Origin of the sequence: Mycobacteroides sp. PCS013, from assembly GCF_049532645.1 — a bacterium.
Taxonomy (GTDB): Bacteria; Actinomycetota; Actinomycetes; order Mycobacteriales; family Mycobacteriaceae; genus Mycobacterium; species Mycobacterium gwanakae.
In genome coordinates, this window is sequence record NZ_CP150131.1 from 1,835,133 (window position 1) to 1,892,431 (window position 57,299).

At 64.3% G+C, this 57,299-nt stretch carries 58 protein-coding genes (2 of these 58 cut by a window edge); 28 read left to right on the forward strand and 30 right to left on the reverse strand.

Features of this window, described 5'->3' with window-relative positions; translation table 11 throughout:
• Positions 1 to 1,115: the 5' portion of a Fe-S cluster assembly protein SufB gene (sufB, locus tag RHO23_RS08955; protein WP_030093470.1), read on the reverse strand. The gene continues 313 nt to the left of window position 1, outside the view; the window shows 1,115 of its 1,428 coding nt (coding positions 1-1,115); its start codon is at positions 1,113 to 1,115; the stop codon falls past the left edge of the window.
• On the reverse strand, positions 1,112 to 1,894 hold the full coding sequence (locus RHO23_RS08960; protein WP_044103926.1) for a helix-turn-helix transcriptional regulator: 783 nt from the start codon (positions 1,892 to 1,894) through the stop codon (positions 1,112 to 1,114). Before RHO23_RS08960 ends, sufB begins: the two co-directional genes overlap by 4 nt.
• 133 nt (positions 1,895 to 2,027) lie before the next feature.
• Between RHO23_RS08960 and mptB the strand changes: the two genes are divergently transcribed.
• From mptB to RHO23_RS08990, 6 genes are read left to right on the forward strand one after another with little or no spacing between them, the layout of a single operon-like run.
• Entirely contained in the window at positions 2,028 to 3,800 is a 1,773-nt protein-coding gene (gene mptB, locus RHO23_RS08965) for a polyprenol phosphomannose-dependent alpha 1,6 mannosyltransferase MptB (RefSeq protein WP_064410325.1), read from the forward strand.
• Complete coding sequence (locus tag RHO23_RS08970; RefSeq protein ID WP_064408951.1) at positions 3,742 to 4,641, forward strand: ABC transporter ATP-binding protein; 900 nt, start codon at positions 3,742 to 3,744, stop codon at positions 4,639 to 4,641. Before mptB ends, RHO23_RS08970 begins: the two co-directional genes overlap by 59 nt.
• On the forward strand, positions 4,638 to 5,432 hold the full coding sequence (locus RHO23_RS08975) for an ABC transporter permease (protein WP_064408952.1): 795 nt from the start codon (positions 4,638 to 4,640) through the stop codon (positions 5,430 to 5,432). Before RHO23_RS08970 ends, RHO23_RS08975 begins: the two co-directional genes overlap by 4 nt.
• A gap of 37 nt (positions 5,433 to 5,469) precedes the next feature.
• Positions 5,470 to 6,129 carry a DUF899 domain-containing protein gene (locus tag RHO23_RS08980; protein WP_064408953.1) on the forward strand — a complete coding sequence of 220 codons (660 nt, stop codon included), beginning with the start codon at positions 5,470 to 5,472 and terminating at the stop codon, positions 6,127 to 6,129.
• A gap of 23 nt (positions 6,130 to 6,152) precedes the next feature.
• Entirely contained in the window at positions 6,153 to 6,596 is a 444-nt protein-coding gene (locus tag RHO23_RS08985; RefSeq protein ID WP_423488946.1) for a YybH family protein, read from the forward strand.
• A 59-nt stretch (positions 6,597 to 6,655) separates the two neighbouring features.
• Positions 6,656 to 7,918 carry a TetR/AcrR family transcriptional regulator gene (locus RHO23_RS08990; protein WP_064408955.1) on the forward strand — a complete coding sequence of 421 codons (1,263 nt, stop codon included), beginning with the start codon at positions 6,656 to 6,658 and terminating at the stop codon, positions 7,916 to 7,918.
• Here RHO23_RS08990 and RHO23_RS08995 read toward each other — a convergent pair.
• The 3 genes from RHO23_RS08995 to RHO23_RS09005 are packed head-to-tail and all read right to left on the reverse strand — an operon-like array spanning position 7,880 to position 9,219.
• Positions 7,880 to 8,791 carry an oxygenase MpaB family protein gene (locus RHO23_RS08995; RefSeq protein ID WP_064408956.1) on the reverse strand — a complete coding sequence of 304 codons (912 nt, stop codon included), beginning with the start codon at positions 8,789 to 8,791 and terminating at the stop codon, positions 7,880 to 7,882. The two genes, RHO23_RS08990 and RHO23_RS08995, sit on opposite strands and share 39 nt — an antisense overlap.
• Before the next feature lie 15 nt (positions 8,792 to 8,806).
• Entirely contained in the window at positions 8,807 to 9,007 is a 201-nt protein-coding gene (locus tag RHO23_RS09000; protein WP_082822421.1) for a hypothetical protein, read from the reverse strand.
• On the reverse strand, positions 8,995 to 9,219 hold the full coding sequence (locus RHO23_RS09005; protein ID WP_057965922.1) for a hypothetical protein: 225 nt from the start codon (positions 9,217 to 9,219) through the stop codon (positions 8,995 to 8,997). The genes RHO23_RS09000 and RHO23_RS09005 overlap by 13 nt, the downstream gene beginning before the upstream one ends.
• A gap of 284 nt (positions 9,220 to 9,503) precedes the next feature.
• Here RHO23_RS09005 and RHO23_RS09010 point away from each other — a divergent pair, with 284 nt between their 5' ends.
• The 9 genes from RHO23_RS09010 (at position 9,504) to RHO23_RS09050 (ending at position 19,527) form a co-directional block, all read left to right on the forward strand.
• Complete coding sequence (locus tag RHO23_RS09010) at positions 9,504 to 10,382, forward strand: MlaE family ABC transporter permease (protein ID WP_227457765.1); 879 nt, start codon at positions 9,504 to 9,506, stop codon at positions 10,380 to 10,382.
• Position 10,383: 1 nt separating this feature from the next.
• Complete coding sequence (locus tag RHO23_RS09015; protein ID WP_064408959.1) at positions 10,384 to 11,241, forward strand: MlaE family ABC transporter permease; 858 nt, start codon at positions 10,384 to 10,386, stop codon at positions 11,239 to 11,241.
• Position 11,242: 1 nt separating this feature from the next.
• Positions 11,243 to 12,763, forward strand: a complete 1,521-nt coding sequence (locus RHO23_RS09020) for an MlaD family protein (RefSeq protein ID WP_064410326.1) — start codon at positions 11,243 to 11,245, stop codon at positions 12,761 to 12,763.
• Positions 12,760 to 13,815 (forward strand): MlaD family protein, encoded by a 1,056-nt coding sequence (locus RHO23_RS09025; RefSeq protein ID WP_064408960.1) that lies wholly within the window; start codon positions 12,760 to 12,762, stop codon positions 13,813 to 13,815. The genes RHO23_RS09020 and RHO23_RS09025 overlap by 4 nt, the downstream gene beginning before the upstream one ends.
• Positions 13,808 to 14,854, forward strand: coding sequence for an MCE family protein (locus tag RHO23_RS09030; RefSeq protein ID WP_423488947.1), 1,047 nt, complete (start codon positions 13,808 to 13,810; stop codon positions 14,852 to 14,854). Before RHO23_RS09025 ends, RHO23_RS09030 begins: the two co-directional genes overlap by 8 nt.
• Positions 14,851 to 15,975, forward strand: coding sequence for an MlaD family protein (locus RHO23_RS09035; protein ID WP_423488948.1), 1,125 nt, complete (start codon positions 14,851 to 14,853; stop codon positions 15,973 to 15,975). Before RHO23_RS09030 ends, RHO23_RS09035 begins: the two co-directional genes overlap by 4 nt.
• Complete coding sequence (locus tag RHO23_RS09040) at positions 15,975 to 17,159, forward strand: MlaD family protein (RefSeq protein WP_064408963.1); 1,185 nt, start codon at positions 15,975 to 15,977, stop codon at positions 17,157 to 17,159. The genes RHO23_RS09035 and RHO23_RS09040 overlap by 1 nt, the downstream gene beginning before the upstream one ends.
• A gap of 68 nt (positions 17,160 to 17,227) precedes the next feature.
• Positions 17,228 to 18,478, forward strand: coding sequence for an MlaD family protein (locus RHO23_RS09045; protein ID WP_064410327.1), 1,251 nt, complete (start codon positions 17,228 to 17,230; stop codon positions 18,476 to 18,478).
• 62 nt (positions 18,479 to 18,540) lie between these two features.
• A complete protein-coding gene (locus RHO23_RS09050; RefSeq protein WP_064408964.1) occupies positions 18,541 to 19,527 on the forward strand; it encodes a COX15/CtaA family protein in 987 nt (328 codons plus the stop codon).
• Here the strand turns inward: RHO23_RS09050 and RHO23_RS09055 are convergent.
• Together RHO23_RS09055 and RHO23_RS09060 are read right to left on the reverse strand one after the other, a co-directional pair.
• Positions 19,480 to 20,445 carry an ATP-grasp domain-containing protein gene (locus RHO23_RS09055; protein ID WP_064408965.1) on the reverse strand — a complete coding sequence of 322 codons (966 nt, stop codon included), beginning with the start codon at positions 20,443 to 20,445 and terminating at the stop codon, positions 19,480 to 19,482. The genes RHO23_RS09050 and RHO23_RS09055 overlap by 48 nt on opposite strands.
• Positions 20,427 to 20,759 (reverse strand): hypothetical protein, encoded by a 333-nt coding sequence (locus tag RHO23_RS09060; protein WP_030093482.1) that lies wholly within the window; start codon positions 20,757 to 20,759, stop codon positions 20,427 to 20,429. Before RHO23_RS09060 ends, RHO23_RS09055 begins: the two co-directional genes overlap by 19 nt.
• A 33-nt stretch (positions 20,760 to 20,792) precedes the next feature.
• On the opposite strand from RHO23_RS09060, the gene RHO23_RS09065 reads away from it, so the two are divergent.
• Positions 20,793 to 21,770 (forward strand): quinone oxidoreductase family protein, encoded by a 978-nt coding sequence (locus RHO23_RS09065; RefSeq protein ID WP_064408966.1) that lies wholly within the window; start codon positions 20,793 to 20,795, stop codon positions 21,768 to 21,770.
• Here RHO23_RS09065 and RHO23_RS09070 read toward each other — a convergent pair.
• A complete protein-coding gene (locus RHO23_RS09070; RefSeq protein ID WP_064408967.1) occupies positions 21,759 to 22,697 on the reverse strand; it encodes a heme o synthase in 939 nt (312 codons plus the stop codon). The genes RHO23_RS09065 and RHO23_RS09070 overlap by 12 nt on opposite strands.
• 218 nt (positions 22,698 to 22,915) lie before the next feature.
• On the opposite strand from RHO23_RS09070, the gene tkt reads away from it, so the two are divergent.
• From tkt to RHO23_RS09110, 8 genes are all read left to right on the forward strand, one after another.
• Positions 22,916 to 25,030 (forward strand): transketolase, encoded by a 2,115-nt coding sequence (gene tkt / locus RHO23_RS09075; RefSeq protein ID WP_109421024.1) that lies wholly within the window; start codon positions 22,916 to 22,918, stop codon positions 25,028 to 25,030.
• Positions 25,031 to 25,056: 26 nt separating this feature from the next.
• Entirely contained in the window at positions 25,057 to 26,190 is a 1,134-nt protein-coding gene (tal, locus tag RHO23_RS09080; RefSeq protein ID WP_030093486.1) for a transaldolase, read from the forward strand.
• A gap of 35 nt (positions 26,191 to 26,225) precedes the next feature.
• Positions 26,226 to 27,776 carry a glucose-6-phosphate dehydrogenase gene (gene zwf / locus RHO23_RS09085; protein WP_030093487.1) on the forward strand — a complete coding sequence of 517 codons (1,551 nt, stop codon included), beginning with the start codon at positions 26,226 to 26,228 and terminating at the stop codon, positions 27,774 to 27,776.
• Complete coding sequence (opcA, locus tag RHO23_RS09090; RefSeq protein WP_423488949.1) at positions 27,773 to 28,681, forward strand: glucose-6-phosphate dehydrogenase assembly protein OpcA; 909 nt, start codon at positions 27,773 to 27,775, stop codon at positions 28,679 to 28,681. The genes zwf and opcA overlap by 4 nt, the downstream gene beginning before the upstream one ends.
• The gene (pgl, locus tag RHO23_RS09095) at positions 28,678 to 29,421 is read left to right on the forward strand and encodes a 6-phosphogluconolactonase (protein ID WP_046253857.1); all 744 of its coding nucleotides are present in this window, start codon (positions 28,678 to 28,680) and stop codon (positions 29,419 to 29,421) included. The genes opcA and pgl overlap by 4 nt, the downstream gene beginning before the upstream one ends.
• A 461-nt stretch (positions 29,422 to 29,882) precedes the next feature.
• A complete protein-coding gene (locus RHO23_RS09100) occupies positions 29,883 to 30,452 on the forward strand; it encodes a hypothetical protein (protein ID WP_264922511.1) in 570 nt (189 codons plus the stop codon).
• Positions 30,453 to 30,505: 53 nt separating this feature from the next.
• Positions 30,506 to 31,048: a cytochrome c oxidase subunit 3 gene (locus tag RHO23_RS09105; protein ID WP_264922512.1), complete on the forward strand. Its 543-nt coding sequence runs from the start codon at positions 30,506 to 30,508 to the stop codon at positions 31,046 to 31,048.
• Between the two features lie 15 nt (positions 31,049 to 31,063).
• Positions 31,064 to 31,345: a cytochrome C oxidase subunit IV family protein gene (locus RHO23_RS09110; RefSeq protein ID WP_423488950.1), complete on the forward strand. Its 282-nt coding sequence runs from the start codon at positions 31,064 to 31,066 to the stop codon at positions 31,343 to 31,345.
• On the opposite strand, the gene RHO23_RS09115 is transcribed toward RHO23_RS09110, so the two are convergent.
• The 5 genes from RHO23_RS09115 to RHO23_RS09135 all read right to left on the reverse strand — a co-directional run bounded on the left by RHO23_RS09115 (position 31,342) and on the right by RHO23_RS09135 (position 34,518).
• Positions 31,342 to 32,091, reverse strand: coding sequence for a hypothetical protein (locus tag RHO23_RS09115; protein ID WP_064410329.1), 750 nt, complete (start codon positions 32,089 to 32,091; stop codon positions 31,342 to 31,344). The two genes, RHO23_RS09110 and RHO23_RS09115, sit on opposite strands and share 4 nt — an antisense overlap.
• Positions 32,078 to 32,413, reverse strand: coding sequence for a hypothetical protein (locus tag RHO23_RS09120; protein WP_030093491.1), 336 nt, complete (start codon positions 32,411 to 32,413; stop codon positions 32,078 to 32,080). Before RHO23_RS09120 ends, RHO23_RS09115 begins: the two co-directional genes overlap by 14 nt.
• The gene (locus tag RHO23_RS09125) at positions 32,410 to 32,796 is read right to left on the reverse strand and encodes a hypothetical protein (RefSeq protein ID WP_030093492.1); all 387 of its coding nucleotides are present in this window, start codon (positions 32,794 to 32,796) and stop codon (positions 32,410 to 32,412) included. Before RHO23_RS09125 ends, RHO23_RS09120 begins: the two co-directional genes overlap by 4 nt.
• A gap of 266 nt (positions 32,797 to 33,062) precedes the next feature.
• Positions 33,063 to 33,299, reverse strand: a complete 237-nt coding sequence (gene secG, locus RHO23_RS09130; protein ID WP_030093493.1) for a preprotein translocase subunit SecG — start codon at positions 33,297 to 33,299, stop codon at positions 33,063 to 33,065.
• A gap of 49 nt (positions 33,300 to 33,348) precedes the next feature.
• Positions 33,349 to 34,518, reverse strand: coding sequence for a neutral zinc metallopeptidase (locus tag RHO23_RS09135; protein ID WP_070941066.1), 1,170 nt, complete (start codon positions 34,516 to 34,518; stop codon positions 33,349 to 33,351).
• 78 nt (positions 34,519 to 34,596) lie between these two features.
• On the opposite strand from RHO23_RS09135, the gene RHO23_RS09140 reads away from it, so the two are divergent.
• Positions 34,597 to 36,267, forward strand: a complete 1,671-nt coding sequence (locus tag RHO23_RS09140) for a DUF2207 domain-containing protein (protein ID WP_423489200.1) — start codon at positions 34,597 to 34,599, stop codon at positions 36,265 to 36,267.
• 1 nt (position 36,268) lies between these two features.
• Here the strand turns inward: RHO23_RS09140 and tpiA are convergent, their stop codons facing one another.
• The 9 genes from tpiA to RHO23_RS09185 all read right to left on the reverse strand — a co-directional run bounded on the left by tpiA (position 36,269) and on the right by RHO23_RS09185 (position 46,424).
• On the reverse strand, positions 36,269 to 37,054 hold the full coding sequence (tpiA, locus tag RHO23_RS09145) for a triose-phosphate isomerase (protein WP_064408970.1): 786 nt from the start codon (positions 37,052 to 37,054) through the stop codon (positions 36,269 to 36,271).
• Between the two features lie 11 nt (positions 37,055 to 37,065).
• The gene (locus tag RHO23_RS09150; RefSeq protein WP_064408971.1) at positions 37,066 to 38,292 is read right to left on the reverse strand and encodes a phosphoglycerate kinase; all 1,227 of its coding nucleotides are present in this window, start codon (positions 38,290 to 38,292) and stop codon (positions 37,066 to 37,068) included.
• 2 nt (positions 38,293 to 38,294) lie between these two features.
• Complete coding sequence (gene gap / locus RHO23_RS09155; RefSeq protein WP_030093498.1) at positions 38,295 to 39,317, reverse strand: type I glyceraldehyde-3-phosphate dehydrogenase; 1,023 nt, start codon at positions 39,315 to 39,317, stop codon at positions 38,295 to 38,297.
• A 56-nt stretch (positions 39,318 to 39,373) separates the two neighbouring features.
• Positions 39,374 to 40,597 carry an MFS transporter gene (locus RHO23_RS09160; RefSeq protein ID WP_030093499.1) on the reverse strand — a complete coding sequence of 408 codons (1,224 nt, stop codon included), beginning with the start codon at positions 40,595 to 40,597 and terminating at the stop codon, positions 39,374 to 39,376.
• Positions 40,598 to 40,776: 179 nt separating this feature from the next.
• Positions 40,777 to 41,754: a DNA-binding protein WhiA gene (gene whiA, locus RHO23_RS09165; protein ID WP_030093500.1), complete on the reverse strand. Its 978-nt coding sequence runs from the start codon at positions 41,752 to 41,754 to the stop codon at positions 40,777 to 40,779.
• Positions 41,751 to 42,827, reverse strand: coding sequence for a gluconeogenesis factor YvcK family protein (locus RHO23_RS09170; RefSeq protein ID WP_046253867.1), 1,077 nt, complete (start codon positions 42,825 to 42,827; stop codon positions 41,751 to 41,753). Before RHO23_RS09170 ends, whiA begins: the two co-directional genes overlap by 4 nt.
• Positions 42,824 to 43,738: an RNase adapter RapZ gene (gene rapZ / locus RHO23_RS09175; protein WP_057965939.1), complete on the reverse strand. Its 915-nt coding sequence runs from the start codon at positions 43,736 to 43,738 to the stop codon at positions 42,824 to 42,826. The genes RHO23_RS09170 and rapZ overlap by 4 nt, the downstream gene beginning before the upstream one ends.
• On the reverse strand, positions 43,710 to 45,785 hold the full coding sequence (uvrC, locus tag RHO23_RS09180; RefSeq protein WP_057967982.1) for an excinuclease ABC subunit UvrC: 2,076 nt from the start codon (positions 45,783 to 45,785) through the stop codon (positions 43,710 to 43,712). Before uvrC ends, rapZ begins: the two co-directional genes overlap by 29 nt.
• 312 nt (positions 45,786 to 46,097) lie before the next feature.
• Positions 46,098 to 46,424, reverse strand: coding sequence for a heme-binding protein (locus RHO23_RS09185; protein WP_030093505.1), 327 nt, complete (start codon positions 46,422 to 46,424; stop codon positions 46,098 to 46,100).
• Positions 46,425 to 46,692: 268 nt separating this feature from the next.
• On the opposite strand from RHO23_RS09185, the gene RHO23_RS09190 reads away from it, so the two are divergent.
• The 3 genes from RHO23_RS09190 to RHO23_RS09200 are packed head-to-tail and all read left to right on the forward strand — an operon-like array spanning position 46,693 to position 49,621.
• Positions 46,693 to 47,007 (forward strand): hypothetical protein, encoded by a 315-nt coding sequence (locus tag RHO23_RS09190; RefSeq protein ID WP_057967980.1) that lies wholly within the window; start codon positions 46,693 to 46,695, stop codon positions 47,005 to 47,007.
• Positions 47,008 to 47,025: 18 nt separating this feature from the next.
• Positions 47,026 to 47,658 (forward strand): hypothetical protein, encoded by a 633-nt coding sequence (locus tag RHO23_RS09195; RefSeq protein WP_423488951.1) that lies wholly within the window; start codon positions 47,026 to 47,028, stop codon positions 47,656 to 47,658.
• Between the two features lie 19 nt (positions 47,659 to 47,677).
• Positions 47,678 to 49,621 (forward strand): gamma-glutamyltransferase family protein, encoded by a 1,944-nt coding sequence (locus tag RHO23_RS09200; protein ID WP_423488952.1) that lies wholly within the window; start codon positions 47,678 to 47,680, stop codon positions 49,619 to 49,621.
• 9 nt (positions 49,622 to 49,630) lie between these two features.
• Here RHO23_RS09200 and eutC read toward each other — a convergent pair whose 3' ends face one another.
• The 8 genes from eutC to RHO23_RS09240 all read right to left on the reverse strand — a co-directional run.
• The gene (eutC, locus tag RHO23_RS09205) at positions 49,631 to 50,404 is read right to left on the reverse strand and encodes an ethanolamine ammonia-lyase subunit EutC (protein ID WP_423488953.1); all 774 of its coding nucleotides are present in this window, start codon (positions 50,402 to 50,404) and stop codon (positions 49,631 to 49,633) included.
• Positions 50,404 to 51,816 carry an ethanolamine ammonia-lyase subunit EutB gene (locus RHO23_RS09210; RefSeq protein ID WP_423488954.1) on the reverse strand — a complete coding sequence of 471 codons (1,413 nt, stop codon included), beginning with the start codon at positions 51,814 to 51,816 and terminating at the stop codon, positions 50,404 to 50,406. The genes eutC and RHO23_RS09210 overlap by 1 nt, the downstream gene beginning before the upstream one ends.
• Positions 51,813 to 53,240, reverse strand: coding sequence for an ethanolamine permease (eat, locus tag RHO23_RS09215; protein WP_423488955.1), 1,428 nt, complete (start codon positions 53,238 to 53,240; stop codon positions 51,813 to 51,815). Before eat ends, RHO23_RS09210 begins: the two co-directional genes overlap by 4 nt.
• Before the next feature lie 73 nt (positions 53,241 to 53,313).
• Positions 53,314 to 54,837, reverse strand: coding sequence for an aldehyde dehydrogenase family protein (locus tag RHO23_RS09220; RefSeq protein WP_423488956.1), 1,524 nt, complete (start codon positions 54,835 to 54,837; stop codon positions 53,314 to 53,316).
• A 103-nt stretch (positions 54,838 to 54,940) separates the two neighbouring features.
• The gene (locus RHO23_RS09225) at positions 54,941 to 56,218 is read right to left on the reverse strand and encodes a transcriptional regulator (protein ID WP_423488957.1); all 1,278 of its coding nucleotides are present in this window, start codon (positions 56,216 to 56,218) and stop codon (positions 54,941 to 54,943) included.
• A gap of 121 nt (positions 56,219 to 56,339) precedes the next feature.
• The gene (locus RHO23_RS09230) at positions 56,340 to 56,810 is read right to left on the reverse strand and encodes a PH domain-containing protein (RefSeq protein WP_070920158.1); all 471 of its coding nucleotides are present in this window, start codon (positions 56,808 to 56,810) and stop codon (positions 56,340 to 56,342) included.
• Positions 56,807 to 57,295, reverse strand: a complete 489-nt coding sequence (gene ribH / locus RHO23_RS09235; protein ID WP_030093515.1) for a 6,7-dimethyl-8-ribityllumazine synthase — start codon at positions 57,293 to 57,295, stop codon at positions 56,807 to 56,809. Before ribH ends, RHO23_RS09230 begins: the two co-directional genes overlap by 4 nt.
• On the reverse strand, positions 57,292 to 57,299 hold the 3' end of the coding sequence (locus RHO23_RS09240) for a bifunctional 3,4-dihydroxy-2-butanone-4-phosphate synthase/GTP cyclohydrolase II (protein ID WP_030093516.1). It continues 1,246 nt past the right edge of the window; the window shows 8 of its 1,254 coding nt (coding positions 1,247-1,254); the start codon falls outside the window, past its right edge; the stop codon is at positions 57,292 to 57,294. The genes ribH and RHO23_RS09240 overlap by 4 nt, the downstream gene beginning before the upstream one ends.

Genomic DNA, 57,299 nt, shown 5'->3' on the forward strand with positions numbered 1-57,299 from the left:
ACCTGGACCAGGCCCCGATAGGAGGCCCGCCCACCGCCGCGCGCCACCGACTTGGAGACGATATTGCTCGACGTGTTCGGCGCTAGGTGCAGCATCTTGGCGCCGGTGTCCTGGTGTTGTCCCTCGCCCGCGAAGGCCACCGAGAGCACCTCACCCTTGGCGTGCTCACCGGTCATCCACACGGCCGGGTACTTCATGGTGACCTTGGAGCCGATGTTGCCGTCGACCCATTCCATGGTGGCCCCCGCCTCAGCCCGGGCACGCTTGGTGACCAGGTTGAACACGTTGTTGGACCAGTTCTGGATGGTCGTGTAGCGGCAACGCCCACCGGCCTTCACGATGATCTCCACCACGGCCGAGTGCAACGAATCGGACTTGTAGATCGGTGCGGTACATCCCTCGACGTAGTGCACATAGGCACCTTCGTCGACGATGATCAGCGTGCGCTCGAACTGGCCCATGTTCTCGGTGTTGATGCGGAAGTAGGCCTGCAGCGGGATATCGACCTTCACGCCCGGTGGCACATAGATGAACGAGCCACCCGACCACACGGCGGTGTTGAGCGCGGAGAACTTGTTGTCCCCAGCCGGGATGACGCTGCCGAAGTACTCCTTGAAGATCTCCGGGTGTTCACGCAGGCCTGAGTCGGTGTCCAGGAAGATCACACCCTGGGCCTCCAGGTCCTCACGGATCGAGTGATAGACGACTTCCGACTCGTACTGTGCGGCGACACCGGACACCAGCCGCTGCTTCTCGGCTTCGGGGATGCCGAGGCGGTCGTAGGTGTTCTTGATGTCAGCGGGCAGGTCGTCCCAGGTGGCCGCCTGCTTCTCGCTGGAGCGCACGAAATACTTGATGTTGTCGAAATCGATGCCATCAAGGTTCGATCCCCAGTTGGGCATCGGCTTCTTGTCGAAGGTGCGCAGCGCCTTCAGGCGGACATCGAGCATCCACTCGGGCTCGCTCTTCTTCGCCGAGATGTCACGCACCACAGCCTCGGACAGACCGCGCTGCGCACTAGCTCCCGCGGCATCGGAGTCCGACCAGCCATAGCCGTAGTTGCCCAGTGACGCGATCGTCTCGTCCTGGGTCAGCACCTCACGCTCGAGGGTCATTGTGACTCCTTACTGGTCGTTGTATCTGACGCGGGGCTGGGCGCCAGAGTTGTCGATACGTGCAGCGGAATATGCGTCGTACAGGCACAGTCACCGTTGGCGATGGTGGCCAGCCGCTGTACATGTGTTCCCAACACCTCGGCGAAGGCCTGCTGTTCCGCCTCACAGAGTTCGGGGAACTCGGCGGCCACGTGCGATACCGGGCAGTGATGCTGACATATCTGCACACCGCTGGAGGGTCCGCCGGCTCCACCGACCCGCTGGGTACTGGCTGCGTACCCGGCCTTGGTCAGGGCCGCGGCCAATTGATTCACCGTGGCCTCGGTGTCGTGAAACGGTCCACCGGCGACGACATCGCTCAGGATCGAGTCAATGCGACGGCGCGCGAACACGCGCACCGCATCGTCGCCGCCGATCTCGCGCAGCTGACGCATGGCGGCAGACGCGAGGTCGTCGTAGGCGTGATTGAGCTTGGCGCGACCGTCCGCGGTGAGCTGGAACCGCTTGGCCGGGCGGCCTCTGCCGTTGTGCTGCCATGCGGCGGCCGGATTCGAGATGGCGTCCCCGGCCTCAATCAAGGCGTCGAGGTGACGGCGGACACCCTGGGGCGAAAGACCAAGCCGTTCGCCAATCTCACCCGCGGTGACCGGCCCGGACTCCATGAGCAGCCGCACCACGGCCACCCGTGTCTGCCCGTCATGAGACACGGCCGGGGCAGCGTCCAGCACCTGCGACGTCGCCGCAGCAGACGCCACCGCAGAGGGCTGGCCGAATTTCACAACACCAGTGTGACGCAATTCAGAATGCCACGTCTAGCAAGGGTTACCTATGTTGATCGCCGCCGCGCCTGCCGGACAGGCCCTGCCCGGCAGGTTCCACGGAGCCGGCACGACGGGCCGATACGCTGCTCGCGTGTCGGTACGTGGTCAGTGGCTGAGTTCGTCGCTGTCGCATCTGCATGATGACGAACGTTCCTCGGCCCCGCTCAATGAGCGCGAGCTCACCGCCATGAACCGAACTCGGCTGTTCGGCGCGACGGGAACCGCCCTTATGGCGATTGGCGCACTCGGCGCCGGCGCGCGTCCGGTGATCCAAGACCCGATCTTCGGTGTTCGGCTACTCAACCTGCCTTCGCGCATTCAAACGGTGTCACTGACGATGACGACAACCGGCGCGGTGATGATGACGCTGGCCTGGCTGATGCTGGGTCGATTCGCTATCGGCAGCCTGCGCAACAAAGGTCCGGACGGGCGTCCGGATGGAACCAGAGGCCCGGTGCGCAGGATGTCCCGCGGCCAGCTGGACCGGACGCTGCTGCTCTGGATTCTGCCGCTGCTCATCGCGCCGCCGATGTACTCCAAGGACGTGTATTCGTACCTGGCCCAGAGCCAGATAGCGCGCCTGGGCAAGGATCCGTACACCGAAGGACCAGCGGTCGCCCTCGGCCTGGATCACGTGTTCACGCTGTCGGTACCCAGCATGTGGCGAGAAACACCTGCCCCCTACGGTCCCTTGTTTCTATGGATCGGCAAGGGCATCTCGCGGCTCACCGGCGATGACATCGTCGCCGGAGCACTGTGCCATCGGATCGTCGAACTGCTCGGTGTGCTGTTGATCATCTGGGCAACACCACGTTTGGCCCAGCGCTGCGGCGTCGCAGAAGTCAGCGCGCTGTGGCTCGGCGCCGCGAATCCGCTGCTGCTGATGCATCTGGTCGCCGGAATCCACAATGAAGCGCTCATGCTGGGCCTGATGCTGGCCGGCACCGAGCTGGCCATGCGCGGTGTCGACTCGACACGCCCCCTCATCGGGGTGCGTGCCGCATGGGCGACCTGGGTACCGCTGGCCAATCTGCTGGCCGGCACGGTGCTGATTACCGCGTCATCGCAGGTCAAGCTGCCTTCGCTGTTAGCGCTGGGATTCGTTGGCATGGCGCTGGCGCGCCGGTGGGGCGGCGGCGTGCGCGGGCTCTTCCAGGCCGGAGCATTACTGGGCACCATCACCGGCGCCTGCACGGTTCTCATCGGATTCGCCAGCGGACTCGGGTTCGGCTGGGTGTTCACACTCGGCACCGCCAATGCCGTCCGCAGCTGGATGTCTCCGCCCACGCTCGTCGCGCTGGGCACCGGGCAAGTCGGCATCCTGCTCGGCCTGGGTGATCACACCACCGCGATCTTGTCCCTGACCCGCGGAATCGGTATCGGCATCATCGGTATCGCGGTGTCATGGCTGCTACTCGCGGTGCTGCGCGGGCGCCTGCACCCTGTCGGAGGGCTTGGTGTCGCGCTGGGCATCACCGTGTTGCTGTTTCCGGTCGTCCAGCCCTGGTACCTGCTGTGGGCGATCATTCCGCTGGCCGCGTGGGCCACCCGCCCCGCGTTCCGCGGGACCGCCATCGGCATCACGCTGCTCGTAGGCATTTTCGGGCCCACCGCCAACGGTGACAGATTCGCGCTGTTCCAGATCATCGACGCCACCGTGGCGAGCGCGATCATCGCGCTACTGCTCATCGCTATCACGCACGACTATCTGCCGTGGCGTCGGCTGCCTAACGGTGACAAACACGCGCCGCTTACGCTGACTGACCGTGACGCAACCACCGACAAAGACGGCACCGCCGGTGCGGATGCGGTCGGTGACGAAGCGATACGGGACAACGACAGCACTCCACAGCCTCAACCTTGAGGTAGAGCGGGCGCAGGTCTTTGCACTGCTCGGCCCCAACGGCGCCGGCAAGACAACGACCGTCGAATTGTGCGAGGGCTTCCTGCATCCCGACGAGGGCACCGTTGAGGTGCTGGGTATGGATCCGGTCGCGAAGAACTCGGCGGTACGCGCGCGTATCGGCGTCATGCTGCAGGGCGGCGGTGCCTACCCCACCGCCCGGGCCAGCGAAATGCTCGGCCTTGTCGCCTCATATTCAGCCAATCCCCTTGACCCGCAATGGCTTCTGGACACGCTGGGGTTGACCGATGCCGCCCGCACTCCGTATCGGCGGCTGTCCGGAGGACAGCAGCAGCGCCTCGCGCTGGCGTGCGCGCTGGTGGGCCGGCCCGAACTGGTCTTCCTCGACGAGCCAACAGCCGGTATGGATGCCCATGCCAGGTTGGTGGTGTGGGAACTCATCGACTGCCTGCGTCGTGACGGCGTGTCGGTGGTGCTGACCACGCATCACATGAAGGAGGCCGAGGAACTGGCCGACCAGCTCATGATCATCGATCACGGTGCCGTGGTGGCGGCCGGTACACCGTCGGAGCTGATGCAGACCGGTGCCGAGAACCAGCTGCGCTTCTCGGCGCCACCACGGCTGGACTTGACCCTGCTCACCTCGGCGCTGCCGGAGGGATACAAGGCGGCCGAGGTCACGCCCGGCGAGTATCGCGTCGAGGGCGTGGTCGATCCGCAGGTACTGGCGACGGTGACCGCCTGGTGCGCCCGCATGGACGTGTTGACCACCGACCTGCGCGTGGAGAAACGCAGTCTTGAGGATGTGTTCCTGGAATTGACCGGCAGGGAATTGCGATGACCGACACCACACCCCGTTTCGACCCGGGAACGTTCACGCCGGATCCGCGTGCCAGCGCAGTGCACACCATGCTCTTCGCACAGTTCTGGCTGGAGCTCAAGCTATTGCTGCGCAACGGCGAGCAGTTGCTGCTGACCATGTTCATCCCGATCACGCTGCTCATCGGGCTGACCTTGCTGCCGCTGGGCCAATTCCCCGGCTCGCGTACCGACATCTTCGTGCCCGCCATCATGGCGCTGGCCGTCATCTCCACCGCCTTTACCGGGCAGGCCATCGCCGTCGGGTTCGATCGCCGGTATGGCGCTCTGAAACGCCTGGGTGCCACCGCATTACCGGTGTGGGGCATCATCGCCGGCAAGGCGCTGGCCGTGGTGACGGTGGTGGTCTTGCAGGCCGCTGTCATAGGCGCCATCGGTGCCACGCTGGGCTGGCGCCCGCATCCGGTCGGACTGCTCCTCGGCGCGGTGGTCATCGCCCTCGGAACCGCGACCTTCGCGGCGATGGGACTGCTACTCGGCGGCACACTGCGCGCGGAAATCGTGCTCGCCCTGGCGAATCTGCTGTGGTTCATCTTCGCTGGGCTCGGGGCGTTGACCCTGGAAGACGGCCGCACTACCGACGCAATCCCCCATGCCGTGGTGCTTTTGGCTCGGCTGTCTCCCTCGGGTGCGCTCTCGGAGGCACTGGCTGCCGCAATGACGCTTTCAGTGGACTGGTTCGCGATCGCCGTGCTCGCGGTGTGGGGCTCGCTCGCCGGATACGGTGCGCTGCGCTGGTTCCGATTCACCTGACCGATGAGATCGGGGCTTGCCACCGGTCTATACCGGTATGTCCCATGCCAAGCCCTTGCCTCCGATTGTTTCCCGCAACGAATGGCTCGAAGCGAGCGCCGAGCTGTTGGTCCACGAGAAGGCCACAACGCGAGCCCTCGATGATCTGGCCGCTCGGCGCCGCCGGATGCCGATGGTCGCGATGCCCGGCGGTTACACGTTCACCGGCCCCGGCGGCGGGCTGTCACTACCGGATCTGTTCGACGGGCGCGACCAGCTCATCGTCTACCAGTTCATGGACAACGGTGCCGATGACGTCTGCTCCGGGTGCGCCTCGGTATGCGACAACATCGGCAGGCACGAGCATCTGAACGCCCGCAGTACCACCTTCGCGGTGGTGTCCACCATGCCGTATGCACAGATCGACGCCCTCAAGCACCGCATGCAGTGGACGTTCCCGTTCGTCTCGTCCCGCGAGACGACCTTCGCCGAGGATTGCGGCGCCGGGAGCGGATTCGGCATCAGCGTGTTTCTGCGCGACGACAACACTGTGTATCAAACCTACTTCAGTACGGGCCGGGGCGGGGACAAGATGCGCCTGGACTTCACGCTGCTCGACCTCACACCCTATGGCCGTCAAGAAGATTGGGAGGATTCCCCCGATGGCTGGCCGCAGACGCCGCCCTATCAGTGGTGGCGCTTGCACGACGAGTACTAGCAAAGACCCCGTACGCTCCCCCCATGGCAGATATCGCAGCAGCCCTGGATCGCTTCGTGGCTGCCTTCAACACCAACGATCTCGACCTGGTGATGGAACATTTCGCCGAGGACGCCGAATACCTTCCAGGGGATGGATCCCGCCACGTGGGTCTCACCGCTATTCGCCGTGAATTCGAACCCCAGTTCCGGGGCGCCTATGGCGCGATGACATTCGAGGAGCACGACCGGATCATCGACGCGGCCGCCCGCAAGGTCACCATCCGATGGACCTGCCGACATGACATCCGTGGGCGCCGGTCTCCCGCACCACTGCTTGGGTTGGCGACCCGCCTGGTGGCCGTTGTCTACCCACGATTTGGCTGGGAAGGCTTAGATGTCTTTCACTTTGACGCGCACGGCAAGGTCACCGGCAAGTACTCGTACTCCAACTACGTACTTCCGCGAATCAGCCGCAAACTCGGTTAGTCGGTCCATTTCCGCACTGTTGCCCATCGACTCGCTTACCCTCCGCTACCGTAGAACCCATGTCCGCCTCCCGCCGGCCGCAGCCCGCCAAGTCGGTGCGGCGCCGCCCCAAGGATCGGAAGGTCCAGATCGCTAAGGCGTCATCCGACGCCTTCAGTGAATCCGGTTATCACGCAGTCAGCATGGAGGAAATCGCATCGCGCGTGGGCATCTCGGCGCCGGCGCTCTATCGGCACTCCGCAAGCAAATACGACTTGTTTCGTGACGCGGTGCTGGGACTGGGGCATTGCCTTGTCGACGCCACCGACCCTCTCCACGAAGCTGATGCCGATCCGCGAGAGACACTGCGCGCCTTGATGGACGGACTCATCGAGACTACGATTGCCCACCGCACGGCCGGAGGCCTTTTCCGCTGGGAGGCAAGGTATCTCAAGGACGACGACCAGGTCGAACTCGCCAATCAGATCAAACTCGTCAATCGGCGCATACAGAAGCCGCTCGAATCCATACGGCCCGCGTTGACATCTCATGAGCGCTGGACGCTGTCGTCGGCAGCTTTGAGCGTCATCGGCAGCATCACCGATCATCGCGCTGCACTGCCCATCCCAGAAATCCGTACTGTCCTTGCCGAACTCGCCGAGGCGGTGCTGTACGCGGAGCTGCCCACACCACCGCCTCACCACAAGATCCTGCCCTCAGCGCCACCGGTGACGGTTGATGCGGGCCCCTACGAGATGTTGCTGCATGAATCGATGCGGCTCTTCAACGTAAACGGCTACCGCGAAACCAGCATGGAAGACATCGCGACGGCCATCGGAATTCCGGTGTCCGGCATCTATCGCTACTTCCCCAGCAAGGCAGATATGCTCGCCGCCTCGTTTCGTCGTGCGGCAGACCGGATTTCCGGCGATGTCTCCCGGGCGCTATTCGAGACGACAGTGCCAGAGGCCGCATTGGAGAGGCTCGTCGCGGGATACGTGGCACGTTCGTTCGAACGGCCAGAACTCGGATACGTCTACTACACCGAACGCATCAATCTCCCCGCGGCAGACCAGGCGATCCTGCACCATGTTCAGCGCTCCACGGTCGAATCCTGGACCAAGCTTTTGTTGTCCGCGCGGCCCGAGATCTCCCCCGGGCATGCACGGTTCGCGGTCCACGCCGGCTTCACGCTCGTCGTGGACCTGGGGCGGCTGGTTCAGTACGACAACACCGAGCACGCGCAGGCCAGCGTCCGGTGTCTCATGGAGGCTGCACTCCTCGGCAGACCCATCCCGGTGAGCTCAGATGAGCGGCCTGCCGGTGCGCAATCTCCAACGTAGATCGCGCATGAGCAAGCTGTAGTTCATGTTTCGCAGATATCGCGGGATGAAGCGGTTCACAAATGAGACGAACAGAAACAGATGCTCGAACCGCCGCCTGTCGTCGTCCGTCCATTCCAGGCCGATCTGCTCGCGGAAGACCGGCGCGAGAAATCCTATGGTCAGGAAGCGCAACAGTGGCGCCAGCAGCCTGCGCATGGGCCAGTTGATCATGCGCAGGTCGATCAGCTTCATCGCGTAGTCGCGAATGTACCCGTCCAGCGCGACGCGTTCACATGCGATGTTCCAATAGGTATCGAAATCTGCTCTGGTCGAAGGCCATTGGTCCTCTGTCACCTGCAAAGTCGTCCCGATAGGCATCGCCTTCTGGAAGAAGTACTCGGCTTGCTCGTCGGTCATCTTGCCGTGCAGCAGTTGGTAGGTGTCCTCGTAGAAGATGAACAGGCACGCCGCCACCCACAGCTGCAACTCTCGGTTGAACGCGTTGTAGTCCACCGGGCTGTGTTCGGTCGATCGCACCTGCCGATGAGCGACGTTGACGGCATCGCGGTACGCGTTTCGCTCCTCTTGGCTCCCCAGGACAGCGACGGCGAGATATTGCGCCGTGGTACGCAGACGCTTCCATGGGTGCTTCATGAGACTGCCGGACTCGACCCTACTTTCGGCGACGCCGTACCCCACTTCCGGCCAGCACATCTGCATGACCACGTTCGCGGCAGCCCCGGCCGCCGACCAGAAATCGAGTGCCTGCGTGGGGTCGACCTTCTTCTTTCGCACCCAGCGCGGGGTGTATTGAGTGATCCGTATCCGTGTCTGATCGGTGGTGAGGCGAGGCCTGACCGCAGGGTCTATCTGGACGTATTGCATTGGCATGGTTTACTTTTCCTCTCAGCGCAGGGTTGTCAGCCACATCTGCAGCAGCACCAGAAGTCCGCCCAGCGCCGCGATTCCGGCGACGAGGAGACAGACGAATGAGACCCATAACCCAATCCGCAGTACCGGATTGACCTGACGGCGGCCTCCCATGATCTGAACGATGATCACCAGGACATCGATGACCCACACCAACCCCATCATCAGGTCATGCACACATTCGAGAACGTGAGCACTGGCCAGCAGACAATCGAGCCGAGAAACGAGATCACCAGGTCGATCCCGTCGAGTTCCTTGAGGTGCGATGTGTGCGTCAGTGTCCACACCACACCGATCAAGCCGTAGGGAATCCCGATGATGATCAGTGTCCCGAGGAACTCGGAGACCTTCATCTCGTAATTCAGCATCCGGTTGAGCTTGCTCAACATTGCTGGAACATCCTCTCTGACATCCCGGCACCACTACGCCGGTAGTAATCCGCCCTACATCATGTGCTCGGCTGTTCCCCTGATACTAGGGACTTCTACGTGAGATTAGTGCATGTGAAATGCCAACATATCTCGTTCAGGATTTTTATGTTAATGACTATTCTTCGTAGAATCTATTGACCACGCTTTGGGGACCTCCCTAGAGTGTGGGCCACGGAAGACTGCAACGGCGCCGTCCGCACTGTTGCTGTCTGACCCGTCAAGGGAAAGTCGGGGATAAGACTTTGAGTGATCCAGCAGTGGAGCGTGCGTCGGCTCACGGAGTGAAGGCTCCGGCCGGCAGCGTCGCGACGATCGAGGACTGGGCCGTCGGCTACGTCCGGCGTCATCCTTTGGCGGCCGTGACTACTGTCGGCGAGCAGTTCGTGATGGCCGTACACACCGTGCAGTACTTCTTCATCGACGTAGCCTCCGGGCGTTTCCCATGGCGTGAGTTCATCCGTCAGGGCGCGTTCATGGCATCGACCGCTGTACTTCCCACCGTCCTGATCGCACTGCCGCTCGGAGTCACACTGTCGATTCAATTCGCACTCCTGGCGGCACAAGTCGGTGCCACCTCACTGGCCGGCGCCGCCAGTGGACTGGCGGTGATTCGCCAGGCCGCACCACTCGTGGCAGCGATGTTGATGGCCACGGCCGTCGGCTCCGCGATCACCGCCGACTTGGGTTCGCGGACAATGCGTGAAGAGACCGATGCCATGGAAGTCATGGGAGTCTCGGTCATCCGCAGATTGGTGGTTCCCCGGTTCGCCGCCGCGATCCTGGTGGCACTGCTGCTCACCGGCGGAACCTGTTTCGTCGGCTTCCTGGCCGCCTACCTGTTCAACGTCTACGCCCTGGATGGTGCCCCAGGCAGCTTCGTAGCGACCTTCTCGTCCTTCGCCACCACCGGTGACATGATCGTGGCCCTCCTCAAGGCAGTCATCTTCGGTGCTTTGGTAGCGGTGATCTCATGCCAGAAGGGCCTGGCAACTCAGGGCGGCCCGATCGGAGTGGCCAATTCAGTGAATGCCGCTGTCGTGGAATCGATCTTGATCCTCATGGCCGTGAACGTCGCCATCAGTCAGTTCTACGTCATGTTGTCTCCGCGTACGGGCCTGTGACGTGACGGCGTCACGTCACATCCCCGGACCGCTGCGCCCCTTCCAAAGGGCTCAAGACGTCGGCGCGGGACCGATCATGCAACTCGGGCACATGCTCACCTTCTTTGGCGAAGCGCTCGCCGGAATCCCGTTCGCATTACGCCACTACCGCAGAGAATTCGTGCGCCTGCTCTCCGATATCTCGTGGGGAAACGGATCCATCGTGGTTGGCGGCGGTACCGCCGGCGTGGCGGTGGGGCTGGGGATGCTTGCCGGCGCCTTGATCGCCATCGAGGGTTACGCCTTCCTCGACCTGCTTGGACTGGGTCCGGCAACAGGTTTCATCTCGTCACTGGTGAACACCCGCGAACTGGCGCCGTTGATGGCCTCACTGGCGTTCGCGGTGCAGGCGGGTTGCCGGTTCACTGCCCAGCTCGGCTCGATGCGCATCGCCGAGGAGATCGATGCGTTGGGCGCCTTGGCTATCCGGCCCATCCCCTATCTGGTCACCACCCGGTTAATGGCCTCGGTCGTCGCCGTCCTGCCGCTCTATGTGGTGTGCCTGGCCACCAGCTATCTGTCCTGCCAGCTCATGGTGATGGTTCTCGGCAACACCTCCACCGGCTCCTATCTGCACTACTTCACCATGATGCTCAGTGTTCAGGACGTCATCTATTCGGTGATCAAGTGCATCATCTTCGGCTGGATCGCCTCGACCATCCAGTGCTACTACGGCTTCTATGCCAGCGGCGGGCCCGAAGGGGTTGGGGTCGCGGCAGGCCACGCCATTCGATCCACCATCACCGCCGTCGTGATGGTCAACATGCTGCTCACGATGGCCCTCTGGGGCGTCGATGCGGGCGCACGGTTCGGAGGCTGACGTGCGCAACCCTTTCGAATTCGACGGCCGCGGCCCGAACACGCGCCAACTGCTCATCCGCGGCGGGATCGTCATCGTCTCCATCGCCGTAGCAGTGACCCTGCTGCTCTTGAAATCGACTGGCCGCCTGGATGACTACATCAACGTGGTCGCCGAGCTCGAAAATGTCGGCGACGGCCTGCCCAGGAAATCTGACGTCAAGTACCGGGGCGTGCTCGTGGGTGCTGTCCACGACGTCACCCCAGCGGTCGACGGCAAGCCGAACTACGTGCGGATCCAGATAAAAGCGCCGTACGCCAAGAACATTCCGTCGACCGTCACCGCACGGGTCGTGCCCAGCAATGTGTTCGCGGTGTCCTCGGTGCAGCTGGTCCAGAACGGGAACGCGACGCAGATCCGCGCCGGGGCCCGCATCCAGGAAGACACCACATTGCCGACGGTGCTGTTCCAGACAACCATCAGCAAGCTGCGCGATGTACTGGCCGCCACGGGTCGTGACCGCAACGACAACACGGTGGGCATCCTGGCCGCAGTGGGGGCCGCCACCGAGAACCGCAGGGCCAGACTTCTCACCGGCGGAGCCCAATTGAACCGCCTCATTCAACAGCTCGACAGCATCGTCACCACCGACCCTGGCCCATCGACCGTCTCTGCCCTGGTCGATGCGGCGGCCGGATTACAGGACACCGCTCCTGACCTGGTCGATGCCTTACATCAGGCGGTCCGGCCGATGCAGACATTCGCCGAGAAACGCGCACAACTGAAATCGATGGTCGCCAGTGCCGACTACACCTTCGGCACAGCACGAGAAGCCATCGACAACCATATTGACCAGCTCATCCGGATCTCCGCGGAGCTCGGTCCCGCCCTCGGCGTCATCGCGAAAAACCGTAGGCACTTCGTCCCGATCGCGGTGCGAACCAGGACGTTCGCCAACAAGTTCATCGAGGAGGCGTGGAATCCGGAGAACGACAGCGCGACGCTGCGCGGCATCCTCTCCTTCACGCCTTCCACTACCTACACCCGAGCCGATTGCCCCCAGTACGGCGAGCTCAAGGGCCCGAGCTGCTTCACCGCACCGCAAATCGCCGTACGTCCAGACCTACCGGAAGTTCTCCTCCCACAGAACTATCGGCCGCCCAAAGACTTAACGCCACCACCGGGAACGAAGATCGGCCCCGACGGAAATCTGATCGCGGTGGGCCCCCCGCTAATCAACCCGAATCCCGCACTCGCTGACCCCAACCCACCCTTGCCCTGGTGGACCGGCCCTGCCCCCCGGGTACCCGGGACCGCGGACCCCGCAGACGCTCCCCCGCCTCTCGGCCCGGCACAGTCAGTCCCAGCTGCCGCGCCTGCCTCATACGGCGGCAACGTGGGGCCGGTGGGTGGGGCCGAGGAAAGGGCCCAGCTCGGCCTGATCACAGGCGAAACAGCCAGTACAGCAACACAACTACTGCTCGGGCCGTTGGCGCGGGGAACCACCGTGTCCCTGAAGAAGTCACACGAAAGCGGGTCATGAAAGTACGCGGCGCATTTGTGGGCCTTGCCCTTTTCACAACGGTCTGTCTTGGTCTGACCTGGCTGGTTTATGTCTCGCTGCGGCGCGATATCTCCGGGTCGACGACGCCCTATCAAGCAATGGTCTCCGACGTGTTCGGTCTGCGTGAGGGCGATGACGTCAGGATCGCCGGCGTACGGGTAGGCCGCGTCGAAAAGGTGGAACTCGCCGGCGATACGGCGAAGGTCTCCTTCGTCGTACAGAACGACCAGCACGTGTTCGGGAACACCGTTGCCTCCGTGACGTACCAGAACATCATCGGCCAGCGCTATCTCGGTCTGTCGATCGGCAATACAGGCAGCCTTGATCCGCTGCCCGCGGGCAGCACCATTCCACTGGAACGGACCGAGCCCTCATTCGATGTCGGCAGACTGCTACACGGATATGCGCCCCTGTTCAGCACCCTGGATCCCAAGCAGCTCGACAACCTGACCAATGGCGTGGTCGCCTCACTGCAGGGCGATACTGCCGCGATACCCACGCTGGTGAACCAAACCACCAGCCTGACAAGGATTGTCGCGGGTAAGGACGAATCTCTTGACCAGGTCATTACCAACTTGGACGCGGTCTCCGGCATCCTCGCCGACCAGGACGGCGACCTTGATCAGATCTTGACCCAGACCCGGCAGATGATGTCCTCGTTCAACGCCAAGCGCCCTGAACTCGTGGACTCACTGGGTTCTTTCCGCCATGTGGCCCAACGGCTCTCCGCGATCAGTGACATCATCGATCCGCCGCTCAACGAACTCATCAACCGCCAGCCGGGCGTGGCCCGGCACATGGTCGGCATCGAAAGTCAAACCGCATTCCTGGGAAGCAACCTGCCGTTAATTCTCAAGGGCGTCGCCCGGATAACACAGAGCGGCTCCTACGTGAACATCTATGCGTGTGATCTCAACGCGCTCGGATTCTTTCCCGGGTTGAACATCGTCGTCCCGATCATCGTGGATGCGGCAACACCGGGAAACAAGGCCCAGCACACACCCAAGTGCAGGAGCATGGCCAATGGTTAACAGGGCACGTTGGCGGCGTTCCGTTCGACGCCCGTTGGACTCGTACAACAAGACATGGATCGGATTCATCGCGATCGGATTGATCGTCGCGGTTATGGGCGGATTGCTCCTGGTAAAGGCCGCTGGTCTCGGATATCGGCACTACACAGCGCAATTCGCGCAAGCCGCAGCCCTGCACACGGGCAACATCGTCACGGTCGCGGGCATCCCGGTCGGTGAGGTGACCAGCATGCGCCTTGCTCGCGATCACGTGGAAGTCGGTCTGCGTGTGCGTGACAACGTCCCGCTGGGCGCCGAGACCAGAGCGATTATGAAGGTCACCACCATCCTTGGCTCGCGATACCTCGAGTTGCGGCCGGGACGCAGCGGAACTGTGCCGCACCGAATCATCGACCTGGCGCATACCGAGGTCCCCTACGATCTGCAAGACACACTGGCCGACGTCACCACCACGTTCGGCGAGACCAATACCGACCAGATCGCCGCCTCGCTCGGCACACTGGGCAAGCAGCTGGAGGGCCTACCGCCGGTCATCCCGCAAGCCATGGATGACCTGCATCGTCTCTCCACCATCGTTGCCAATCGGCGGACCCAGATCGGGTCGCTGCTCGCCAATATCGACACCGTCAGCAGCACACTGCGTCGCCAGCAGTCCGGCGTCGGGACACTCGTCCGGCAGGGTCAGGACCTGCTGGGTGAATTCGTGGTACGCCGCACCGCATTTCACGCACTGATCCAATCAACCACAAAGCTGGTCACGTTCCTGAGCAAGGTCGTGGTGGACGACCAGGCCAGCATCGAAGACCTGATCCGGGACCTGAATCACCTGTTGAGGTTGCTGTCGGACCACGACGACTTGGTGCGCAACATCCTGCAGATCGCCCCTGTCACAGCGCGCAACGTCACCAACGCCTTCGGGTATGGCAACGCCTGGGAAGCCAATGTCACCAATGGGCTGCTGGTGGACTCGTGGATGTGCGCAATCAGCGGCCGGGCAAAGCAATTCGGCATGCTTGAGTACTTCAAGGACTGTAAGTGAAAACTATCCCGCGATCGACCATCATCGCCGCCCTCATCGCCGCTCTGGTGGTGGCGGCCGCTCTCGGCGTCATCGGGTGGCGCTACATCAAACCGTATGTGAACACCATGACGGTCACGGCGCAGTTCGAAAGCGTCTCGGGGCTTTATGTCGACAATCCGGTCTCCGTGCTGGGTATGCCGGTGGGACGCGTCGCCGCCATCAACCTCAAGGGCGGCTACGCCGAAGTGGTGCTGGCGATCGACGAAGACGTACAGATTCCGGCAGATGCGCAGGCGGTGACGGTGTCTACGTCGATTCTCACCGACAGACACATCGAGCTCACTCCGCCCTACCGAGGCGGGCCGACGTTGAAAGAAAACGACACCATCGGACTACCGAACACCAAATCGCCCATCGAATTCGACCGTGTGCTCGGCATTCTCGACAAGCTGTCGGGGTCGCTGCGCGGCGACGGCAAGGGACAGGGGCCCCTCGCCGATCTGGTGAACAACAGCGCCGCGATAGCCGACGGCAACGGTGGGCAGATGAAATCGGCGGCAGATGCACTGTCAAAGGCCCTGCGCATCACCTCCGAAGACGGCGGTGCACTCACCCGCGAGCAGCTGATCACCATCATCACCAACACCAGCTCGCTCTTCGATGCCGCCGCCAAAAACGACCAGACGCTGCGCGACTTCGGTTCCAGCGTGCGGCAACTCAGCCAGATCGTCGCCAACGAGGACTTTGGCTCAGGAGAAACGGGCCACACCCTCAACGCCATCATCGAGAAGGCCGGCGCCATCGTGGAGAGGAACCGAAACAACTTCGCACAGAGCGTGCAACACGGAAACACGGCATTGCAGTCGTTGACCGACTACCAGCGCGAGGCCTCGGAACTCTTCGACGTCCTCCCACTGATGTCCGACAACCTCTACAACGCCGTCGATCAGAACAACGGGAGTATGCGCGCGCACATCCTTGTCGACAAGGTCCTCTTCGACACCCAATTCGCCAAGGAGATATGCAATCTCATGGGGCTGCGCCAGCTCGGTTGCAGCACCGGAACGCTTCAGGACTACGGGCCTGATTTCGGATTGACCTACATGCTCGATGGCCTCGCAGCGATGGGACAGAAGTAGTGAAGCATTCTGCCGCCCTCAGCGTGCTGCTCGCCGGCGCCCTTCTGTCCGGATGCGCCACCAATGGCCTGGCCAGCCTCCCGCTGCCCGCGCCGAGCGCCGGGAGCGGCGGGTACACGTTGACCGCGTTGTTCACCAACGCGCTCAATCTCCCCGACAGGGCCAAGGTCAAGCTGGCCGGCGCCGATGTCGGTTTTGTCGAGTCGATGGTGACCCGGAACTACGTCGCCGTCATCACCCTGCGCATCATGGACGGGGTACGGCTCCCCGCCGGGAGCACCGCGCAGCTGCGCTCGGCCACGCCACTGGGTGACGTGTTCGTCTCCGTTGCGCCGCCATCCGACAGCCGATCCACCGATCCCCTGTTGAAGCAAGGTGACACCATCGGCCTGGATTCAACGGCCGCCGCGTCGACGGTGGAGTCGGTGATGAGTTCGGCGGCCCTGATGATCAATGGCGGTGCCGTGCGCAACCTCACCGACATTGTCAACGGTCTCGGTAAGGCGACCGGGGATCAAGGGCACGCTTTTGGGAACCTCATCAGCGATTCCAACCGGCTCTTGGCGAAAATCGACGCGCGCTCAACACAACTCGACGCGGCCATCACCAACGTTTCACAACTGTCCATGCGACTGGAAGACAAGCGCACGGCGCTGGCGGAGATGATGAAGGCCGCGGGCCCCGCCACCGAAACCGTCTCCGAGAACACCCAGGGAATCATCGACCTCGCATTGCAGGTCGGCGGCGCGTCCCGGCAGTTGTCCAAGTTTCCGTCGATCGCGGGCACCGACCAGGGAACCCGCAGCGTGGTCGCGGACCTCAACGATGTCGCGGGGGCACTCAATGATGTGGTGGTCAGCCCCGACACCAAGCTCTCGGACCTGAGCCGTCTGCTCCCGATCCTCGTCAAACTGACTTCGGGAGACTCGCTGCCCCTCAATGCCCAGATCGACAAGATCGCACTCGGATCCATCCCCGATATCGGGTTCAAGGGGGACCCCGGCTTCCACGGCCCGAAGCGATACGACTGGGCCAAGCTCGCCGGTTCAATCAAATACACGCTGTGGCGCCTGCAGGAGCGGGTCGTCGGGCAAGGCCCGGACAGTCCGATGGGTGGGGCACCCATACCGCTAACGCCTGGTGCCCCGGTTCCATCCGCACCCGAACAAGGTGAGCCACGATGACCACGAGCATCGCCGAGGACGGGCACACCGAAACCAACTCTGCCCCATTGAAACCCGGCATCTCCGGGCTGCTCGAAACCGCGGCCGACATCGTGCTGCAGAATGTGCGTTTCTACTACCGGCGACGGCTCTGGCTTTCTGGACTGGCGCTGGCGTTCGCCTTCGTCGTCGGGTCGGTTTACATCCTCGTCGGCGGATTACGCATCAGCCCGTTCGCACCCAGCTACCGGGTCACCGTGCAACTTGCCGAATCGGGGGGTCTGCTCCCCCACCAAGATGTGATGTTCCAGGGAGCACCGGTGGGGCGCGTCGAGTCGGTCGACGTGACCCAGGACAGCGTCAACGCGATCATCAGCATCAACTCACCGGCGAAGATTCCCACCTCCAGCACGGTGCGGGTGTCGGGACTCTCACCCGCCGGCGAGCAGTATGTCGGCTTCTCCTCGCACTCGGATGCCGGACCATTTCTTACCGACGGCAGCGTCGTCGGTAACGGCACGGCAACGACTCCGGTCACCCTCGCGCAGCTGCTCGCCGATGCGGACGGCACATTGGCGCAGCTCGACCCGAAGAAGCTGGAGATCATCCGCAAGGAACTGAGCCTGAGTAAGGACGGCCCCCGCAAGCTCACGGACATCATCGACGGCGGCACGTTCCTGTTGGCAACTCTCGATCAGGTACTGCCCGAGACGATCAGCCTGTTGCGCACCAGCCGGGTCGTGCTCACCACCGCCGCCGATGTCAACAACGGCATCGCCACCACCTCACGCAATCTCACCACCGTGATGAACGGCGTCAACCGGATGGAGGGCGGCTACCGCACACTCGTCGACACCGGACAGCAGCGTTTCCATCAGATCGACGCACTCTTCTCCGACAACTCGGACACCATGGTGCAGCTGCTCGGGAACCTTGCCACCGTCTCGCACCTGACCTACCTGCGTGTACCCGCGCTCAATGCGCTGTTCCCCGACTATCGCGGTTCCATGCTCGAGGCCCTCACCACGATCCTGCATGACGGTGGCGGGTGGGCCACCGCAGACATCTATCCCCGCTACACGTGTGACTACGGCACCCCGCGCAGGCCCCCGTCGTCGGCCGACTACCCCGAGCCGTTCCTGAACACGTTCTGCCGTGACGACGATCCCGCCGTCCTGATCCGCGGGGCCAAGAACGCTCCACGCCCGGCGGGAGACGATACGGCCGGACCACGCGCCGGGGCCGATCTCGGGACAACCGCGGATCGGACGCCCACGGGACGTTTCAGCATCCCCACCCCATACGGCGGACCAACGCTGCCCATCGAGCCGCCACAGTAGGGGTCCGAACGTAGGACATCCGCTACTACAAGGCGTAGTTGGCAGTGGCATAGACTCATCGCGTGTTATATCGGGCGTTTTTGCGGGTGGTCGATCTGCTGCCGATGCCGAGCCTGCGCGCGCAGCGACTCATCGCCGCGGCGGTCGTGCTGACGCAAGGCGGAATCGCCGTGACCGGCGCCGTGGTTCGGGTCACCGCCTCGGGCCTGGGATGCCCGACCTGGCCGCAGTGCTTCCCCGGAAGTTTCACCCCGGTCGCCGTAGCCGAAGTGCCCCGCATCCACCAGGCCGTCGAATTCGGCAACCGGATGATCAGTTTCCTGGTGGTGATCACCGCCGCGTTGGCCGTCCTTGCGGTGACACGTGCGCGCCGCCGCCACGAGGTGCTCGTGTACGCCTGGCTGATGCCGGCCTCGACCGTGCTGCAGGCTGTCATCGGTGGCATCACCGTATTGACGGGCCTGCTGTGGTGGACGGTTGCGATCCATCTGCTGGTGTCGATGGGCATGGTGTGGCTGGCCACGCTGCTCTACGTGAAAATCGGTGAGCCCGACGTCGTCTCCGACTTCCCGATGGTGCCCCCGCCGCCCGCACCGTTGCGCCGCCTGACCGCGCTGATCGGCGTGACCCTGGCCGCCGTCCTGGTGGCCGGAACGCTGGTGACCGGAGCAGGGCCACATGCCGGCGACAAAAGCGTCACCCGCGTAGTGCCCCGGCTACAGGTGGAGATCACCACGCTGGTGCATCTGCACGGCACACTGCTCATCGCCTACCTGGCGCTGCTGGTGGGGCTGGGATTCGGGCTCGCGGCCGTCGGCGTGACCCGGCCTATCTGGGTGCGCTTCACGGCATTGCTGGCACTCACCCTGGCGCAGGGATTCGTGGGTGTGGTGCAGTTCTACACCGGCGTGCCTGCCGTGCTCGTCGCCGTCCACGTCGCAGGTGCGGCAGCGTGCACCGCGGCCACCGCCGCTCTCTGGGCGGCGCTGACCACCCCGGCGCTAGCCGCGTCGGTGCTGCCCCAGCGGGCCCAGGCCCAAACGCTCTAACGCCTCGTCAACACCGATCACGAACTTTCGTTGCGCCAGATCGCGCTCTTCGGTCTCCAGCTGACGCCAGCCCAGCGACGGCTCGACCAATTCCAGCTCCAACAGCCGTGGGTCGTCGTCGTGCACTCCACCGATCACGTCGACACGCGCATACAGCAGTTCGGCCATGGCGATGCCGGATTTGGTGGCCGCGGCAGCCAACGCCGAAGCGCCAAACTTCCACAGCGCCGAGGACGGTTTCACCGGTGCCAACCGCTCGGAGTGGAACAGGCCCGACTCGTCGACCTCGGCGGCAGCACCCGGCGGAGGTAGTAGCGCGCCCTTGGTAAACGCATGGGACGGTTCGCCGTTGAGGAAGACCAACGCCGTTTCGCCGTGCACGTCGACTCGAGGGTCGTAGGGCTGGATGAGAACGGTGCGACCCTCGTCCTGCAGCGCCTCGGCATGATCACGGGCGGCTTCCGGGCACGTGAAACGCCCCGCGCCGCGCGAGCCTCCGGCCACCGCGGGCTTGATCACCAGTTCGCCGTCGGGCAGCACGACGGGCTCGTCGGGTGCGAAGAAGGTACTCGGAACCGTCGGAATACCCACTGCGGCAAGATCATTCAGGTAACGCTTGTCGGTGTTCCAGCGCACCACCGGCAGTGGGTTGAGCAGGTTGCGCATCGACCCGGCCCATCGCAGGAACTCATCCAGGCGTTCGGGGTAGTCCCAGGTAGCGCGCAGGATCACCAAATCGGCTTGCGCGGTCTCCGGGTCATCCCAGGACAGCCAACGCGCATGTAGGTCACGAACACGCAGTGCGGCAACAAGTTCAGCGTCGTCACCGTCACCGGAGACGAGTTGAGGGCAACCGGCCAGAACGATGCGCGGATGGAAGATATCCGGCCGTCCCAGCCTTACGTCCGGGCGACCCACCCGGCCATCTTCTTGGCGTGACCCGGTGCCGGGGTGGCGGTACTGACCAGCTCGCGGTCCCATTCCTCAACGGCCTCGATGCCTTCGACGGCCTCCACTGCGGCGTGCGCGGTCGCCAGGTCGGTGACCACCTGATCCCCGAGGATTCCGTCGGCGCCGACCAGGGTGATGCGAACACCCGCCTGCCCGATGGGCTGCAGCACCGCCTTGGTGGGCATGTGATGCGCCTTCACGAACGCCGTCAGTGCGCGATGCACGGTCGACGGAACGGACACCTTCCGCTGCTTGTCGGCGGGCTGGGCTTCATCGGTCATGTATAGAGCGTACGTGCCTGGATACTGGTACCCATGCGCGCCATCGAAGTGCCGGCGACCGGCGGACCCGAAGTGCTCACCCTCGTCGAAAAGACAGCTCCGACACCGGGCCCCGGCGAGGTACTCATCGACGTCGACGCGGTGGGGGTCAACTTCCGCGATATCTATCTGCGTAACGGCAGCTACGCCGCCCCGCTCCCTCACATTCCGGGATCCGAGGTCACCGGAGTGGTAAGCGCGGTGGGTGAGGGTGTCGAAAACCTTGCCCCTGGCGACCGGGTCGCCAGCCCCGTGGCCGCCTGGGGGTACGCCGAATCGACCACCGCACCAGCCGATTACACCGCAAAAGTGCCCGCGAGCCTGTCTTCGGAGGTTGCCGCGAGCGCCCTGCTTCAAGGCATCACCGCCCATTACCTGCTCACCTCGGTATACCCCGTCGCCGCCGGTGACACCGTGCTGGTGCACGCCGGAGCCGGCGGAATGGGCTTGCTGCTGACCCAATGGGCGTCCCATCGCGGGGTCAGGGTCATCACGACCGTGTCGAGCGCGGCCAAGGAGAAACTATCCCGCGAGGCCGGTGCCGCCGAGGTGCTGCCCTACCCGGATCCCACAGATCCGGCGGAATTCGCCGAGAAGATCCTCGAGCTGACCTCGGGTGAGGGTGTCGCGGTCGCCTACGACGGCGTCGGCAAGTCGACCTTCGAGGCAAGCCTGGCGGCAGTCCGGGTGCGTGGCCTGATCGCCCTGTACGGCGCGGCCAGTGGCCAGGTGCCGCCCTTCGACCCGCAGCGCCTCACCGCGAAGTCGGCAGTGCTGACCCGACCGACCATGGGGCATTTCATCCGCACCCCGGCAGAATTCGCCTGGCGCGCCGATGAGGTCCTGGATCTGGTGTCGCGCGGGACATTGAAGATCACCGTCGGAGCCAGCTATCCGCTGGAGCAGGCTGCCCAGGCCCACATCGACCTGGAAGCACGCAAGACCACCGGGTCGGTCGTCCTAGTGCCCTAGCAGCCCATTGCTGAACAACAGCGGCCAGCCGACCACCGAGTCGACCGCCAGGGCGCAGAAGACCACGGCCAGGTAGTTGTTGGACTGCAGGAACAACCGCAGCGGTTTGATCGGCTGCCCCTTGCGCACACCCGAGTACAGCTGGTGCGCCATCGCCAGGAACCACACCCCGGCCAGGAATGCGACTACGGCGTAGATGACACCCGCGGCCAGCGCGAGTGCCAGCGTGGCCAGCACCGTCAGCCAGGTGTAGATGAGAATCAGCCGGGTGACCTTCTCCTCGGTGGCGATCACGGGCAGCATCGGGACCCCCGCGGCCCGGTAATCCTCTTTGTAGCGCATGGCCAGCGCCCAGGTGTGCGGCGGAGTCCAGAAGAAGATGATCAGGAACATCACCACCGCCGGCCACTCAATGGTGCCGGTGACCGCCGACCACCCGATCATCACCGGCATGCATCCGGCCGCCCCGCCCCACACCACGTTCTGCGCGGTGCGGCGCTTGAGCACCAGCGTGTAGATGAACACGTAGAAGGCGATGGTGGCGACGGCGAGCACGCCGGACAGCAGGTTGGCGGTCCACCACAGCCAGGCGAAGGCCCCCACGCCGAGCACGATCCCGAAGATCAGGGCGTTGCGCGTGGTGACCGTCGATGTCGCCAGCGGCCGCCGCGCGGTGCGCTTCATGACCTTGTCGATATCGGCATCGGCCACACAGTTCAGCGTGTTGGCGCTGGCAGCGGCCATGATGCCACCGAGCAGCGTGTTCAGGATCAACAGCGGATTCACGTGACTGCGGTCGGCCAGCAGCATCGCGGGGATCGTGGTGACCAGCAGCAGCTCGATGACCCTGGGCTTGGTCAGCGCCACGTAGGCGAGGATTGTCGAAAGGAACGGGCCGCGAGCACGCGCGCCTTGCGTCTCTCGCATCCGCACCGCGCTGATCCTCCTGGGTAATTATCCGGTGAGCCAGCCGACCCGCGGCACTGAGCGCTCTACTACACACGATGGTAGACCGCCAGGGTCGCGCGTCGACAACCAAGGTCGGCCCCCGGAAGTGAACATAGGTTGTCCGCCACCGGACTATCACATTGCCTAGACGGCGTGACCCGGCCGTGAGGCAGCGGTGGGAAATCGGCAGCACTACGATGGGCCCCGTGACCGCGATCGACGAGATCCCGACCGATATCCCAACCCTCACCCGGGCCGACCACCCGGATGACTGGACAGACCTGGACTCGCGTGCGGTAGACACCGCACGGGTGCTGGCCGCTGATGCCGTGCAGAAGGTCGGCAATGGCCACCCCGGCACCGCGATGAGCCTGGCACCCGTGGCATACACGCTTTTCCAGCGTCAGCTGCGCCACGATCCCAGCGACCCCTCCTGGATCGGGCGCGACCGATTCGTGCTGTCCTGCGGGCACAGCAGCCTGACCCTGTACCTGCAGCTGTACTTGGGCGGATTCGGCCTGGAACTCTCCGATATCGAGGCACTGCGTACCTGGGGCTCGTTGACCCCCGGTCACCCCGAGTACCACCACACCAAGGGTGTCGAGATCACCACCGGGCCGCTCGGCCAGGGCCTGGCCTCGGCGGTTGGCATGGCGATGGCCTCTCGGTACGAGCGCGGCTTGTTCGACCCCGACGCCGCGCCCGGCACCAGCCCGTTCGACCACTTCATCTACGTCATCGCCTCCGACGGCGACATCGAAGAGGGCGTGACCTCGGAAGCGTCCTCCTTGGCCGGTACCCAACAGCTCGGGAACCTCATCGTCATCTGGGACGACAACGAGATCTCCATCGAGCACGACACCAAGATCGCACTGAGCGAGGACACCCCCGCCCGCTACGAGGCGTACGGCTGGCATGTACAGACCGTCATCAGTGGTGAGAACGTCACCGGCATCGAGGAAGCACTGGCCAACGCCCGTGCGGTCACCGACCGCCCGTCGTTCATCGCGTTACGCACGATCATCGGCTACCCCGCTCCCACCAAGATGAACACCGGCGGCGTGCACGGCTCGGCGCTGGGGGCTGACGAGGTGGCCGCCACCAAGAAGATTCTGGGCTTCGATCCGGAGAAATCCTTCGACGTGGCCCCAGAGGTCATCGCCCACACCCGCGAGCTGGTGCAGCGCGGCAAGCAGGCACATGCGGAGTGGGACAAGGATTTTGACGCCTGGGCCGCCCGCGAGCCCGAGCGCAAGGCACTGCTGGACCGGCTGGAGGCGCGCACCCTGCCCGAGGGCTGGGACGCTGACCTGCCGTCCTGGGAGCCCGGCGCCAAGGGCGTGGCTACTCGTGCCGCGTCCGGCGACACCCTGTCGGCGCTCGGCGCCAAGCTTCCCGAGCTGTGGGGTGGCTCCGCGGACCTCGCGGGCAGCAACAACACCACCATCAAGGGCGCCGATTCCTTCGGCCCAACGTCCATCGCGACATCGGACTGGAATGCCCAACCATACGGCCGCACACTGCATTTCGGTATCCGCGAGCATGCGATGGGATCGATCCTGTCCGGCATCGTGCTGCATGGCCCCACCCGCGCGTACGGCGGAACGTTCCTGCAGTTCGCCGACTACATGCGGCCCGCGGTGCGCCTGGCGGCATTGATGAACATCGACCCGATCTACGTGTGGACACACGACTCGATCGGTCTCGGCGAGGATGGCCCCACCCACCAGCCGGTGGAGCACCTGGCCGCCCTGCGCGCCATCCCCAACCTTTCGGTGGTGCGCCCCGGCGACGCGAACGAAACCGCGTACGCCTGGGCGACCGTCCTGGAGCGTCAATCCAGCACCGGCCCAGTCGGATTGGCGCTCACCCGCCAGGGTGTGCCGATCCTGGAAGGCACCAGCCGCGAGGGTGTGGCCAAGGGCGGCTACGTGCTGGAGGCAGCCGATGGCCAGCCCGATGTGATCCTCATCGGCACGGGCTCGGAACTGCAGCTCGCCGTCGAGGCCAAGAAGATTCTCGCCGCCAAGGGAATTGCGGCCTCCGTGGTGTCGTTCCCCTGTGTGGAATGGTTCGAGTCCCAGCCCCAGGAATACCGCGACAGCGTGCTGCCGCCGTCGGTGCGTGCCCGGGTGTCCGTGGAAGCCGGCATCGCGCAAGGCTGGTACAAGTTCGTCGGCGACGCCGGTCAAATCGTCTCACTGGAGCACTTCGGAGCTTCCGCTGACGACAAGACCTTGTTCCGTGAGTTCGGCTTCACCCCGGATGCAGTGGCTGCGGCCGCCGAAAGGTCCATCGCAGCAGCTCAATAACCCCGAATCAGGAAGGGATGAATCCCATGAGCACATCTGATCAGAACGCTAATCTCGCCGAACTGAGCGAAGCCGGAGTCGCCGTCTGGCTCGACGATCTCTCCCGGGACCGACTCAACTCGGGCAACCTCGCCGAGTTGATCGCGACCAGAAGCATCGTCGGGGTGACCACCAACCCTGCGATCTTCCAGGCCGCGCTGTCCAAGGGGCATGCCTACGACGCACAGATCGCCGAGCTGGCCGAGCGGGGGGCCGATGTCGACTCGGCAATCCGCACCGCCACCACCGATGACGTGCGCGCCGCCTGCGACGTGTTGGCTCCGCAGTACGAAGCCTCCGAGGGCGTCGACGGCCGAGTGTCCATCGAGGTGGACCCGCGCCTGGCACACGACACCGATAAGACCATCCTGCAGGCCATCGAGCTGTGGAAGATCGTCGATCGGCCCAACCTGTTGATCAAGATCCCGGCCACCAAGGCCGGTCTGCCCGCGATCTCGGCAGTCATCGCCGAAGGCATCTCGGTCAACGTCACCCTGATCTTCTCGGTGGAACGCCACAAGGAAGTGATGGATGCCTACCTGGCCGGTCTGGAGGCCGCCAAGGAAGCCGGACGCGACCTCTCCAAGATCCACTCGGTGGCCTCGTTCTTCGTGTCCCGGGTAGACACCGAGATCGACAAACGCCTCGAGGACATCGGCAACGGTCAGGCACTGTCCCTGCGGGGCCGGGCCGGAGTCGCCAATGCCCGCCTCGCCTACCAGGCCTACGAGAAGGTCTTCGATCACGGTCACCGGTTCGCCGAGCTCAAGAAGGCCGGTGCGCGCGTGCAGCGTCCGCTGTGGGCCTCGACCGGAGTCAAGAACCCCGACTACGACGACACCCTCTACGTGGTGGACCTGGTGGCTCCGCACACCGTCAACACCATGCCCGAGAAGACGTTGGAGGCCGTTGCCGATCACGGCATCGTCACCGGCAACACCATTCACGGAACATATGACGGCGCGCACGCGGTCTTCCATGAGCTCAGTCGCGCGGGAATCGATCTGGACGACGTGTTCGAGGTGCTCGAGACCGAGGGCGTCGACAAATTCGAGGTCGCCTGGAACGAGCTCATCGACGCCACCCAAGCCCAACTCGACGCGGTATCCACCAAGGAGTGAGCGTGGATGACGGTCTTCACACGAAAGGCTCATCCATGACTGACATTCTTCGCGCGAACGGCTCGTCGGCGACAAACCCGTTGCGGGACAAGCGCGATAAGCGTCTTCCACGCATCGCGGGACCCTGCTCGCTGGTGATCTTCGGGGTCACCGGCGATCTGGCCCGCAAGAAGTTGATGCCGGCCATCTATGACCTGGCCAATCGCGGGCTGCTGCCACCGAGCTTCGCGTTGGTCGGGTTCGCCCGCCGGGACTGGGCCAACGAGGACTTCGGCCAGATTGTGCTCGATGCCGTGAAGGAACACTCACGCACCCCGTTCCGTCAGCACGTCTGGGACCGTCTTGCCGAAGGAATCCGGTTCGTGCAGGGCAGTTTCGATGATGACGAGGCCTTCGAGCAGCTCAAGAAGACCCTGCAGACGCTCGACGAGGAACGCGGCACCGGCGGCAATCACGCCTTCTACCTGTCGATTCCGCCGAAAGCATTCCCCACGGTGTGCGAGCAGCTGTCCAAGTCCAGACTCGCGCAGCCCGTGGACGGCGCATGGCGCCGCGTCGTGATCGAAAAACCCTTCGGCCACGATCTGCAGAGCGCCCGCGAGCTGAATGCTGTGGTCAACGAGGTGTTCCCCGAGGAATCGGTCTTCCGGATCGATCATTACCTCGGCAAGGAGACGGTGCAGAACATTCTGGCGCTGCGGTTCGCCAACCAGTTGTTCGACCCGATCTGGAACGCCCACTTCGTGGACCATGTGCAGATCACCATGGCCGAGGACATCGGATTGGGCGGCCGCGCAGGCTATTACGACGGCATCGGGGCAGCACGCGATGTTATCCAGAATCACCTGCTGCAGCTGCTGGCATTCACCGCGATGGAGGAGCCCATCAACTTCTCCCCCGCCGAGCTGCAGGCCGAGAAGATCAAGGTGCTCTCGGCCACTCGGCTGGCCGAGCCGCTCGCCGAAACCACTGCCCGCGGCCAATACGGACCCGGGTGGCAGGGCAGCCAGCAGGTGCCCGGCCTGCTGGAGGAGGAAGGCTTCTCCAAGACCTCGACCACCGAAACTTTCGCCGCGATCACCCTGGAGGTCGACAGCCGCCGCTGGGCCGGGGTCCCGTTCTATCTGCGCACCGGTAAACGCCTCGGCCGCCGAGTCACCGAGATCGCCCTGGTGTTCAAGCGGGCACCACATCTGCCCTTCGATTCCACGATGACCGAGGAACTTGGCGCCAACGCGCTGGTGATTCGGGTGCAGCCCGATGAGGGCGTCACGCTGCGCTTCGGATCGAAGGTTCCGGGCACCGCGATGGAGGTACGGGACGTCAACATGGACTTCTCGTATGAGCAGGCCTTCACCGAGGAATCGCCCGAGGCGTACGAGCGATTGATTCTCGACGTGCTGTTGGGCGAGCCCTCGCTGTTCCCGGTGAACGCCGAAGTCGAGTTGTCGTGGCGGATCTTGGATCCCGCACTGGACTTCTGGGCGTCGGAAGGAAAACCCGAGACCTACGAATCCGGCACCTGGGGCCCCCAGTCGGCGTTCGACATGCTGGCCCGCACGGGACGTGACTGGAGGCGACCATGATCATCGATCTGCCCGACACCACCACCAACGACGTCAACAAAAAGCTGGTGGAGCTGCGCGAAACCGGTGGTGCGGTCACCATGGCGCGCGTCCTGACCCTGGTTGTCATCACCGACGCCGGCGATGACGTCGAAGAGGTCATCGAAGCTGCCAACGGCGCCAGCCACGAGCATCCCTGCCGCATCATCGTGCTGGAGCGCAATCCGCTGGCCCCCACCACCGGGCTCAATGCCCAGATCCGGGTCGGGGGTGACGCCGGGACCGGCGAGGTCGTCGTATTGCGGCTGCGCGGCCCTCTCGCCGCCCACGAGCACAGTGTCGTGATCCCCTTCCTGTTGCCCGACACCCCGGTGGTGGCGTGGTGGCCCAACCAGGCGCCCGCCATTCCCGCGAAAGATCCGCTGGGACGTCTGGCGATCCGCCGCATTACCGATGCGACAACGGCACCAGACCCCTTGAACGCCATCAAGAACCGGCTCGCCGGATACACCCCCGGCGACACCGACCTGTCGTGGAGCCGGATCACCTACTGGCGTGCGCTGCTGGCCTCGGCACTGGATCAGCCACCGTACGAGGGCATCAACTCGGCAGTGGTGTCCGGGCTCGCCACCGAACCCGCGCTCGATGTCACCGCGGGCTGGCTCGCGTCACGTATCGAAGGACCCGTCACCCGGCTGGTCGGCGAGCTCAAGGTGGAACTGCACCGGGACAGCGAGGTCGTCACCCTGAGCCGGCCGCAGACCGGGGCCATCGCGACCTTGGCCCGCACCGGGCGCCCGACAGCATCACTTCCGTTGCCGCGCAGAGAGACACGAGATTGCCTGGCCGAGGATTTGCGCCGCCTCGATCCCGATGAGATCTACCGCACGGCGCTTGAGGGAATCGCGAAGGTGCAATTCCTATGAGTGAAACAATCATCGAAAAGTACGCGGATACCGATACTTTGGTGACCGCAGCAGGCGACCGGCTGGCATCGGCAATCGCCGGTGCCCTCGCCGAACGCGGCAAGGCGCTGATCGTGCTCACCGGGGGCGGTACCGGCATCGCCCTGCTCAAGCATCTGCGCGAGGTGGCCAGCGATCTCGACTGGGCCAACGTCCACGTGTTCTGGGGCGACGACCGGTACGTCCCGAAGACCGATCCGGAACGTAATGCCTGGCAGGCCTGGGAGGCACTGCTTGAGCATGTCGACTTCCCGCTACGCAACATGCACGCGATGCCCAACAGCGAAAGCGAGTACGGCACCGACCTGGACGCGGCCGCACTCGCTTACGAGCAGCTGCTGGCGGCCAATGCCGAGCCCGGCCAGGACTGCCCGGCCTTCGACGTCCACCTGCTGGGCATGGGCGGCGAGGGGCATATCAACTCACTGTTCCCGCATACCGATGCCGTCAAGGAAACACACCGACTGGTGGTTGCGGTGCCCGACTCCCCCAAGCCACCACCGCAGCGGATCACGTTGACACTGCCCGCTATTCAGCGTTCACGCGAGGTGTGGTTGATCGTCTCGGGCGAGGCCAAGGCCGAAGCCGTCGCGGCGGCGATCGGAGGGGCCGATCCGATCGATGTGCCCGCGGCAGGCGCCAAGGGCACCGAACGTACCGTGTGGCTGCTCGACGAAGCCGCCGCGAGCCAGCTGAACTAGGCGCAGCCCCCAACCCGGCCCTCATGCGGCCGCGATTCAGGGCCGAAACAGTTTGTCGCTGCCCGTTTTACCGCGCGCGAGATCTAATGAAGACCTCGGCGCGTACCAACGCGCTCAGATTCGATGCGGCGGCAACTTCCCACTAGGGTATTGACCTCCTCCGCGCTTCGGGCATATGTTAACGATCGGTCAATTCGCTGACATACCCACACCGCATCGCGGCCACGGACCTTTCGACCAAGAGGGTCCTGAGCGATAGCCGCGCACGGCGGGCTACACGGTGAGGAGTTCGACGCATGCACGATCGGACGTTAGAGCGCGCCAGCGCGTGGTCAGGGCTGCTTTACCTGCTGATATTCGGTACCGGCTGGATGCTGGTGGCACACTTCATGCCACCGATTCCACCCTCGGCCGATCCTGCGGCGGTCGCCGGCCAGTTTGAGCGCCGACATGTCTGGCTCATGCTCGCGGCGGTGCTCATGATGTGCTCGACATTTGCCCTGTTCCCGGTTTCGGCGCTGTTAGTCCTCATTGTCCGCAGGATCGAGCGCCACGCCGGCCTCGTCACCGTCATGATGGGCCTGACCCTGGCCACGTATTTGGTGATGAACTTCTACACACCGTTTTCGTTCGCCGTGGCGGCGTTTCGGACCGAGCGCGACGCTGCGCTTGTGCAGTACGCGAGCGACTACGGATTCCTCCAATTCATCGGGGGTATCCCCATGTTCTTGATGGTATGGATACTGAGCGCCTACGCCATCCTCGTACTGAGCCCCCGCCACGACCCGTTGATCCCGCGCTGGTTCGGATACCTGAACCTATGGATCGCGATCCTCTATCTGCCCGAGCTCCTGGTGTTCTTCTTCCATTCCGGGCCCTTCGCATGGAACGGTGTCGTGGGGTTCTGGATCCCCGCAATTCTTTTCATCGTCTATTTCGCGGTCTCACCGGCGATCCTCGTGCCAGCGGTACGCAAGCTCATCGCTGAATCAGAATCCGCGAACTCTCCTGTAACGGCGAATTTTTCGTGAGCGTTGAGGCCGGTGTGCGGGTGCCCACGCACCGGACCCGAACCAAAGTACACATACCGGGCGAAGCAGAGTTGTGGATCTTCATCATGGGGGATCTCACGGTCTTCGGCGTCTTCTTCGCGATCTGGGGATGGAACTACTCCCGAAACCCCGCCATGTTCGAGCTCGGCCGCGCGAGCATGTCACAGCCGCTCGGTCTGGCCGAAACCCTCACCCTGATAACGAGTTCCGCCGCGGTGGTGGCCGCACTTACCCATGCCCGCTGGAAACAATGGGCTCGCGCCCACGGCTACTATCTCACCGCCATCGGATTCGGCTCAGTGTTCGTGGTGCTCAAGGCAGTTGAATACAGTCGCCATCTGACTGCGGGCTCGCATACCGTCGCAGGTGAGTTCTTCATGTACTACTTCGTTTTCACCGGAATTCACCTGCTGCACGTGTTGGTCGGACTGCTCGGCCTGAGTGCCGCCGCCCGCTCGACGCGTCCCACGGACACACACCGCTACGGCGTGGCGCTCCTCGAGGGCATCGGCGTGTACTGGCACATGGTGGACGTCCTATGGGTCGTGCTGTTCGCATTGATCTACCTGATTTAGATAGTGAGCAAGCCAATGATCATTTCGTCGCTGCACACGCGCGTGGGACGTACCGCACTGCCTACCTGGCTGGCGCTGACGGTCTGCACCGTACTCTCGTGGTCCGAGAGTTCCCCGGTACGGCCCTCGAACGCGGTGATACTGATCGTGCTGTCGCTGACTGCGGTGAAGGCGGTACTCATCATCGCCTCCTACATGGAGATCAACCGCGCGCCGCGGTGGCTTCAAACGCTGTGCGGTACTTGGATCATCGTCGTCTTCGCAATCCTTACCTACACCCTGTGCGTAGCGGCCTAGTTCTCGTTGCCCTGTCCCGCGGCGAAGAGCGCGTCCGGGTCTACGGACAGGCCATGCGCCGCCTGGGCCGGTGTCGGAGCAGGCAGCTGAGCTGGCGCACCCGGCGAGGGTGCGACGGCGGGTCCCGGCGCGGGCGTTTTCAGACGCCGCACATTGATCGCGAACTCCGCCACCGCGTCCCGGATCGCTGCCGCATGCTCGTCAAGACGGTCCAAGAGCTGCGATAGCGTGCGGCCCATCTTGTTTCCAAGCTCGGAGGCATCCGCCACGGCGGAGGCGATCGTGGTCGCCACGCTGCCGCCCTGGGTGATGGGTGAGGCCGCCCGGGCCGCCGTGAACTCGGTAATGACGTCGTCCACATACCCTTCCACCCATTGCCCGAGCATGCTCCGGGTATGCGTGACCAGATCCGTCACCACGTTGATGCGCTGATTGACATTCGCCGCGACGAGGCGCAGCTCCTGCAAAGCGTCATCGAGAGCACCTGCCGCCTCACCGAATCCTGTTGCCGCCGCCCCGCTGTGACCGTCGCCCAGCGCACTGAGCACCGCCGACAGTTCCTGTTGCACATTGGTGACATCGGCGATGCAATAGCGCCAGAAGGTGGCTTCGGCGGACGCCGCGACGGGGTCACCCCGCATCGCATTGAGCGGTTCTTCCAGGAACTGCACATGCTCGACCAGGAAGCCCAATCCGGCGTCATAGAGGCGAGTGAGCGGTTTCAGCTCGGCATCAAGGGTGTCCACCGAACCCTTCACCAATCTTCGTCATCGCGGCGACAGTTTGGTCCTCCGCCTCGGCGATCTGCCGAGCTTGATCGTGAAGGCGCTGTCCCGTCTCCACGATGACATCGCCGAGCGTGCGGACCGCGTCGGACAGCTCATCGATGCTTCCCCGCACCGACATCACGAAATCCGACGACACAGACCCCAGGTCCTGATCGCCGAGCCCCTCGCCGTGATGCTCGAGCAAGTACCGCACGGACTCCCCGGCGCTCTCGAGGTTCGCCGCCTCGTGTAACACCACATCGCGGTCAAAGTGGAAGGTCCCGCCCGGCTCATTGCTCATGTGGACGGTCCCAGATGTTCACCCTCCCCAAGGTGCCCCCCGTCCAGGTAGCCCTTGACGTAGTCCATGGCCGGTCCGTCACCGGTGAGGTCATGCAACGTGCTGTGGATCTGGCTGGCCGCATTGACCTGTGCCGCGGCGATAGTCCTGGTGATGATTGCCGACAGATCCCGCGCGTCCATCGACAGTGTGGACTCATCGAGATCCAGCGCCTCGATGCGGCCGCCGGACCCAACGGTCACCGCGACTCCCACATCATCCTTGGCGTGGCCGCGAACCAGGCCCACGGTCTGCTGCACGTACTGGGCGCGTTGCCCAAGAACCTCCAGGCGATCCTGGTACTCACGGATCCATTGGCGGGGGTCACCACGGCACTCCGACATGTCGAGGGGCTCCTTTCCTGGGGGTGCGGCCGGTGAAACGGGAACGTCCCCTCCGCGTCCCCGGTCCACCGACCGCTGATGGCACTCGTCGACTTCTGTGCCATACATAGAGATTGATGGTCCGAGGACATGAATCGGTTCCATGAATTTTGAAGAAATTTCTCGGCAAATAGATGAAACATCAACTACCAGCGAGAATATCTACCGCAGAGACAAAACAGCGGACTACCTGTGGAGTAGTCCGCTGCCGGTAAAACGTCGTTCCGCTATCCGCCGAGCTTGATCTCCAGCCCGACGCCGATGATCGAGATCACCCAAATAGCAGTGACGAAGTAGGTGAGCCGGTCCAGGTTCTTCTCCACCACGGTTGAACCGGAGAGGCTCGACTGCACGCCACCACCGAACAGCGTGGACAGACCACCGCCCTTCGCACGGTGCAACAGCACCAGCAAGACCACGAGCAAGCTCGTGATCACCAGGATGATCTGCAACGCCAATTCCATGGTGGTTAGCCTACCGGCTCGGTTCCGCTCACCTGCGCAGGGACTCCGTTCAGCTCACTGCCGAACTATCGGCCAGCCAGGTATTGCATTCCCACAGCCGATTCTTGAGCGAACCATGCCGCCACCATGCCTCGGCGTGCTGGTTGGAACCGTGGTCACGCGTCGGCTGCTGTCCGTCTCCGCGATCCTGGTCATTCCAGGCCAGGTCGAGTTCCTGCTGGGTGATGGTGCCACCACGTCGGGAGCCAAGGAACATTCCCGAGAAGCACTGGGCCTGCAGTTCCAGTCGTCGGGAGAGCTCAAGTCCCAGCGGTGAATCGACTCCGGCAGCGCGGCGCTGGCGCCAGTACTCATCCCACATCCCGCTGAGCTCCTGCACATGGTGCCCATACTCGTGGGCGTAAACGGCCAGGTAGATACCGTCATGATTCCCATACCTGCCCGGAGGCACACCCACGATCGACATGTAGATGGTGTTGTTCGAGGGGCAGTAAAAGGCGGCCCTCTCCCTTCCGAAATATTCGCCTCCACAGGGCGAATCCACATAGTCTCCCGCCACTACCAAACCCGGCGACGACCACGGCAGGCTGTGCCCGTCAAGCAGCCGCCGCCACTCCGGATCCATGCACCCGCGAAGGTCGCGGTAGAAGGCGTCGGCGTGCGGGATGTCGAACGGCCATGTGCTCGTGGAGCACGGCGCATTCGTGAATCCCGCGTCCTGATTCCGAAATAACGGATTGTTGCCGAGCGCGTACACCGGCTTGGGGCCAGGAGGCGGCGGGGGCGCCGGTGCCGTGGTGGGCCTCGTCGACGATGAGGCCCACACGGCGGTACTGCGAACTGTGGCCGACGGGTACTGCCACGTGGTTGTGACTCGCACCGAACGGTCCCTATTCGGACGCAGTGCCCATACCGCCGCCGTGCCCAGCACGAAAGCGACAACCAGAGCGCAAACTACGCCGGCGACGATCAGGCCGGTGTGAGACCCACCGTGCGCACGCGGCCGCGGTCCGTATCCGGCCGGCGGCAGATAGACCGGACGCACCGGTGGCACCGGATAGGCGGGCCGCGGTTGAGGCGCAGGGTATCCCGGCAATGGCGCAACAGGCGGTGGACGCCATCCACGTGGAGGTGGCGCCATCGGCGCCTGAGCGGGCGGCGGTAGTGGTGTACCCCAGCCGGGCACCGGCCTGGATTGGTAATACGGCTGCTGCCCCATGTGGTCCGCCCCCTGAACACCTTCGGTGAATGCGCGCCAGCATATCGACCCTGACCTAGGGTTACCGCCGTGGGAGAGATGATTCGCGGGGCGGTGTTGCGCCTGTTGATCTGTTTAACGCTCGGTACCGGATGGCTGGTCGCGGCGACGCCTGCGCGCGCAGACGATCCCGCCGGCACCGTGGCGGTCGCCATGAACCTGGCCGAGGACGGCACGCTGCACATCACCGAAACCATCACGCCTGCCAAGGACCAAGTGCTGCAACGTCGTCTGCTGCTCGACACGGCCGTCGAAGGCAATCGGGTACAGCATTTCGAAGTCGACCAGGTAGCCACTACCGGTGCCGCCCAGGCCATCTCGGACGGTAAAGCGTTGACCGCCGTCGCTCACGGCCCGGCCACGATCAGCTACACGGTGCGCGGCGCTGTCACCGACATCGCTAATCGGCAACAGGTGCTGTGGCCCGTAGCCTCCGGATGGGACTCGGGGCTGCGAAACGTCACGGCCTCGTTCGTGTCCCCGAGCACCAAACCCAGCTCTCCCGAATGCTCCGTGGGCGCACCAGGTTTTCAAATACGTTGTACCTCAGCGCAGGTCGATCACACCGGGGTAATCCGGCTTCAGCAGAACGAACTCCCACCGGATTCTGTCGTCGTCTTCAGCGTCATGCTGCCGGCCGGTACGGTCCCGGCCAGCGCCACCTTCACAACAATCCCCGGGGCGCCGGGGCCGTTCGCGCTGACGAGGTCGTCGATCACCGCGCTCACAGGGCTCGGTGGCACTGCGATCGCTCTAGCCTGCTGGGTGATTACCGCGCGCCGTCGTGATGCACGGGCCGCCGAAATGGCCATCGCCTTGGCCGATCCCCTCGTGCACGATGACAAGGGGGCACGATTCGCAGCACCGGACGGTGTCCTACCGGGACAGGTTGGCACCGTTGTCGATCTGCGTGTCGACGCTGTGGACCTCACCGCGACGATCGTCGACCTCGCGGTGCGCGGATACCTCTGGATCGCCGAAACAGACGGCCCCGGTGCACAGCTCGATTGGCAGATATCCCATCGCGCTCCGATGGATGGCCTACTGACCACCTACGAGACCCAGCTGCTGAATATCCTGCTCCCCCAAGGCACCGAGACGGTCTTCGTATCCAGCTTCCAGACACCGGGTTCCCGGCTGGATCTTGGCGGCATCTCCGACACGATGTATGCCGACGCCCAGCGCAATCGGTGGTTCCGCCGTTCGCCAGAACACGTTGGCTCCCTTACCCGTTACGGGATCGGCGTGCTACTCGGCGGTCTCGTAATCACGGCCGCCCTGGCGCTGAGCGTCGGCAGCGCCATGATCGGTGTGGCGGTATGCGGCGTAGGAGCCGTCCTCGCACTGGCCGGAATGCTACTTCCCGTGCGGACGGCTCGTGGCCGGCTACTGGTAGCGCATGTGGCCGCGCTGCGCCGCTACTTGGGTGAGCTCAACATGGAGGACTTGGAGCCCACCGACCGGGAGATCATCCTCACCCGGGCGGCGCCCTACGCTGTCGTCCTGGGGCAGCTCGACGCATGGCTCAAAGCCATGGAAACACTCGATACCGCCGCAGACGGCTCACCCGGAATCGATTGGTACGAAACGACTTCCGAAGAACTCAACAAAACCACGGCGAACGTCACCGCAAATCTGCCGACCTTCCTCACCATTCTGGACGGCGTGTTGGCGCGCGGCGCGCACCTACAGAACCTGCCGCAGAACTGAGTTAGAGCAGCGGCCCGCCCGCCGCGATCGCCGACATCTGGGCGAACTGCTCGCCATCCAGCGAGGCGCCGCCCACCAGAGCGCCGTCCACATCTTCCTGCGCAACCAATTCGCCCACGTTCTTGGCGTTGGCCGAGCCGCCATAGAGCACTCGCACGGACGCCGCCACGTCGGCGTTGGCGATCTGCGCCAACTCGGCCCGGATCGCCGCACACACTTCCTGAGCGTCGGCGGCACTGGCCACTCGGCCGGTGCCGATCGCCCACACCGGCTCGTAGGCGATGACGACCTTCTCGACCTGCTCGGAGGTAAGCCCGGCCAGCGACCCCCGTAACGAGTCCACGTTGTATTGCACGTGGTCGCCCGCTTCGCGGATGTCCAGGGCTTCTCCGATGCAGACGATGGGCGTCAGACCGTGTTTGAGGGCCGCGGCCGCCTTGGCGGCGACCAGCGCATCGTCTTCGGCGTGGTACTGACGACGCTCGGAATGCCCGACCACGACGTACGTGACGCCCAGTTTGGCCAGAAAGGCGCCGCTGATCTCGCCGGTGTAGGCACCCGAGTCGTGCACCGACAGGTCCTGTGCGCCGTAGGTCAACCGCAGCTTGTCCCCGTCGACCAGAGTTTGCACGCTGCGGATGTCGGTGAACGGCGGAATGACCGTCACATCCACCTTGTCGAAATACTTGTCCGGCAACGAGAACGCGATCTTCTGCACCAGGGCGATGGCCTCGAAGTGATTGAGGTTCATCTTCCAGTTGCCGGCGATCAACGGCTTACGCGACATGCGATGCTCCTCTAGCTTTCGAGAACGTCGATACCCGGAAGCGTCTTGCCCTCAAGGTATTCCAGGGATGCGCCACCACCGGTGGAGATGTGCGAGAAGCCGTCGTCCGGCAGATCCAGCGCACGCACCGCGGCCGCCGAATCACCGCCTCCGACCACACTGAACGCACCCTTCTCGGTGGCCGCGATGATCGCCTCGGCCACCCCTCGAGTACCCGCGGCGAAAGCCGGGAACTCGAAGACACCCATCGGACCATTCCAGAAGATGGTCTTGGCGTTCGACAGCACGGCCGTGAACCGCTTCACCGACTCGGGCCCGATGTCCAGACCCATCTTGCCGTCCGGGATAGCGTCTGCGGCAACGATTTCCGAGGGTGAATCGGCGGCGAACTCGTCCGCTGCCACGATGTCCATCGGCAGGTGAATCACGTCGGCATAGGTATCCAGCAGCCGCTTGCACGTATCGATCATCTCCGGCTGCACCAGCGACTTGCCCACCGGCAACCCCTGCGCGGCCAGGAAGGTGAAGCACATCCCGCCACCGATCACCAGGCTGTCGGCCTTGGTAGCCAACGATTCGATGACTGCCAGCTTGTCGGAGACCTTGGACCCGCCGAGCACCACCGCATACGGGCGCTCGGTGCTGGCCGTGAGCACGCGCAGAACTTCCACCTCGGCGGCCACCAGACCACCCGCGTAATGCGGCAGCAGTGTCGCCACGTCGTAGACGGAGGCCTGCTTGCGATGCACCACACCGAATCCATCGGAGACGAACGCACCGTCGGTACCCGTTGGGCCGCCGACCAATTCGGCGAGCTCCTGGGCGAGCGCTCGCCGCTGCGCGTCATCCTTGCTGGTCTCACGCGGGTCGAACCGGATGTTCTCCAGCAGCAGCACGTCGCCGTCGGTCAGGCCTTCGGCACGCGCCAGCGCATCGGTCCCGACAACGTCGCCGGCCACCTGGACGTGCTGCCCCAGCAGTTCACTGAGCGCCGCACCGACCGGAGCCAGGGACAGCTTGGGGTCCGGCGCACCGTCCGGGCGGCCCAGGTGCGCGGTGACGATGACCTTGGCCCCGGCACCCGCGAGCGCGCGGATGGTCGGGACCGAGGCCACGATGCGACCGGGGTCGGTGATGTTGAGATTGTCGTCGAGCGGGACGTTCAGGTCCGACCGGACCAGCACGCCCTTGCCCGAAACTCCCTCGGCCAGCAGGTCGTTGAGGGACTTGATCGCCATCGTTACAGCGACTTGCCGACCAGGCCGACCAGGTCGACGAGGCGGTTCGAGTAACCCCACTCGTTGTCGTACCAGGAGACCACCTTGGCCTGGTTGTCGATCACCTTGGTCAATCCCGCGTCGAAGATCGAGCTGTGCGGGTCGGTGACGATGTCCGAGGACACGATCGGCGCGTCGTAGTACTTCAGGATGCCCTTGAGCTTGCCCTCCGCGGCGGCCTTCATGGCGGCGTTGATCTCATCGGCGCTCGCGGCCTTGGCGAGTTCCACGGTGAGGTCGGTCGCCGAACCGGTGGGGATCGGCACACGCAGGGCGTAACCGTCGAGCTTGCCCTTGAGCTCGGGCAGCACCAGACCGATGGCCTTGGCGGCACCGGTCGAGGTCGGCACGATGTTCAGCGCGGCGGCGCGGGCACGGCGCAGGTCGCTGTGCGGGCCGTCCTGCAGGTTCTGGTCCTGGGTGTAGGCGTGGATGGTGGTCATCAGGCCCTTGACGATGCCGAACTCGTCGTTGAGCACCTTGGCCAGCGGTCCGAGGCAGTTCGTGGTGCACGAGGCGTTGGAGATGATGTTCTGGCTGCCGTCGTACTTGTCGTCGTTGACGCCCAGCACGATGGTGATGTCCTCGTCGCTGGCGGGCGCGGAGATGATGACCTTCTTGGCACCGGCGTCCAGGTGGCCCTGCGCCTTCTCACGCTTGGTGAAGATGCCGGTCGATTCGACGACGACGTCGACACCCAGGTCGCCCCACGGCAGCGCCGCCGGGCCTTCGCGGACCTCGAGGGCCTTGATCTTGTGGTCGCCGACCACGATGGTGTCGTCGCCCTCCAGGCTGACGTCGTACGGCAGCCGCCCCAGAATGGAGTCGAATTTCAGCAGGTGGGCCAGGGTGGCGTTATCGGTCAGGTCGTTGACCGCGACAATCTCGATGTCGGTGTTGATCCCTTGAGCCTTCTGCGCGTCCAGTGCCCGAAAGAAGTTCCGGCCGATCCGGCCAAACCCGTTTACGCCTACCCGGACAGTCACGTAGCGCTCCCTCTTAGTCTGTTTGATCTGTGGTGTACCCGTTATCGGCACTCACATTAGCCCAGGGGGTGAGCCATTTCGTCCCGGCCCAGTCGCGCGACGATATGGGCGATGACCGCCAACACCAGCGGCGCCACGCCAGCGATGACGAACACCGTGGTGTTGCCGATGATGTGCGCCACCGGAACCACCAGTGCGAACGAGGCGGGCAGGCCGACGAGGGACACGAAGAAGTCCATGCTGGCCGCGCGGCCGAGCATCTCCTCGGGCACGCGACGCTGCATCAGGGTGCCCCAGATGACGTTGGCCGCCTGCATGGTGCCGCCCACGATGATCATGGCGAGGGCGATCATCCAGACGCGTCCGGTGAACCCGATGAGCAGCAGGGGCAAGGACCCCGCTCCCCACATCAGGATCATCACCGTCAGGTACCGGCGGGCCAGAGGCAGTGACGACACGATGAAGGACCCGGCCGCGCCGGCCAGACCAAACAACGCCAGCACCGTGGCATGTGTGCCGGGGTCTCCGCCATGGTCCCGGATGACGAACGGCAGCAGAATCTCGATGGGCCCGACGACCACCAGCACATAGCCGATCGCGAACAGCAGTGTGGCGAAGAACCACGTGGTGCGCACCATGTAGCGGAATCCCTCCGCCAAATCGGCCAGCGCACGGCGCACGGGATGCTGACGTACATCGGGCGCGGCGGCCGGCTCGTGGGTGTGCCGAACCAGCAGCAGACAGCCCAGACCCGCCGCCACCAGCGCACCCTCCAAGAGGAACGCCCCACCCGGTGACCACACGCTGACGATGGCGGCACTGACCGCGGGACCGGCCGCAAGCTGCATCACGGGCCGCAGCACACCTTCGATTCCGTTGGCCGCCAACAGCTCATCGGCAGGCAACAAACTTGGCAACAACGCGGTGTAGGCCGGGATGTAGAAACCCTCGGCGATCCCGAACAACAGTGAGTTGAGCGCCAGATGCCAGATGTGGGCGGCACCCGTCAGCGCGAGCGTCGCGGTGGTGAACATCAGCACCGTCTGCACGGCCAGCGAGCACCGCATCACCCACAACTTGGGCAGTCGATCAGCGGCGACACCGGCGGGCAGCACGCTGATCAGTAGACCCACGCTGAAGGTGGTGCCGACGATGGCCACCTGCGCCGGCCCGAGTCCCATCCGGATGACCTGCCAGACAAGCGCCACCGTCCACATGCCATTGCCCAGCAGGGTCACCGCTAGGCCCAGAGTCAGCAGTCGATAGTCGCGATGCCGCAGCGGACGCAGTGCGCGCGGGAGCCCGGTGCTCTGATGGTGTGGCTCTTCGCCCGAAGAGTCCTCGGGCATTTCCCCAAGGACCGCTTCGGTTTTCACCTGCTTAGCGAAGTCCACCGATTCAGGGTACGAAAGCGCTCCGACAATTCGCCATCGGTTTTCGCTCGGCGTGAGGGGACTTGTTACGCCTCTTCGAGCAGCTCCGGAGTCACCGCGGACTCGGTATCGGGGATGCCGTCGGTCTTGGCCTTGCGGTCGGCCATCGAAAGCAATCGCCGAATACGGCCCGCGACAGCATCTTTGGTCATCACCGGATCGGCGAGGCGGCCCAGCTCCTCAAGTGATGCCTGCCGGTGCTCAACGCGCAGCTTTCCGGCGGCCGCGAGGTGGTCGGGCACTGTGTCGCCAAGGATTTCCAGGGCACGCTCCACGCGTGCAGCCGCAGCGACCGCAGCACGCGCGGACCTGCGCAGGTTCGCGTCGTCGAAATTCGCGAGCCTGTTCGCCGTTGCCCGCACTTCGCGGCGCATCCGGCGTTCTTCCCACGTCAGTCGGGTGTCCTGCGCGCCCATCCGGGTGAGCAAGGCACCGATGGCCTCGCCATCGCGAACCACCACCCGATCACTGCCCCGCACCTCACGCGCCTTCGCGCTCACGCCGAGCCGTCGGGCCGCACCCACCAGGGCCAGCGCGGCCTCCGGTCCCGGGCAGCTGACCTCCAGCGCCGATGACCGGCCAGGTTCTGTCAGCGAGCCGTGTGCCAGGAACGCGCCACGCCAGGCGGCCTCGGCATCGGCCACGCTGCCGCCGACCACCTGTGCTGGCAGCCCGCGCACCGGGCGGCCCCGCAGATCGAGCAGACCGGTCTGCCGCGCCAACGCTTCTCCGTCCTTGGCGACGCGGACCACATAACGAGTGGTCTTGCGGATGCCGCCCGCGGACAACACGTGCACCACGGCGTTATAGCCGTACAGATCGAAGATGTCCTTGCGGAGACGCCGCGCGATGCTGCCCTGGTCGACTTCTGCCTCGACGACAACCCGGCCGCTGACGATATGCAGTCCGCCGGCGAACCGCAGCAGCGACGCGACCTCGGCGCGGCGGCTACTGACCTGAGTCACCACCAGGCGGCTCAGTTCGTCTTTGACCTCGGCGGTCATCGCCACGGGGTGTCCCCTCTCTGAATTCCATGCTGCGTGCTCCCGCCCCCCGCTGCCAGGCGCACCGTGGATTCGGCATCTGTTCCCGCGGCCGCGGCCGCGCTACCCGTTCGTACTCGATCCAAGACCGCCGACAGTTTCGCAGGGTCATGTAAATGTGTACCAGGGCGCGAGACGTCAGCGAACTGAACGTGCGCATTGAACAAGGCGGCTGCCCTGGTCAAGTGGTCGCGTTCGGTGTCATCTGCGGATGCGGATTCGACGACGATGTCGTGTACACCGAACTCGGGCGCGTGTTGCGAGAGTACGTGCAAATGACGCTCCGCGGAAAAGCCCGCCGTCTCCCCCGGCTCCGGTGCCAGATTCAAGATCAGGGCCTTGCGGGCCTGGGTCTGCTGCAAAGCAGCGAAAAGTTCGGGCACCAGGACATGCGGGATGACACTGGTGAACCAGGACCCGGGCCCTAAAACCACCAGGTCGGCGGCCATGATGGCCTCTACGGCCTGCCGGGTGGCAGGCGGGTTGCCCGGATGCATGCGGACGCGGCGCACCTTGCCTGGGGTAGTCGCCAGCGCCACCTGCCCGCGGATCACCCGGCTCATCCGCGGGTCGGACTCCAGACCGGATACGTCGGCCTCGATCTGCAACGGAATAGGGCACATCGGCAGCACCCGGCCGGTGATGCCGAGCATGCGGCCCATCTCGTCGAGCGCGGAGACCGGATCGGCGAGCATGTCGGTGAGCCCGGCCAGGATCAGGTTGCCGATCGGGTGCCCCGCCAACCCGCCATTGCCGCCCAGGCGGTGCTGGATGGCCGTGGCCCACATGCGCCCGCGCGGGCTGTCGGAGGCGAGCGCCGCCAACGCCATGCGCAGATCGCCGGGTGGCACGATCCCTAGCTCGGAGCGAATTCGCCCGGACGAGCCGCCGTCATCGGACACCGTCACCACGGCGGTGATGTCATGGGTGAGCCGTCGCGCCGCCGAAAGTGTGGCGTACAGACCGTGGCCACCACCGAGGGCAACGATCCGGGGTTCGCGGCGCGTGAACGGCTGGTCGATGCCGGGGTTCATTCGCGCCCCAAGTCACGGTGCAATACCCGCACCGACAGGTCTTCATCGGGGGCAAACGATGCGGCCAGGGCCTCGGTGATCGCGACACTGCGATGCTTGCCGCCGGTACAGCCAACCGCGATTGTCATGTAGCGCTTTCCCTCTCGCCGGTAACCGTCGATGACGAGGTTCAGCAGCCGATGGTAGGTGTCCAGGAACTCGTCCGCGCCGGGTTGGCTCAATACGTACTGGCTCACCGACGGATGCTGACCGGTATGCGGTCGCAGCTCGTCAACCCAGTGTGGGTTCGGTAGAAATCGGACGTCGACGACCATATCGGCATCCATCGGTAGCCCATATTTGAATCCGAAAGATTCCACGGTGACGCTCAGATGCGCGACCGTCTCGGTGCTGAAGGCACGCTCGATAGCGGCACGCAGTGCGGGCACGGGCAGCGACGATGTGTCGATGACCAGATCCGCCGAGGCCCGGATCGGTGAGAGCAATGTGCGTTCGGCGGCGATGCCCTCGGCAAGGGTCTGACCGCCCTGCAGCGGGTGACTGCGCCGGTTCTGTTCGTAGCGCCGCACCAGGCTCTCGTCGGATGCCTCCAGGAAGAGCACACGTGGGCTGATCCCCCGGGTGGCCAGATCGGCACGCACCGATTCCAGATCGCCGGTGAAGCCCCGGGAGCGGACATCCATCACCACCGCGAGCTGGGTGATACGTGAACCCGCGGCAAGACCCAGGTCCACCATCCGGGTGATCAATTCCGGCGGCAGGTTATCGGCGACATACCATCCCAGGTCTTCGAGCACCTTGGCGGTGGTGCCGCGTCCCGCGCCCGATAGGCCCGTGACCAGGACGACGTCGATATCGGCGTTCGCGGGTCCGCTGGCCACGCTAAGAGGATCGATTGTCATCGACTCCATTTTCGACCATGGCGGGCAGTGGTGCTTCGGTTGCACCGGAAGTCGCCTCCGAATTGACTGGACCGACGAGTGCCTCACGTACCGCCAGTGCTGTGGCCGCACCGATGCCCGGAACCGCGGTGATCTCCTCGACGCTGGCCTTCTTGAGCTGCGCCACCGAACCGAAGTGCGAGACGAGCGCGGCCCGGCGCGCCTCCCCCAGCCCCGGTATGCCATCGAGCACCGAGGCGGTCATCCGCCGGGACCTCTTGCTGCGATGGAACGTGATGGCGAATCGGTGCGCCTCGTCACGAACACGCTGCAGCAGATACAACGCCTCACTCGTCCTCGGCAGAATCACCGGATCCGGCTCACCCGGCACCCACACCTCCTCGAGGCGCTTGGCCAATCCAATGACCGCGACATCGGTGACACCCAGCTCGCTCAGTTCGGCAGCGGCCGCGTTGACCTGAGGCGCACCACCGTCGACGACGAAAAGGTTGGGCGGATAGGCGAACTTCCTCGACCTGCCTTCCGGAGCCGCAACGCCGGCGACGTCCAACCCCGGAGCCGCAACGCCGGCGACATCCAATACCGCACCACTGTCACCGTGAACCTGCTGATCCTGCACGTGCCGGGCGAATCGGCGCCGCGTCACCTCCGCAATGGACCCGACGTCGTCGGAGCGCCCATCCCCGGCAGCCTCCCTGATGCTGTAGTGGCGGTAGTCCGACCGGCGGGATAGCCCATCCTCGAAGACCACCAGCGAGGCCACCACGTCGGTGCCCTGGACATGGCTGATGTCGATGCACTCGATGCGCAGCGGCGCCTGCTCCAGGCCGAGCGCATCCTGAAGCTCCTGCAACGCCGCCGACCTTGTGGTGAGATCGCCTGCGCGCTTGAGCTTGTGCTGCGACAGGGCCTCTTTTGCATTGCGCTCCACCGTCTCGGCGAGCGCCTTTTTGTCGCCACGCTGCGGTACCCGCAACGAGACCCGGGAACCCCGTAGACCGGTCAACCAAGAGGTCATGCCCTCGGCATCACGCGGCAGCACCGGCACGAGAACCTCACGCGGCACCGGGGCCACGTCGGCATCCGTGTCGGCGACATAGGCGAGATCGGCCTGGTCGCCGTAAAACTGAGTGAGGAACTGTTCGACGAGTCCCTCAAGATCGGAATCGCCCGGGTCCCCCGACTTTTCGACAATCCAGCCACGTTGGCCGCGAACCCGCCCACCACGCACATGGAACACCTGCACCGCGGCTTCCAGCTCGTCGTCGGCGAAGGCCACCACATCGGCGTCGGTGCCATCTCCGAACACAACAGTCTGTCGCTCCAGTGCACGCTGCAAGGCAGAAATGTTGTCGCGCAGCCGCGCCGCCCGCTCGAAATTGAGTTCCTTAGCCGCGTGGTTCATTTCACGTTCCATGTCCCGGGCCAGACGATCCGTCTTGCCAGAGAGGAAGTCGCAGAAATCGAGAACGATCTCCCGGTGCTCTTCGGCGCTCACCCGCCCGATGCAGGGCGCCGAACATTTCTCGATGTATCCCAGCAAGCAAGGGCGGTCAATCTGTTTGTGCCGCTTGAACACTCCGTTAGAGCAGGTGCGGGCCGGGAAGACCCGGGTAAGCAGGTCGAGCGTCTCCCTGATCGCCCATGCATGCGAGTACGGGCCGAAGTAACGCACGCCCTTACGGCGAGGCCCGCGATAGACGAACAGCCGCGGGTACTCCTCATTGAGCGTGACGGCGAGCACCGGATACGACTTGTCGTCGCGGTAGCGCACGTTGAAGCGCGGATCGAATTCCTTGATCCAGTTGTACTCGAGCTGCAGCGCTTCGACCTCGGTGCCCACCACGGTCCACTCCACGCTGCCCGCAGTGGTGACCATCTGCCGGGTACGCGGATGCAGACTGGCGACATCAGCGAAGTACGAGGTGAGCCGGCTACGAAGGCTCTTGGCCTTGCCCACGTAGATGACCCGTCCGTGCGGATCACGGAATCGATAGACCCCCGGCTCGACGGGTATCGAGCCGGGAGCCGGTCGATAGGTCGAGGGATCAGGCACGTATCCAGGCTAGTCGCGGAGTCCGACTAACCCTGGCGAGCAGAGCACGTCCGGCCCGGCCCGTCAGTGGTCGGACCAAGGAATCCCCAGCAGCTCCTGCTCGACCTCGGACTCCCACACGCCAAATGGATCGTCTGTGTAGATCTTGCATCGATAGTGCTCGGGGTCTTCGTGCGGGGCGCACGGCGGAATGTCCGCGTGCGCAACGTTCAGACTTGCAGTGGCAAACAACGCCAATGCGGCCATTCCGATGATGGATCCTCGCTTCAGGAGGCCAGTGATAAATGCAACACTGCGCATCGCCATTGCCCCCTATTCCGAATCGCCGACTGATTCAAGCGACTCGGCACTGCACCTGCTCTTGAAATCGGTGAGTGGCCGACGAATATCCTGAAGATCTTGTTTTACATCCGGGTGTGAGCTCATGTACTGCCGCAGTTCAGTACGAATTTCCTTAGCATTTTTGCCCTTCAAACCGGACAAGAAGTCATTCACGTCAGGGTGCGTGTGCAGATAGACCGATTCCGAGGCGGAAACCCCCGCCACAATCCCCGCTAAGTCAGCAGCCGAGCAGTCGGGCGGTTCGGCACTTGGGTCTGCGTGAGCAATATTACAAAGAAATACACCCCCGATAAGCATCGACGACACATATCCAGACATCACCTTCGCCACGGCTATTCGCATAAACAACAGTAGCATCGAGCTAACGTTGTTAACCCATTGATGGGTAGCTGTTTACTTGGTAAGGCTCAATCGTTGGATTGCTGTTCATGCGACAACCCGGCACGTATCCGCACCCGACCAGGCTGGGCCCCGCACTTAACGCAGCTCAGAATCACGGGCTTCCAGACGCGGCGCGTGTGATCGGCTAGCCTGAAAAGAGAATCAACTACAAGGTGAGGGCTTTATGACGGTGCGTAGATTGCCTGGTGGATTCATACCCGTCCTGCTCGTAGCGGCTTCCAGCTTTTCTCTGGCGACGGCGATTCACGCGCAGGCCCGACCGTCGAACGACGCCGATGCGGTGATCAACAGCCTGCAGGCCAGCGGCTATCGCGTCACCGTGACGAGAATCGGATCCGGTCATCCAGATAACTGCACCGTCCAATCCGTCAATCAGCAATCGCCGGTTTCCAACGTCGCCAGCGCGCGTGATATGCGCAACAGGCCGACATCAGTTCCAGTCTCCACCAAGGTCGCCCACGTCACGCTGGCGTGCTGACACAGAAGGACGAATTGAATGAAGTTCGGCATTAGTTCCCTGGCCACCGCATTGCTGACGATGAGCGGGATCGCCTTGTCACCCGCGATCGCCGCGGCCGATCCCGACACCCCGGCACCCGCACCGAATTCTGAAGCCGCCACGCGCACAGCGATACTTCCCGTCTTCGCGCAGGAGGGCATCAAGGTCAGGACCGGTAAACCCGGCGAGCTGCTGACAATCCACCTGCCCGACAGCGCACCCCTCATGCCCGCCGAATGGGGACCCGACGGCGAGGCGACCTATCGGTCTGCCGACACCGACTTCACGGTGACCCCCCTTGTCGACGGCGGCGAGTACTTCACCATCGTGAAGAAGAACCCTTCCGACTCATTCGACTACAACCTGCACCTCGCGCTTCCCGCGGGCACACACTGGGTGCGTCATGACACCACGCTGCTGATCGAATCCGATGCTGGTCCGGATCAGCCGCCACTGCTGGTCGGGATGTTCGCATCCCCGGCAGTAACCAACAGCAAGGGCACCGTGATCCCACTGACCGTCACGATCGATCCCGATGGCCAGTCGGTGCTGTCCGCCCGGAGTTCTGAACTCACCAACACGCCCATCGAGATCGGTTTCTCCTACCACCCGGTGGATCTCACGCGGTAGCCGCTAACGTCATGGAACTGTGAGGATTCCACCACGACCGCTAGCCGTCCTCGCCCTCGCCGCACTCGTGACGGTCGGCTGCTCGACCGATCACGCAATGCGCCCGGGCGCCGGATCCGAGCCGTGCAGCATCGTCACCAATGGCGTTCCCGTCACGAACACCGCCACTGCGGGTCCCTCCGGGGAACGCGATATCTCCACCAACCCCGAGGTCGCGACCGGCTATCGCACGGGCATGACTGCCGTACGCACTGCCAGCTTTGCCGTCGCGACGGCCAACCCGCTGGCCACCCAGGCGGCCTGTCGGGTGCTACGCGACGGCGGCTCCGCGGCGGACGCATTGATCACCGCACAAGCTGTCCTCGGGCTCGTCGAGCCACAATCCTCCGGGATCGGTGGCGGAGGTTTCCTCGTCTACTACGACGCCAAGACCGGTGCCGTCGAGACATACGACGGCCGCGAGGTGGCTCCCGCGGCCGCCACCGAAAATTATCTGCGCTGGATCGATGACGCCAACAGAGCCAAGCCCATACCCGATGCCCGATCATCGGGCCGCTCCATCGGGGTTCCCGGCATCCTTCGTTTACTCCACGACGCCCATTCCGCGCATGGCACCGTTTCATGGCGCGATTTGTTCACACCGGCAGTTCAATTGGCCGACGAAGGTTTCGAGATCAGCCCGCGCCTCGCCGCCGCCATCAGCGACTCGGCGGCCGGCCTTGCCATCGATCCCGAGGCGGGCACGTACTTTCTCAACCCCGACGGATCAGCGAAATCCGCGGGGACCAAGCTGACCAATCCGGCTTACGCGAAAACCCTCGGCGCGGTGGCCACCGACGGACCCGAGGCGTTCTACCGGGGCGCCATCGCCGAGGACATCGTCGCCGCGGCAGCAGATACGTCGTCCGGCCGCACCCCGAGCCTGATGACGACGGCCGATCTCTCCGGGTACACGGCCAAGCGCCGTGAATCCCTCTGCACCACATACCGCGATCACGAAATCTGCGGCATGCCGGCGCCATCCTCGGGTGGCATCGCCGTCGCCGCCACCCTGGGCATCCTGCAGAACTTTCCGATGGCCTCCTACCGCCCCACCGACGTCGACCTGGACGGCGGCAGACCCACGGTGGACGGAGTGCACTACATCGCGGAGGCCGAGCGGCTGGCCTACGCCGATCGCGACAAGTACGTCGCCGACACCGATTTCGTGGCACTGCCGGGTAACTCACCCAACACCCTGCTCAACCCGACCTACCTCAGCGCACGTGCCAGGCTGATCTCCGGCGAGAAGACGATGGGCACCGCCAAGCCCGGCGAATTCAACGTTCCAGCCTCTGCGGCGGTGTCCACTCCCGAACACGGCACCAGCCAGGTGACGGTCGTCGATAGGCAAGGCAATGCCGCATCGCTCACCACCACAGTGGAATCCGCATTCGGCTCCTTCCACATGGTCGACGGCTTCATCCTCAACAATCAGCTCACCGACTTCTCCGCCGAGCCCGTGGGCAAGGACGGGCTTCCCGTTGCCAACCGGCTACAACCGGGAAAACGGCCGCGCAGCTCCATGGCCCCCACCCTGGTCTTCGAACGTGCGGAGTCCGGCAAGCGTGGCGCCCTGCTGCTGGCGCTGGGTTCTCCGGGCGGTGCGGTGATCATCCAATTCGTGGTGAAAACCCTTGTCGGTATTTTGGATTGGGGACTCGACCCGCAACAGGCGGTTTCCATGGTGGACTTCGGCGCCAACAACTCACGCAAGACAAACGTCGGTGGAGAACACCCCAACATCGACGCGCACAACAACGGCTCCGATGATCCACTGGTCCAAGGGCTGCGCAGTCGCGGACACACTGTCGATGTCGCCGACCAGTCCAGTGGGCTGTCGGCGCTGGTGCGACGAGGTCAGGGGTGGATCGGCGGTGCGGATCCGCGCCGTGAGGGCCTCGTCATGGGTGACACGGGGTAAGCACCCAGATCAGCCCAACACACCCTGCCCGGCCCCGTCGATCACGCCCGCACGCGAAGTGTCCTTGAGCGACACGCCAGAACGGCCCAACCGGCGCGCGCCACGGACCAGACTCGCCGCGATGTGTGCGGCCTCCCGGTAACTGAGCCCGTCCGGCGGGTGGATATTGGAAATGCAGTTGCGGTCGGCGTCGGTACAACCCGGGCGCGGCAGATGCGTGAGATAGATGCCGAGGCTGTCGACAACGCTCAGGCCCGGGCGCTCGCCAATGATCACAATCAGCGTGCGGTACCGCCCCTGCGCGGCGATGTGATCGCCCAGCGCCACCCGGGACTGCGTGGCGATCACGGGTGCGGCCAGGCTATAGGAAACGCCAAGCTGCAGAACGAGTTCGCACAGCAGCGGGACGCCGTGGCGCATAAGGGCCGTGGGTGACAGACCATCGGCCAGCACGAAGCCGATATCGGCGCCTTCCCGCGGCACCGACGACAAGTCCGCCGGCAACCGCCCTAGGTCGGGTCTGCGTAAATACTCTGCGCGCGAACTCACTTGACTGGTGACCACCGCGGGTGTCCCCAGTCCGATACCACCGACTTCGGCGGTGAGACGCTCGGTGTCCAGGGGCACGTGGACCGCATCGCGGGCGGCCGCGTGCGCGGCGGCCAAGTCCAGCACATCCCGCGTGTGCAGCGCATTGCCCGCCCGGTCCAGACCAATCCGGGCCTGGGTGTTCACCCTCAGTTCTTTCCAAAACTTTTGGCGGGCAACATCACCTGTCGTCATCAGGCACCCGATGCCGTCAGCGCACGCAACGGCGAGCTCGTCACGTCAAAGGGGGTGATAGCGCCGGCTTCGTCGACCATTCCGATGGCACGCAGCCACTGTTCGAACTCGGGTGCCGGACGCAGGCCCAGCGTCCGGCGCGCTTGCAGGACATCATGAAACGACAGACTCTGGTAGCCGAGCATCACATCGTCGGCACCGGGAACAGTGATGACGAATGCCACCCCGGCCGCGGCAAGCAGGATCAGCAGTGTGTCCATATCGTTCTGATCTGCCTCTGCGTGGTTGGTGTAACAAACATCGACACCCATCGGCAGACCAAGCAGCTTGCCGCAGAAGTGGTCCTCCAATCCGGCGCGGATGATCTGCTTTCCGTCGTAGAGGTATTCCGGCCCGATGAATCCGACAACGGTGTTGACCAGGAATGGCTCCAGATCGCGGGCCACCGCGTAGGCGCGCGTTTCGAGGGTCTGCTGATCGACAGGTTTATCGCCGGTACCCAGGTGGGCCTGGGAGCTCAGCGCCGAACCCTGCCCGGTTTCGAGGTACATGACGTTGTCACCGACGGTCCCGCGCCGCAGCGCCCGGGTCGCATCGCGACCTTCACGCAGCAACGCAATGTTCACTCCGAAAGCAGAATTGGCGCCCTCGGTGCCGGCGATCGATTGGAACGTCAGATCTACCGGCGCGCCCCGCTCGATCAATCCGATGGTGGTGGTGATGTGTGACAGGACGCATGACTGGGTCGGAATGTCGTAGCGCGACCTGATGGAGTCCAGCAGATGAAGCAGCTCCGAGGTGGCTTCCGGCGAATCGGTCGCCGGGTTGATACCGATCACCGCGTCACCGCACCCCAGAAGCAGCCCATCGAGTACGGCTGCGGCGACACCCCGAGGATCGTCGGTGGGGTGATTCGGTTGTAGCCGGGTGGCCAGCGTGCCCACGCCACCGACCGTGGTGCGGAAAGCCGCGCTCACCCGCATCGCCGACCCGACCGCCACCAGGTCTTGATTGCGCATGATCTTGCTGACCGCCGCCGCCATCTCCGGGGTTACCCCGGCAGACACGGCAGCGATGCGCTGAGCGCCGTCGTCGTGGGAAGCACTCTGCAGCAACCAATCCCGAAAGCCGCCTACCGTCAGATGCGAGATGTCCGAGTAGGCGCCACGATCATGGCTGTCGATGATCAGCCGGGTTACCTCATCGGTTTCGTAGGGCACCATCGCTTCGTTGAGAAAAGTGTCGAGTGGCAGGTCCGCGAGAACCCATGCCGCGGCTGCCCGTTCGGCATCAGAATCCGCCGCGCAGCCGGCCAGCTGATCACCCGACCGCAGCGGCGTCGCCTTGGCCATCACGTCCACCAGCCCGTCGAAGGCGTAGCTGACTCCCGCGACCTGTTGCCGGTACTTCACGTGAGCTCGCTTTCAGCCTCCGCCAGCATCGCGAACTCCTCGTCGGGCGAATTCGCCACCAGACGGTGGCGGCTGTACAGCGCGAAATAGACCATGAATGCCGCGAACACCGCCAGGCACAAGCCCGCGGCGACCGGGTTGACCAGGAAGGTCGCGATGACCGCCAGCACCGCGATCGCCAAAGCAAAGCCAGTGGTGGCCACACCGCCCGGGGTACGGTACGGCCGCGGCATGTTGGGCTCGCGCACGCGAAGCACGATGTGGCTGAACATCATCAGCACATAGCTCAGGGCCGCACCGAAGACCGCCATGTTGAGCAGCAGGTCGCCATGCCCCGTCAACGACAGCGCGAACCCGATGACGCCGGGGACGATCAGCGCCAGCGTGGGGGCCTTCCGCGAATTGGTCACCGACAGCACCGTCGGGAGATAGCCCGCGCGCGAGAGCGCGAACAGCTGCCGTGAGTATGCGTAGATGATCGAGAAGAAGCTGGCGACGAGCCCGGCCAACCCGATGTAGTTGACCAGCTTGGCGGCTGTGCCATGGCCGAGCGCCTCGACCAGCGGATTGCCCGAGTCCGACATCTGTTCCGCGCCACCGGCCCCCGTGGTCAGCACCAGTGCGATCGCGCAGGTCACCAGCAGCACGCCAATCGCCGCGATAATCCCCCTCGGCACATTGCGTTCCGGATTGGCCGTCTCCTCCGCTGCCAGCGGTACACCCTCGACGGCAAGGAAGAACCAGATCGCGAACGGGATCGCCGCCCAGATACCCAGATATCCATGCGGCAGGAAACTAGAGGCCCCGGCCGCACCCGCATCGACCGCGATGTTGGTGAGATTGTGAACGTCGAACTGGCCGGCCGCCGCAACCGCGAAGATCAGCAGGCCCACCAAGGCGATCGCGGTGATCACGAACATCACCTTGAGCGCCTCGCCAACCCCGGATAGGTGGATCCCGATGAACAACGCATAGGCGGCCAGGTAAACCCACCATCCGTTGGTGATGCCGAACAGACCCAGCGATTGGACATACGCGCCGATGAAGGTGGCGATGGCGGCCGGAGCGATCGAGTATTCGATGAGAATTGCTGTGCCCGTGGCAAATCCGCCCCACGGACCGAGCGCACGGCGCGCGAAGGTGTAACCGCCGCCAGCCGTCGGCAGCGCCGACGAGAGTTCGGCCATCCCCAGCACCAGTGCCAGGTACATGCCGGCGATCACCACGGTGGCGATGGCCAGCCCACCGAAACCACCTTGGCCGAGGCCAAAGTTCCAGCCCGAATAGTCGCCGGACACCACGTAACTCACCCCGAGACCGGCCAGCAGCAGCCAGCCCGCGCTCCCCGATTTGAGTTGGCGCTTGCGCAGATAGTCCGCGCTTTCCAGATGCTCCTCGACGAGGCCGTGCTTGGTGGTCGCCATATCGTTTCCTTGCTCTCCACAGATCAATTCAGGTGAATGACTTCGCTTTCGGGTGATATCGCCGTGGCGTTGCTCAGAAGAAGCCCTGCGCCTTGGAGCTGTAGGACACCAACAGGTTCTTGGTCTGTTGGTAGTGATCCAGCATCATCTTGTGGTTCTCGCGGCCGATACCCGACCGTTTGTAGCCGCCGAAGGCGGCATGCGCGGGATACTGGTGATAGCAGTTGGTCCACACCCGGCCGGCCTTGATGTCACGCCCGGCGCGATAGGCGATATTGCCGTTGCGACTCCACACTCCGGCGCCCAGCCCGTACGGAGTGTCGTTGGCGATGGCGATGGCGTCGTCGTAGTCCGCGAAGGAGGTCACGGCCAGCACCGGCCCGAAGATCTCCTCCTGGAAGATCCGCATCGAGTTCGTGCCGGCGAAGACCGTGGGTGTCACGTAGTAACCGCCCGACAGATCGCCCCCGAGCTCGGCCCGCTCACCACCGGTAACCAGCCGTGCCCCTTCGGATTTGCCGATGTCGATGTACGACATGATCTTTTCGAGCTGTTCGTGGGAGGCCTGCGCCCCCATCATCGTCTCGGTGTCCAGCGGATCACCCTGGCGGATGGCCTTGGTACGGATGGCGGCCAGCTCCAGGAACTCATCGAAGATGTCGGCCTGTATCAGGCTCCGCGAAGGACAGGTGCACACCTCACCCTGGTTGAACGCGAACATCGTGAACCCTTCCAGGGCCTTGTCCTGGAAATCGTCACCGGCGACCATCACGTCGGAGAAGAAGAGGTTGGGGCTCTTGCCACCGAGCTCCAGGGTGACCGGAATCAGGTTCTGGCTGGCGTACTGCATGATCAGCCGGCCGGTGCTGGTTTCGCCGGTGAAGGCTATCTTGGCGATCCGGCTGCTGGATGCCAGTGGCTTACCCGCCTCCACCCCGAACCCGTTGACGATGTTCACCACACCGGGAGGCAGAAGATCACCGATGAGAGAGAACAGGTACAGGATGGATGCCGGGGTTTGTTCGGCGGGCTTGAGCACCACCGTGTTGCCCGCGGCGATGGCCGGGGCGAGTTTCCAACTCGCCATCAGCAGCGGGAAGTTCCACGGGATGATCTGCCCGACCACGCCGAGGGGCTCGTGGAAGTGGTAGGCGACAGTGTCCTCGTCGATCTGCGAGAGTGAACCCTCTTGCGCCCTAAGGACACCGGCGAAGTACCGGAAATGATCGATGGCCAACGGGATGTCTGCGTTCAGGGTTTCCCGGACGGGCTTGCCGTTGTCCCACGACTCGGCCACGGCGATGGACTGCAGGTTGGATTCCATCCGGTCGGCAATCCTGTTGAGGACGAGCGCACGATCGGCCGGCGAGGTCTTACCCCAGCCCGGAGCCGCGGCGTGTGCGGCATCGAGAGCGTTCTCCACATCCGCCTCACCGGAACGCGGTATCTCGCAGAACACCTCCCCCGTCACCGGCGTGCGATTCTCGAAGTACCGGCCCTCGGCCGGGGGAACCCATTGCCCACCAATGAAATTCTCGTAGCGGGATGCGAAAGTCATCAGCGATCCCGGCGCACCCGGGCGGGCGTAAACAGTCACGGCGTTCTCCTACCTTCAAGACATCACATGTGTCGGTGATCACTGAAGGTAGGTTTTGGCCCGTTGCAGCACGGTTGCAACTTTCGGCCAGCAGTGGCGGTGCTCAGGCGAGCTCGGAGTCCAACGCAATGAGGTGGCCGCGCGCTGCGGAGCGGCCGACAACGCCCGCACCATGATGATCGTGCAGCGCCTGCCATCCCTGGCGGTCATCGCGCGCCTCCGGCAGGTCGAGCCAACGGCGCAGCAGCTGCAGATCACCGTCGGCAAGCACAGCGCCGCGAAGACTGGTGCTCAGCTCCAGGCGCAGCCGCGCAACGGCCGGCGCCGCCGAACGCGGCAACAGCTGGCCCGAGTAGTGGTCCATCGCCCTGGCGATATCTCCGGATCGAAGCGCGGCGAAAACATCACCCATATCGCTTCCCACCTGTTCGAGCAGCCGGTACGGGCGGGACCCGATCAACTCGTCCCCCACGATGCGCCGCAATCGCGACATTTCGGCCCGGATGGTGACGACGTCGAGATCATTTTCGTCGAGCAGTATCGCCAGATGGTCGGCGCTCAGACCCTCCGGGTGGCGCAGCAATAGCGCCATAATCTCGGCATGGCGACCGGACAGCCGGCGCTGTCCTCCGTCGGTGCGCAAAATCGGGCGGTCAGCGCCGAGCAGCGTCACACGCGGTTCGGCATCACTTTCCGGCTGGCCCCGCCGCGGGTAGTTCAGGGCGATGAAATGCTCAACGGCGACTGCCGTCGCACGGACCAAGGCCAGCGTCTGGGCCGATGCAACGGCCGAACCGCCGGTGAGATCGATGCTTCCCAGGGGCTCACCGGTCAGCGGGTCGTGTATCGGCACCGCGGTGCATGACCATGGCCGGACCAGCCTGCAGAAATGCTCGCTGCCACGGATCTGCACCTCCCGATCCAGGGCAAGGGCGGTACCGGGGGCGTTCGTGCCCACGGCCCGCTCGCTCCAGTCGGCACCGGGCACGAAGTTCATCGACGCCGCCTTGCGGCTCGCGCCCGCGTCGCCTTCCACCCACAGCAGTGCGCCGTCAGCAGCGGTAACCCCGACAAGTACGCCCGAGTCCGTGGCATGGTCCACGAGCAGACGACGGATGACGGGCAGCGCGCCGGCCAGCGGATGGCTGCTGCGCAGCTCGGTCAGGCTCCGTGCGGCGGCCGCCTCGCCGGGACCACGGTCGGGATCGACGCCGGTCGCCAGACTCCGCTGCCAGCTTTCGGTGACGAGGCGCGGCAGCGGTATCGATTCCAGATACGAACCGTCTACCTGGCCCGCCACAAAGAGGTCGTGCGCGTTACGTACGGACGCCAGCGACGCCCGAACACCCCCGCGGCGCGCGGTAGTTCTCGTAGTCGCCACGTTCTCCAAGCTCTCTGCCCTGGCCATATTCGCAGGCACGGTCGGTATTGCCACGATACGTGGACATCGCCGCCAGGACCGGAAACTGAGTGAGATGGCCGTCCGGCCCGCTCATGACCGGCTAGGCCGTGGACGGCTCCGTGTACTTGACGACCAACCCGCGCAGCGCGTCCATCGCGTCGACGGCCCGCTGTTTGTCGATGGCCTGAATCGCCATCAACGGCTCGTATTCGTAGTCGTCCAGGTCCAGCCGTGCCCACTGCGCACCGGCGGGAAATGAGACTCCGACCACCTCGGACCACGGGATGAGTTTGGGACCCAGCACATTACGTACCTCGATCCCCACCGCACCGGCACGTACCCGCGGACGCGCGAACATGAGGACCACACCCGCGATGACAAAGCCCACCAACGCGATACCGATCTGGTCGGAGGTCTTGAAGATCACCCCACTATTGGGCGAGATCTTGAGCAGCACCCCCACCGCGACATGCGCGGCCGCGATGATGAAGGCGGCGGCGTACACAAAGTACGGCGAGAGATGCGGTTTGAGGACGAGTTCCCATGCGTCGTCCCGTGGCGATTCGGTCACGCCTCGGTCCACGGCTGACGGAGCCGGCGCAGGGTCAGCGCGGTGTCGAGCGCGGCCGCCGCCGCCTGGGCGCCCTTGTCCTCGGAGGATTCCGGCAGACCGGCACGGTCGAGGGCCTGCTGCTCGTTGTTCACGGTCAGCACCCCGTTGGCCACCGGTGTGCTGGTATCCAGCGAGACACGGGTAAGCCCGGTAGTCACCGCGTCGCACACGTAGTTGAAATGCGGTGTCTCACCTTGGATTACGACCCCGAGCGCAACGACGGCGTCATGGGTACGGGCCAGCGCCTGCGCCACGACGGGTATCTCGATGGCGCCCAGAACCCGGACCACGGTCGGACGATCGATTCCCGCGTCAGCTGCTACCCGCTTGGCGCCCTCCAGCAGCGCGGTACAGATCTGGTCGTGCCAGGTGCTGGCCACTATCGCCAAGCTGAGACTCGATGCGTCACCGACCTTCAGTGACGGGATGCCTTCGCCGCTCACGCGC

Excerpts from the sequence above, each read along its gene's own strand:
- RHO23_RS08970 (WP_064408951.1), top strand. The coding sequence starts at position 3,742 with ATGCGGTCGGTGACGAAGCGATACGGGACAACGACAGCACTCCACAGC.
- RHO23_RS08975 (WP_064408952.1), top strand. The coding sequence starts at position 4,638 with ATGACCGACACCACACCCCGTTTCGACCCGGGAACGTTCACGCCGGAT.
- RHO23_RS08980 (WP_064408953.1), top strand. The coding sequence starts at position 5,470 with ATGTCCCATGCCAAGCCCTTGCCTCCGATTGTTTCCCGCAACGAATGG.
- RHO23_RS08985 (WP_423488946.1), top strand. The coding sequence starts at position 6,153 with ATGGCAGATATCGCAGCAGCCCTGGATCGCTTCGTGGCTGCCTTCAAC.
- RHO23_RS08990 (WP_064408955.1), top strand. The coding sequence starts at position 6,656 with ATGTCCGCCTCCCGCCGGCCGCAGCCCGCCAAGTCGGTGCGGCGCCGC.
- RHO23_RS08995 (WP_064408956.1), bottom strand. The coding sequence starts at position 8,791 with ATGCCAATGCAATACGTCCAGATAGACCCTGCGGTCAGGCCTCGCCTC.
- RHO23_RS09005 (WP_057965922.1), bottom strand. The coding sequence starts at position 9,219 with ATGTTGAGCAAGCTCAACCGGATGCTGAATTACGAGATGAAGGTCTCC.
- RHO23_RS09025 (WP_064408960.1), top strand. The coding sequence starts at position 12,760 with ATGAAAGTACGCGGCGCATTTGTGGGCCTTGCCCTTTTCACAACGGTC.
- RHO23_RS09030 (WP_423488947.1), top strand. The coding sequence starts at position 13,808 with ATGGTTAACAGGGCACGTTGGCGGCGTTCCGTTCGACGCCCGTTGGAC.
- RHO23_RS09060 (WP_030093482.1), bottom strand. The coding sequence starts at position 20,759 with ATGACCGATGAAGCCCAGCCCGCCGACAAGCAGCGGAAGGTGTCCGTT.
- RHO23_RS09065 (WP_064408966.1), top strand. The coding sequence starts at position 20,793 with ATGCGCGCCATCGAAGTGCCGGCGACCGGCGGACCCGAAGTGCTCACC.
- RHO23_RS09070 (WP_064408967.1), bottom strand. The coding sequence starts at position 22,697 with ATGCGAGAGACGCAAGGCGCGCGTGCTCGCGGCCCGTTCCTTTCGACA.
- tkt (WP_109421024.1), top strand. The coding sequence starts at position 22,916 with ATGGGCCCCGTGACCGCGATCGACGAGATCCCGACCGATATCCCAACC.
- tal (WP_030093486.1), top strand. The coding sequence starts at position 25,057 with ATGAGCACATCTGATCAGAACGCTAATCTCGCCGAACTGAGCGAAGCC.
- zwf (WP_030093487.1), top strand. The coding sequence starts at position 26,226 with ATGACTGACATTCTTCGCGCGAACGGCTCGTCGGCGACAAACCCGTTG.
- opcA (WP_423488949.1), top strand. The coding sequence starts at position 27,773 with ATGATCATCGATCTGCCCGACACCACCACCAACGACGTCAACAAAAAG.
- pgl (WP_046253857.1), top strand. The coding sequence starts at position 28,678 with ATGAGTGAAACAATCATCGAAAAGTACGCGGATACCGATACTTTGGTG.
- RHO23_RS09100 (WP_264922511.1), top strand. The coding sequence starts at position 29,883 with ATGCTCGCGGCGGTGCTCATGATGTGCTCGACATTTGCCCTGTTCCCG.
- RHO23_RS09110 (WP_423488950.1), top strand. The coding sequence starts at position 31,064 with ATGATCATTTCGTCGCTGCACACGCGCGTGGGACGTACCGCACTGCCT.
- RHO23_RS09120 (WP_030093491.1), bottom strand. The coding sequence starts at position 32,413 with ATGAGCAATGAGCCGGGCGGGACCTTCCACTTTGACCGCGATGTGGTG.
- RHO23_RS09125 (WP_030093492.1), bottom strand. The coding sequence starts at position 32,796 with ATGTCGGAGTGCCGTGGTGACCCCCGCCAATGGATCCGTGAGTACCAG.
- secG (WP_030093493.1), bottom strand. The coding sequence starts at position 33,299 with ATGGAATTGGCGTTGCAGATCATCCTGGTGATCACGAGCTTGCTCGTG.
- RHO23_RS09135 (WP_070941066.1), bottom strand. The coding sequence starts at position 34,518 with ATGGGGCAGCAGCCGTATTACCAATCCAGGCCGGTGCCCGGCTGGGGT.
- RHO23_RS09140 (WP_423489200.1), top strand. The coding sequence starts at position 34,597 with ATGATTCGCGGGGCGGTGTTGCGCCTGTTGATCTGTTTAACGCTCGGT.
- tpiA (WP_064408970.1), bottom strand. The coding sequence starts at position 37,054 with ATGTCGCGTAAGCCGTTGATCGCCGGCAACTGGAAGATGAACCTCAAT.
- RHO23_RS09150 (WP_064408971.1), bottom strand. The coding sequence starts at position 38,292 with ATGGCGATCAAGTCCCTCAACGACCTGCTGGCCGAGGGAGTTTCGGGC.
- whiA (WP_030093500.1), bottom strand. The coding sequence starts at position 41,754 with ATGACCGCCGAGGTCAAAGACGAACTGAGCCGCCTGGTGGTGACTCAG.
- RHO23_RS09170 (WP_046253867.1), bottom strand. The coding sequence starts at position 42,827 with ATGAACCCCGGCATCGACCAGCCGTTCACGCGCCGCGAACCCCGGATC.
- rapZ (WP_057965939.1), bottom strand. The coding sequence starts at position 43,738 with ATGGAGTCGATGACAATCGATCCTCTTAGCGTGGCCAGCGGACCCGCG.
- RHO23_RS09185 (WP_030093505.1), bottom strand. The coding sequence starts at position 46,424 with ATGCTTATCGGGGGTGTATTTCTTTGTAATATTGCTCACGCAGACCCA.
- RHO23_RS09190 (WP_057967980.1), top strand. The coding sequence starts at position 46,693 with ATGACGGTGCGTAGATTGCCTGGTGGATTCATACCCGTCCTGCTCGTA.
- RHO23_RS09195 (WP_423488951.1), top strand. The coding sequence starts at position 47,026 with ATGAAGTTCGGCATTAGTTCCCTGGCCACCGCATTGCTGACGATGAGC.
- eutC (WP_423488953.1), bottom strand. The coding sequence starts at position 50,404 with ATGACGACAGGTGATGTTGCCCGCCAAAAGTTTTGGAAAGAACTGAGG.
- eat (WP_423488955.1), bottom strand. The coding sequence starts at position 53,240 with ATGGCGACCACCAAGCACGGCCTCGTCGAGGAGCATCTGGAAAGCGCG.